General features: G+C 34.2%; 54 protein-coding genes (1 of these 54 running past the window's edge). 37 read left to right on the top strand and 17 right to left on the bottom strand.

What is annotated here, in order from left to right:
- The 3 genes from CF599_RS10830 to CF599_RS10820 form a co-directional block, all read right to left on the bottom strand.
- Positions 1-737: the 5' portion of a glycosyltransferase gene (locus tag CF599_RS10830; protein WP_121966049.1), read on the bottom strand. The gene continues 370 nt to the left of window position 1, outside the view; only the first 737 of its 1107 coding nucleotides appear in the window; the start codon lies at positions 735-737; its stop codon lies off the left edge, out of view.
- Positions 738-989: 252 nt separating this feature from the next.
- A complete protein-coding gene (murB, locus tag CF599_RS10825) occupies positions 990-2003 on the bottom strand; it encodes a UDP-N-acetylmuramate dehydrogenase (protein WP_121966048.1) in 1014 nt (337 codons plus the stop codon).
- Positions 2004-2023: 20 nt separating this feature from the next.
- On the bottom strand, positions 2024-3118 hold the full coding sequence (locus CF599_RS10820) for a DNA replication/repair protein RecF (protein WP_121966047.1): 1095 nt from the start codon (positions 3116-3118) through the stop codon (positions 2024-2026).
- 135 nt (positions 3119-3253) lie between these two features.
- Here CF599_RS10820 and CF599_RS10815 point away from each other — a divergent pair, with 135 nt between their 5' ends.
- The 6 genes from CF599_RS10815 to CF599_RS10790 all read left to right on the top strand — a co-directional run bounded on the left by CF599_RS10815 (position 3254) and on the right by CF599_RS10790 (position 11102).
- On the top strand, positions 3254-4039 hold the full coding sequence (locus CF599_RS10815) for a tetratricopeptide repeat protein (RefSeq protein WP_121966046.1): 786 nt from the start codon (positions 3254-3256) through the stop codon (positions 4037-4039).
- 2 nt (positions 4040-4041) lie between these two features.
- Positions 4042-4533: a 6,7-dimethyl-8-ribityllumazine synthase gene (gene ribH, locus CF599_RS10810; RefSeq protein ID WP_121966045.1), complete on the top strand. Its 492-nt coding sequence runs from the start codon at positions 4042-4044 to the stop codon at positions 4531-4533.
- A gap of 1558 nt (positions 4534-6091) precedes the next feature.
- Positions 6092-8455, top strand: a complete 2364-nt coding sequence (mutL, locus tag CF599_RS10805; RefSeq protein WP_121966044.1) for a DNA mismatch repair endonuclease MutL — start codon at positions 6092-6094, stop codon at positions 8453-8455.
- Positions 8455-9204, top strand: a complete 750-nt coding sequence (locus CF599_RS10800; protein ID WP_121966043.1) for a rhomboid family intramembrane serine protease — start codon at positions 8455-8457, stop codon at positions 9202-9204. The genes mutL and CF599_RS10800 overlap by 1 nt, the downstream gene beginning before the upstream one ends.
- Entirely contained in the window at positions 9204-10058 is an 855-nt protein-coding gene (locus tag CF599_RS10795; RefSeq protein ID WP_121966042.1) for a rhomboid family intramembrane serine protease, read from the top strand. The genes CF599_RS10800 and CF599_RS10795 overlap by 1 nt, the downstream gene beginning before the upstream one ends.
- A gap of 3 nt (positions 10059-10061) precedes the next feature.
- Positions 10062-11102, top strand: a complete 1041-nt coding sequence (locus tag CF599_RS10790) for an endonuclease/exonuclease/phosphatase family protein (RefSeq protein WP_121966041.1) — start codon at positions 10062-10064, stop codon at positions 11100-11102.
- A 56-nt stretch (positions 11103-11158) separates the two neighbouring features.
- Here the strand turns inward: CF599_RS10790 and murF are convergent, their stop codons facing one another.
- Both murF and gldJ read right to left on the bottom strand, forming a co-directional pair.
- A complete protein-coding gene (murF, locus tag CF599_RS10785; RefSeq protein ID WP_121966040.1) occupies positions 11159-12460 on the bottom strand; it encodes a UDP-N-acetylmuramoyl-tripeptide--D-alanyl-D-alanine ligase in 1302 nt (433 codons plus the stop codon).
- A gap of 67 nt (positions 12461-12527) precedes the next feature.
- On the bottom strand, positions 12528-14048 hold the full coding sequence (gene gldJ, locus CF599_RS10780) for a gliding motility lipoprotein GldJ (protein ID WP_121966039.1): 1521 nt from the start codon (positions 14046-14048) through the stop codon (positions 12528-12530).
- Between the two features lie 693 nt (positions 14049-14741).
- On the opposite strand from gldJ, the gene porV reads away from it, so the two are divergent.
- From porV to CF599_RS10755, 4 genes are all read left to right on the top strand, one after another.
- A complete protein-coding gene (porV, locus tag CF599_RS10775) occupies positions 14742-15881 on the top strand; it encodes a type IX secretion system outer membrane channel protein PorV (protein ID WP_121966069.1) in 1140 nt (379 codons plus the stop codon).
- A gap of 237 nt (positions 15882-16118) precedes the next feature.
- Positions 16119-16601, top strand: coding sequence for a cytidine deaminase (cdd, locus tag CF599_RS10770; RefSeq protein WP_121966038.1), 483 nt, complete (start codon positions 16119-16121; stop codon positions 16599-16601).
- A 701-nt stretch (positions 16602-17302) separates the two neighbouring features.
- Positions 17303-18700: a hemolysin family protein gene (locus CF599_RS10760; RefSeq protein WP_121966037.1), complete on the top strand. Its 1398-nt coding sequence runs from the start codon at positions 17303-17305 to the stop codon at positions 18698-18700.
- 176 nt (positions 18701-18876) lie between these two features.
- The gene (locus tag CF599_RS10755) at positions 18877-19296 is read left to right on the top strand and encodes a GNAT family N-acetyltransferase (RefSeq protein ID WP_121966036.1); all 420 of its coding nucleotides are present in this window, start codon (positions 18877-18879) and stop codon (positions 19294-19296) included.
- Between the two features lie 25 nt (positions 19297-19321).
- On the opposite strand, the gene CF599_RS10750 is transcribed toward CF599_RS10755, so the two are convergent.
- The gene (locus CF599_RS10750) at positions 19322-20467 is read right to left on the bottom strand and encodes a multidrug effflux MFS transporter (RefSeq protein WP_121966035.1); all 1146 of its coding nucleotides are present in this window, start codon (positions 20465-20467) and stop codon (positions 19322-19324) included.
- 85 nt (positions 20468-20552) lie between these two features.
- Between CF599_RS10750 and CF599_RS10745 the strand changes: the two genes are divergently transcribed.
- Together CF599_RS10745 and CF599_RS10740 are read left to right on the top strand one after the other, a co-directional pair.
- Complete coding sequence (locus CF599_RS10745; RefSeq protein WP_121966034.1) at positions 20553-21329, top strand: helix-turn-helix domain-containing protein; 777 nt, start codon at positions 20553-20555, stop codon at positions 21327-21329.
- Positions 21330-21341: 12 nt separating this feature from the next.
- Positions 21342-21920: a uracil-DNA glycosylase family protein gene (locus CF599_RS10740; protein WP_121966033.1), complete on the top strand. Its 579-nt coding sequence runs from the start codon at positions 21342-21344 to the stop codon at positions 21918-21920.
- Between the two features lie 12 nt (positions 21921-21932).
- Here the strand turns inward: CF599_RS10740 and CF599_RS10735 are convergent, their stop codons facing one another.
- The gene (locus CF599_RS10735; RefSeq protein ID WP_121966032.1) at positions 21933-23114 is read right to left on the bottom strand and encodes an MFS transporter; all 1182 of its coding nucleotides are present in this window, start codon (positions 23112-23114) and stop codon (positions 21933-21935) included.
- 175 nt (positions 23115-23289) lie between these two features.
- The gene (gene putP, locus CF599_RS10730; RefSeq protein WP_121966031.1) at positions 23290-24792 is read right to left on the bottom strand and encodes a sodium/proline symporter PutP; all 1503 of its coding nucleotides are present in this window, start codon (positions 24790-24792) and stop codon (positions 23290-23292) included.
- A gap of 230 nt (positions 24793-25022) precedes the next feature.
- Here putP and CF599_RS10725 point away from each other — a divergent pair, with 230 nt between their 5' ends.
- Positions 25023-25412 carry a hypothetical protein gene (locus CF599_RS10725; protein ID WP_121966030.1) on the top strand — a complete coding sequence of 130 codons (390 nt, stop codon included), beginning with the start codon at positions 25023-25025 and terminating at the stop codon, positions 25410-25412.
- 672 nt (positions 25413-26084) lie between these two features.
- On the opposite strand, the gene CF599_RS10720 is transcribed toward CF599_RS10725, so the two are convergent.
- Positions 26085-26825 carry a phosphatidylcholine/phosphatidylserine synthase gene (locus tag CF599_RS10720; protein ID WP_121966029.1) on the bottom strand — a complete coding sequence of 247 codons (741 nt, stop codon included), beginning with the start codon at positions 26823-26825 and terminating at the stop codon, positions 26085-26087.
- Between the two features lie 412 nt (positions 26826-27237).
- On the opposite strand from CF599_RS10720, the gene CF599_RS10715 reads away from it, so the two are divergent.
- From CF599_RS10715 to CF599_RS10705, 4 genes are all read left to right on the top strand, one after another.
- Complete coding sequence (locus CF599_RS10715; protein WP_254050281.1) at positions 27238-28347, top strand: DUF4105 domain-containing protein; 1110 nt, start codon at positions 27238-27240, stop codon at positions 28345-28347.
- Between the two features lie 35 nt (positions 28348-28382).
- On the top strand, positions 28383-29120 hold the full coding sequence (locus tag CF599_RS10710) for a tyrosine-protein phosphatase (RefSeq protein WP_121966027.1): 738 nt from the start codon (positions 28383-28385) through the stop codon (positions 29118-29120).
- Positions 29121-29433: 313 nt separating this feature from the next.
- A complete protein-coding gene (locus CF599_RS19850) occupies positions 29434-29655 on the top strand; it encodes a helix-turn-helix domain-containing protein (protein ID WP_254050280.1) in 222 nt (73 codons plus the stop codon).
- Positions 29656-29754: 99 nt separating this feature from the next.
- Positions 29755-30747 (top strand): ATP-binding protein, encoded by a 993-nt coding sequence (locus CF599_RS10705; RefSeq protein ID WP_254050279.1) that lies wholly within the window; start codon positions 29755-29757, stop codon positions 30745-30747.
- 154 nt (positions 30748-30901) lie between these two features.
- Here CF599_RS10705 and CF599_RS10700 read toward each other — a convergent pair whose 3' ends face one another.
- The gene (locus tag CF599_RS10700) at positions 30902-31291 is read right to left on the bottom strand and encodes a DUF1573 domain-containing protein (protein ID WP_121966026.1); all 390 of its coding nucleotides are present in this window, start codon (positions 31289-31291) and stop codon (positions 30902-30904) included.
- 232 nt (positions 31292-31523) lie between these two features.
- Between CF599_RS10700 and CF599_RS10695 the strand changes: the two genes are divergently transcribed.
- From CF599_RS10695 to CF599_RS10685, 3 genes are all read left to right on the top strand, one after another.
- Positions 31524-34157 (top strand): valine--tRNA ligase, encoded by a 2634-nt coding sequence (locus tag CF599_RS10695; RefSeq protein WP_121966025.1) that lies wholly within the window; start codon positions 31524-31526, stop codon positions 34155-34157.
- Between the two features lie 73 nt (positions 34158-34230).
- Positions 34231-34866: a TatD family hydrolase gene (locus tag CF599_RS10690; RefSeq protein ID WP_121966024.1), complete on the top strand. Its 636-nt coding sequence runs from the start codon at positions 34231-34233 to the stop codon at positions 34864-34866.
- A gap of 33 nt (positions 34867-34899) precedes the next feature.
- Entirely contained in the window at positions 34900-35616 is a 717-nt protein-coding gene (locus tag CF599_RS10685; RefSeq protein WP_121966023.1) for a ThiF family adenylyltransferase, read from the top strand.
- A 93-nt stretch (positions 35617-35709) separates the two neighbouring features.
- Here the strand turns inward: CF599_RS10685 and CF599_RS10680 are convergent, their stop codons facing one another.
- From CF599_RS10680 to CF599_RS10670, 3 genes are all read right to left on the bottom strand, one after another.
- On the bottom strand, positions 35710-36366 hold the full coding sequence (locus tag CF599_RS10680) for an NAD(P)-dependent oxidoreductase (protein ID WP_121966022.1): 657 nt from the start codon (positions 36364-36366) through the stop codon (positions 35710-35712).
- Between the two features lie 126 nt (positions 36367-36492).
- The gene (locus CF599_RS10675; RefSeq protein WP_121966021.1) at positions 36493-37692 is read right to left on the bottom strand and encodes an aromatic amino acid transport family protein; all 1200 of its coding nucleotides are present in this window, start codon (positions 37690-37692) and stop codon (positions 36493-36495) included.
- 49 nt (positions 37693-37741) lie between these two features.
- Positions 37742-38947: an aromatic amino acid transport family protein gene (locus CF599_RS10670; protein WP_121966020.1), complete on the bottom strand. Its 1206-nt coding sequence runs from the start codon at positions 38945-38947 to the stop codon at positions 37742-37744.
- 203 nt (positions 38948-39150) lie between these two features.
- Between CF599_RS10670 and CF599_RS10665 the strand changes: the two genes are divergently transcribed.
- Positions 39151-39567, top strand: coding sequence for a Fur family transcriptional regulator (locus tag CF599_RS10665; RefSeq protein ID WP_121966019.1), 417 nt, complete (start codon positions 39151-39153; stop codon positions 39565-39567).
- Here CF599_RS10665 and CF599_RS10660 read toward each other — a convergent pair.
- The 4 genes from CF599_RS10660 to CF599_RS10645 form a co-directional block, all read right to left on the bottom strand.
- Entirely contained in the window at positions 39564-40547 is a 984-nt protein-coding gene (locus tag CF599_RS10660) for a YpdA family putative bacillithiol disulfide reductase (RefSeq protein ID WP_121966018.1), read from the bottom strand. The genes CF599_RS10665 and CF599_RS10660 overlap by 4 nt on opposite strands.
- Positions 40548-40811: 264 nt before the next feature.
- Positions 40812-41477, bottom strand: coding sequence for a YceI family protein (locus tag CF599_RS10655; protein WP_121966017.1), 666 nt, complete (start codon positions 41475-41477; stop codon positions 40812-40814).
- A gap of 292 nt (positions 41478-41769) precedes the next feature.
- On the bottom strand, positions 41770-42282 hold the full coding sequence (azu, locus tag CF599_RS10650) for an azurin (protein ID WP_121966016.1): 513 nt from the start codon (positions 42280-42282) through the stop codon (positions 41770-41772).
- 121 nt (positions 42283-42403) lie between these two features.
- Positions 42404-42904 carry a hypothetical protein gene (locus tag CF599_RS10645; protein ID WP_121966015.1) on the bottom strand — a complete coding sequence of 167 codons (501 nt, stop codon included), beginning with the start codon at positions 42902-42904 and terminating at the stop codon, positions 42404-42406.
- Between the two features lie 154 nt (positions 42905-43058).
- Here CF599_RS10645 and CF599_RS10640 point away from each other — a divergent pair, with 154 nt between their 5' ends.
- The 16 genes from CF599_RS10640 to ligA all read left to right on the top strand — a co-directional run bounded on the left by CF599_RS10640 (position 43059) and on the right by ligA (position 57611).
- Positions 43059-43634, top strand: a complete 576-nt coding sequence (locus CF599_RS10640; RefSeq protein ID WP_121966014.1) for a DJ-1/PfpI family protein — start codon at positions 43059-43061, stop codon at positions 43632-43634.
- Between the two features lie 88 nt (positions 43635-43722).
- Entirely contained in the window at positions 43723-44583 is an 861-nt protein-coding gene (gene nadC, locus CF599_RS10635; protein ID WP_121966068.1) for a carboxylating nicotinate-nucleotide diphosphorylase, read from the top strand.
- A gap of 91 nt (positions 44584-44674) precedes the next feature.
- A complete protein-coding gene (locus tag CF599_RS10630) occupies positions 44675-45574 on the top strand; it encodes a YihY/virulence factor BrkB family protein (protein ID WP_121966013.1) in 900 nt (299 codons plus the stop codon).
- 38 nt (positions 45575-45612) lie between these two features.
- Entirely contained in the window at positions 45613-46038 is a 426-nt protein-coding gene (locus CF599_RS10625; RefSeq protein WP_121966012.1) for a DUF2147 domain-containing protein, read from the top strand.
- Positions 46039-46909: 871 nt separating this feature from the next.
- On the top strand, positions 46910-47485 hold the full coding sequence (locus CF599_RS10620; RefSeq protein ID WP_121966011.1) for a DUF2306 domain-containing protein: 576 nt from the start codon (positions 46910-46912) through the stop codon (positions 47483-47485).
- Positions 47472-48395, top strand: coding sequence for a YARHG domain-containing protein (locus tag CF599_RS10615; protein ID WP_121966010.1), 924 nt, complete (start codon positions 47472-47474; stop codon positions 48393-48395). Before CF599_RS10620 ends, CF599_RS10615 begins: the two co-directional genes overlap by 14 nt.
- Before the next feature lie 158 nt (positions 48396-48553).
- Positions 48554-49036, top strand: a complete 483-nt coding sequence (locus tag CF599_RS10610) for a hypothetical protein (protein WP_143824816.1) — start codon at positions 48554-48556, stop codon at positions 49034-49036.
- 45 nt (positions 49037-49081) lie between these two features.
- A complete protein-coding gene (locus CF599_RS10605; RefSeq protein WP_121966008.1) occupies positions 49082-49615 on the top strand; it encodes an ankyrin repeat domain-containing protein in 534 nt (177 codons plus the stop codon).
- Positions 49616-49869: 254 nt separating this feature from the next.
- Positions 49870-52329, top strand: coding sequence for a primosomal protein N' (gene priA / locus CF599_RS10600; RefSeq protein ID WP_121966007.1), 2460 nt, complete (start codon positions 49870-49872; stop codon positions 52327-52329).
- 36 nt (positions 52330-52365) lie between these two features.
- Positions 52366-52902 (top strand): DUF4375 domain-containing protein, encoded by a 537-nt coding sequence (locus CF599_RS10595; protein WP_121966006.1) that lies wholly within the window; start codon positions 52366-52368, stop codon positions 52900-52902.
- Between the two features lie 106 nt (positions 52903-53008).
- Positions 53009-53350 carry a 30S ribosomal protein S6 gene (gene rpsF / locus CF599_RS10590; RefSeq protein ID WP_121966005.1) on the top strand — a complete coding sequence of 114 codons (342 nt, stop codon included), beginning with the start codon at positions 53009-53011 and terminating at the stop codon, positions 53348-53350.
- Positions 53351-53355: 5 nt separating this feature from the next.
- Positions 53356-53652, top strand: a complete 297-nt coding sequence (gene rpsR / locus CF599_RS10585; RefSeq protein ID WP_010256901.1) for a 30S ribosomal protein S18 — start codon at positions 53356-53358, stop codon at positions 53650-53652.
- Between the two features lie 66 nt (positions 53653-53718).
- On the top strand, positions 53719-54162 hold the full coding sequence (gene rplI / locus CF599_RS10580) for a 50S ribosomal protein L9 (protein ID WP_121966004.1): 444 nt from the start codon (positions 53719-53721) through the stop codon (positions 54160-54162).
- Between the two features lie 216 nt (positions 54163-54378).
- Positions 54379-55011 carry a hypothetical protein gene (locus CF599_RS10575; protein ID WP_121966003.1) on the top strand — a complete coding sequence of 211 codons (633 nt, stop codon included), beginning with the start codon at positions 54379-54381 and terminating at the stop codon, positions 55009-55011.
- Positions 55012-55074: 63 nt separating this feature from the next.
- On the top strand, positions 55075-55548 hold the full coding sequence (locus CF599_RS10570; protein ID WP_121966067.1) for a DUF6495 family protein: 474 nt from the start codon (positions 55075-55077) through the stop codon (positions 55546-55548).
- An 11-nt stretch (positions 55549-55559) separates the two neighbouring features.
- Positions 55560-57611, top strand: a complete 2052-nt coding sequence (gene ligA, locus CF599_RS10565; RefSeq protein WP_121966002.1) for an NAD-dependent DNA ligase LigA — start codon at positions 55560-55562, stop codon at positions 57609-57611.
- Positions 57612-57671 lie beyond the last annotated feature (60 nt).

The raw sequence follows: 57671 nt of genomic DNA, 5'->3' as shown, positions 1-57671 counted from the left end.
TAAGCGATCGCTACATTATTACTAGTACCTATCTGATTAATAAATGCGTATTCGTCTCCATAAGGAGTGTGCATATGATCTATAAAACCGTTTACTTTAAAGAATAGCTCTTTATTATATCCTTGATTATAAGCATTACCATGAAATGGCTTGCCAAAATTAGTCCAAGCAAATAAGTCGATAGTCTTAAAGTTATTCTGAAAGCGAATCAATTGATTGATAAACGATCTTTTCTTCTTTTCTATTTTAGTATGACCTAGTACTATTTTTTTAGAAGTAGAGAATCCTTTAGTGATAGACAGTAGCCAGTCCGCTGTTCTAGGAGTGACAGCAGGTTCAATGAATACGAAGCGTTCGTATTGGGCTACTTTCATCCCCAGTGTTAATGCATACTTTTTATTACCCCAGAAAGCTTCGATATTCGCTACCTTGACTAAGCGTGTATTAGGATGTTTATCACAGAATGCTTCAAGTATTTCTAAACCATCATCATCAGATTCTGTGTGAACAAGTACAATCTCAAAGGTGGGATAGTTCTGCTGGATAAGCAGTGAAAGAAAATTATCTAACTTATCTTGTTGCTCTTTTATATATACTATTACAGATACAGGCTCTAAGTCGGTGTATTTCTTCGTAGGCAAACTTGTTGCCATCGCTATAGGTCCATAAATAATAATGTATTGCAGTATCTCAATGACGATAACGGCAATAAAAATGTAAAATAAAAGTGTTAGCATAGTGAGTTTCTAATCGCTTAAAGGTCGCAAATGTACGATTAATCTGTTAAAGCTTTATAAGAGCTTGTTTAAAAAATGTATGTACTACATCGTTTCTATATGTTTTTGGTTATATCTATATTAATTTATTGATAGATAATGGGTATTACCTCTTAATAAATAGTATTGATTCTCTCAAAAACAAGTAATAAATACGCAAACAATGCAATTTTAAACAGGCTCTAATTTTATAGTGATGTTGTAGAAATAGGGTTAAAAGATATTAACCTCTGCGTCTATCTTAATACCAAATAGATTAAACACCTCTCTTTGAATTGTTTCTGATAGTTTTTTGATTTGTATTCCCTCTGCCTTGCCGTAGTTTACTAATACTAATGCCTGCTGAGTATGTACTCCTGCATCACCTAGTCTATATCCTTTAAATCCACTAGTCTCTATTAGCCAACCTGCTGGTATCTTTACCTCATTCTCACTTACGATATAATGTGGCATCGATGGGTATCCATTTTGTAGTCTTAAGAATGTCTCTTTATCTACGATAGGATTTTTAAAGAAACTACCACTGTTCCCGATTTCTTTTGGATTAGGTAGTTTGCTTTCGCGAATCGCTATTACAGCATCACTGATGTCTTTAATCGTAGGAGAAGTAATATTATTAGCCTCTAACTCTCCTTTAATAGCACCATATTCTATCTTTAAAGAGTGATTTTCTTTAGTTAATCTATATGTAGTTGAAATAAGGATATACTGATCTTTAAGTTCATTTTTAAAGATACTCTCTCTGTATCCGAACTCACACTGTGCATTAGTAAACTCTACTATCTCTAGCGTTTTTACATTTAGTGCTTTACAGCTATGCATTACATCTTTAATCTCCACTCCGTATGCACCTATATTCTGTATAGGAGTAGTCCCCACATTACCTGGAATTAGAGATAAGTTCTCTACACCTCCATAGTTGTGTTCTATACACCATAGCACGAACTCGTGCCAATTCTCACCAGCTTGAGCCTCTACTAATACATAGTTATCACTGTCCTCTACCACTGAGATACCCTGTAGATCTAGCTTCACGACTATCTTATTGATATCTTGAGTCAACAGCATATTACTTCCACCACCTAAGATGAATAGTTTATCGCTTTTATTCGCTTTTACTATTTCCTTTAGATCGTTGAGGTTTTTGATTTCGATAAAGTATTTAGCCTGTACATCTAGACCGAATGTGTTATATGGCTTAAGCGATACGTTCTCGTGGATATTCATTGTATTGAGAGGGTGTTAGATTATTCTTCGTTTTGTTGAATCTTATATATTTCGTAGTCCTGATTTATACTATTTAATAGACTTTCTGTTCTATCTGCGTGGGTGTCCGAAATGAATAATTGTCCAAAGGTATCTAAATTGACTAACTCTAGAATCTTTCTGACTCTATTTTCATCTAATTTGTCAAAGATATCATCGAACAGTAGGATAGGAGCTACTCCACGTTGTGATTTTAAGAAGTCAAACTGTGCTAGTTTTAAGGCAATCAAGAATGATTTCTGTTGTCCCTGTGAACCAAATTTCTTAATAGGGTGTTCCTTTAATTCGAACGCCAAATCATCCTTGTGCACACCTACTGAAGTGTACTGTAGCATTCGGTCTTTCGCTATATTCTCACTAAAGAGTTCTAGCATAGATTTTCCTTCTAATTGCGTTTCATATTTAAGAGATACATCATCTTTCTTATCTGTAATAAGATCGTGATAATGAGAGAATATTGGGGTAAACTCCTCTATAAAACTCTTTCTCTTCTCATAAATAGGTTGTGCTAATTCTGCTATTTGCTCATTGTACACAGCTAAAGTCTCTCCGTCAAAATATTGGTTTTGCGCAAAACCCTTTAGTAAGGCATTTCGCTGACTGATCAATTTTTGATATTGAATCAATAGCTGTAGATAGTTACTATCCATCTGAGAGATGACACTATCTATAAACTTACGACGTGTCTCACTTCCTTCAGTGATTAGGTCACTGTCAGAAGGAGATATAATTACTAAGGGGATAAATCCGAAGTGATCAGAGAACCTCTCGTAGTTTTTATTATTTCTCTTTAATATTTTTTTCTGCCCTTTTTTAAGGCTACACACGATGTGCTCATCCTTCTCATCTCTAACAAAAGTCCCGTCTATAACAAAGAAATCCTCCTCGTGTTTGATGTTTTGCACCGCTACAGGGTTGAAGTAACTCTTGCCATACGCCATATAATATATAGCATCAAGGATGTTCGTTTTACCCACGCCGTTTAGCCCGATAAAACAGTTTATTTTTTGGTTAAAAGTGAATGAATTGTCACTAATATTCTTGAAATTTAATATGTTTAATTTTTTTAAATACACGTTGTTATCAGTTATTTTAACGTTTTAGAGAGTGCTTTGTGAAATTTCGGTGCAAATTATCAAAAATATAGATAGAAAGCACTTTTATATTACAATAAAAATCCTATTTTTGCGACTCATTAAACTTTTGACTAAATGGCAACTTATAATAAAAGAGGTTATAAAGCCCCTAAACCGGAACAAGAAGAGGTAGATACTGAGTTTGATCAATATAATAATATTGATGCATCTAATAGTAAAACAGCTGAGGTATTCAATTCATTAGACCAAGGTGCTAACAAGATGGAGAGCTGGGTAGTGCGTAATCAAAAGATTATTTTTGGTTTAGTAGGTGCTGTAGCGATTGCAACTTTAGGATATGTTGGTTATGACAAATTTATTGTTGAACCAAAGAATGGTGATGCTGCAAACGAAATGTTTCAAGCACAGAGCTATTATAATGAGGCTTTAATGAATGTAGCTGCTAAGGATTCTCTTTTTAATCTAGCACTTAATGGTGGAGAAGGAAAACTAGGTTTCTTAGGAATTATAGAGAACTACAGCGGGACTCAATCAGCTAATTTAGCTCATTACTATGCAGGTACTGCATACTTAAATATGAACAAATTTGAAGATGCTATTAAAGAACTTGAGAAATTCAAAAGTAATGATGCTGTATTAGCACCATTAGCTTTAGGAGCTATAGGGGATGCATTCTCGGAATTAGGTCAACATAAAGAAGCATTAGAGTATTACCAAAAAGCTGCTGCAAAGCAAAAAAGTGACTTCACTACTCCTAGATTTTTATATAAAGCGGGATTAATGGCGTTAGAATTAGAGAATAAAGAGGAAGCTCTTAAGAACTTTAGTGAAATCAAAAATAACTATCAAGGTTCTGCAGAATACAGAAATGTAGATGCAATGATAGGATTAGCACAGTAATTATGGCAACAGCAAATAAGAACTTATCTGAATACGACAAATCTAAACTTCCTAACGGAAAAGACTTTAGAGTAGGTATCGTAGTATCAGAATGGAACGACCAAATCACTAATGGACTGTACTCTGGTGCAGAAGCGGCATTAATAGACTGTGGTCTATTAGCTGAGAACGTAGTGAGATGGAATGTGCCAGGTAGCTTTGAGCTTATCTTCGGTGCGAAGAAAATGATAGAAGCGGACGAAACTTTAGATGCTGTGATCGTAGTAGGTTGCGTAATCAAGGGTGAGACTATGCACTTCGACTTCGTATGTGAAGGTGTTACTCAAGGTATCAAAGATCTTAACCTAATATCTGATATCCCTGTTATCTTCTGTCTATTGACAGATAACCACATCGAGCAGTCTATCGCACGCAGTGGAGGAGAACACGGAAACAAAGGTACTGAAGCAGCTATCGCAGCTTTAAAAATGATCGAATTAAATAGAATGGCGTAACACTACGCTGCTTTAAAATATATAAAGAGGACTTCCTTAAGTGGTAGTCCTCTTTTTTTGTGCGTATTATTTACTAGTATATTATCCCTGAGAATAATCCCTACTTATGATCCTTTCTCATTCTATTTTAGGTTTAATCTCTCTACTACCAATCATTCTATAGAATCTAAAAAACACGAACAGTTTTTTTTGTTTTCTCCTCATTATAGCTCTATTTGGCTTTACAATACCCATTCTATATCTCCCTTTTTTTGTCAAACCACTCCATTATAGCCCTAAATAGCGTAATTCTCAAAAAACAGTATATGTTTTTTTTAAATAGCCAAAACACTTAAATAGCTGTATTTGATATAGTTAGTGTGTTTTTTGTTAATCAGGCCTATTTCTCTTACTGCTCTCAATCCCAATGGGAGTCAGTTATGCTCCTCACTTGCTCGACAGTTGCTCGAGTATTCCCCGTAAATGGTCGCTCTGAGGATTATTAGTCGAGCAATGGTTCTCGTATTGATACGTAATCTACGACTAGCTGAGTATTTGGATTAAGTAGAGGGAGGATGGAGGGGTATATACGTCAAGTTTGTTATGTGGATATATATGTCACGTCCTGTCGGCATACAACGGTAGGGGCGTAAAACTTTACGCCCACCTAGAACATCTAGATGTTTTCTTAACACCTGTTTTGTGGACATACACGTCACATCCTGTCGACACACAACGGTAGGGATGATTACATACATCCACCTAAAACATCTTATGATGTTTTAATACATGGTGTAATGTGGTTACTGTGTGGAGTCTTATGTGGGATTCTTCCTTCGTCAGAATAACATACATTGCGGTTACTGTGCGGTTGTATATTGTGGACATACACGTCACATCCTGTCGACACACAACGGTAGGGATGATTACATACATCCACCTAAAACATCTTATGATGTTTTGCTACGTGTTGTAATGTGGTTACTGTGTGGAGTCTTATGTGGGATTCTTCCTTCGTCAGAATAACATACATTGCGGTTACTGTGCGGTTGTATATTGTGGATGTGTATCACGTCCTGTCGGCACACAATATTGGCGTAGGGGCGTAACACTTTACGCCCACCTAAAACATCTTATGATGTTTTGATACATGGTGTAATGTGATTACTGTGTGGAGTCTTATGTGGGATGCTTCATTCTTCAGCATGACATACATTGTGGTTACTGTGTGGATGCGACAGAATAAATGTTGTGACTACTGCGTAGGTGTGTATTGTGGTTATTTTGTGTGACACACAAAATATTGTGTCTCTACCTTGTCTATATTGTGGTCATTTTGTGGATGTGTATCACGTCCTGTTGGCACCCAATATTGGCGTAGGGGTGTAACACTTTATGCCCACATAAAACATCTAGATGTTTTCTTTATTGTATCATAAAATCTGTCAGCACTTAATAGACCCAATAATTTAGAAATAAATTACAACTTCGAAATAGTAAAGGAGTTATTAATTCTTTAAATTTGTCGTTTAAGTAGAATTCGTCTAAAGAATTAGATAAAAAATATAGGAGCAAATAGATGTCAGATATTATTCGTTTACTACCGGATCACGTAGCGAATCAGATAGCCGCTGGAGAAGTAGTTCAGAGGCCTGCATCTGTGGTTAAAGAATTGATAGAGAACTCTGTCGATGCTGGAGCTACGGAGATAAAACTGATTCTGAAGGAGGCTGGTAAAACCTTAATACAAGTTATAGATAACGGAAAGGGAATGAGTGATGTAGATGCGCGTATGTCGTTCGAACGACATGCTACATCTAAGATCTCAAAGGCAGAGGATTTGTTTGCACTGAGTACTAAAGGGTTTAGAGGTGAGGCGTTAGCGTCTATCGCTGCGATCGCTCACGTGGAGTTAAAAACACGTAAACACGATACTGAACTAGGTACGCATATCGTGATAGAGGGAACTAAATTAATAAGTCAAGAGGTGGCTGTAACCCCTGCAGGGACGTCATTTTCTGTGAAGAACTTATTCTTTAATATCCCTGCTCGACGCAACTTTTTAAAGTCAGATAACGTAGAACTTCGCAATATTATAGATGAATTCGAGCGAATCGTCTTAGTGCATCACAATATACATTTTTCGTTAATACACAATGGCAGCGAGGTGTTTAACTTATTGCCTAGTAATTCTCGTCAGCGTATCGTCAATGTTTATGGGACGCGTACGAATGAGAAACTTGTGCCTATTAAGGAGAATACAGAGATCGTAGAAGTATTGGGATTCGTAGGGAAACCTGAGTTCGCTAAGAAGAGTAGAGGAGAGCAGTTTTTCTTTGTGAATGACCGCTTTGTGAAGAGTGGTTATCTACACCACGCTATTATGGCGGCGTATGAAGGATTATTAAAAGAAGGGACTCACCCTAGCTATTTCATTTACTTTAATGTACCACCTGATAGTATCGATATAAATATTCACCCTACTAAGACAGAGGTGAAGTTTGACGATGAACAAGCATTATATAGTATTCTACGCTCGATTATTAAGCATAGTCTTGGACAGTTTAACGTAGCGCCAGTATTGGACTTTCAACGTGATGCTAGTTTAGATACACCTTATGATTTTGAGGGAAAAGAAGCGTCTACACCTACGATAGAAGTGGATAGAAACTTTAATCCGTTTCATCGAGAGTTAATTATACAGACTGATAAGTTTGAATATAATCCATTTGATAATAATGCAGCGATGTTTCTTGGGAACACAGATAGTAATATCGAGAATAACCGCTTTATCGATGACTTAGAAAATAAAGATAGTTATGTGACAATGAATCCTTTTGGGGATAAGATCACAAATAACGGAAATGATATAGAGAATACTCGTTTTATCGATGTTCTGGAGAGTAAAGGTAATGTTTCAGAGAATATTTCGTTTGAGGAGACGTTAGAAAGTAAGGGGAATACCTCAGAGAATATTTCGTTTGATGAAGCGTTAGAAAGTAAAGGGAATTCTTCTTCTGATTATATAGAAGGATTTTCTACAAGTGCATCTGATGTAGAGGAAGAAATGTCTTATGGAGATGTGTTAGAGAGCAAAGGAAATGCTATCACTCGTGATGACTATGCAGATGGAATGACTTTAGGGTCAAAAGTGAATAGAAACATAGATGTAATCGAATCTAAGATGAGTAAATCATCTGGAGGAAGTAGCAAATCATCTCCTAGAGGAGCAGTATCTTCTAAGAGTAACATCGAAGGGTGGGAGAATTTGTATGAAGGATTGCGTTCGACAAGTGAAGATTTAGATGTTTCTGGCATAAAATTAGAGAGTGATTTCGTAACTGGTAATCTCTTTGAGAATAAACAAGGAGAGATAACAGGAGTCAAACGCTTTCAGATTAATAGAAAGTATATCGTGAGTCCGATCAAATCAGGGATGGTAATCATCGATCAAGGGAGAGCACATCAGCGTATACTGTATGAGAAGTTTATGGAGAGTATCCAAAACCACACTGCTTCATCTCAACAGTTGTTATTTCCATTGACATTGTATTATTCTCCTTATGAGGTAGAGATACTTAGAGAGTTATATCCGATGTTACAGCAGACAGGATTTGGATTTGAGCATATGACACAAGATTATGTAGTGATCTCGGGACTGCCTGTAAATATATCAGAGAGTGAGGCGTCTATCGTCTTAGAAGACCTAATCAGTGACTTCCAAGATGGCGTGCCAAAAACAGCAATGGGTCAGAGTGACCGCATCGCTAAATCATTAGCACATAGTTTATCTGTCAAGACAGGTACTGTACTAAATGAAGAAGAACAAGAGAATATCGTTAATTCGCTATTCGCTTGTAAAGAACCTAGTGTATCACCATTTATGAAACCTACTTTTATCACAATGAGAGTAGAAGATATAGAAAAAAAATTCGCATTATAATGAGAATAACTGACACCGTAAAGCACCTTATTATTGTTAATGTCATCTTTTTTGTAGCAAGTAATTTTATACCGGCTATGAATCAGTTGTTAGCGATGTATTATTTTGAAAACCCTAGTTTCTATGCATGGCAACCTTTGACGCATATGTTTATGCATGGAGGACTGATGCATATCTTGTTTAATATGTTTGCTTTATTTTCTTTTGGATCTACACTAGAATCTATCTGGGGAGGTAAGAAATTCTTAACATTCTATTTGTTATGTGGTTTTGGAGCAGCGTTATTACATACAGGAGTAAATTACTATAGTGTGCATAGTGCAGTATCAACTTTAGTAGATAATGGGTATACATCTTCTGATGTGATGTCGTTATTGGCAGAAGGGAAATATGATATGAGATGGAATAATGTGTTAGGGGCAGGAGAATTAAATAACTTTTTATCAGCATATAATACACCAGTAGTAGGAGCATCAGGAGCTATCTATGGATTATTAGTAGCATTTGCGTTTATGTTTCCTAATGCGGAGTTGATGATGATGTTCATCCCTGTGCCTGTAAAGGCGAAGTACTTCGTGCCAGGTATATTACTTCTTGATTTATATGGAGGGGTAGTAGGTAGCTTTAGTTTATTCGGTGGTGGAGGAGGTATCGCTCACTTTGCACATATCGGAGGAGCGCTAATGGGGTACCTGTTGATGGTCTATTTTAAAAAGACACAATTTAACCACAATCGTTGGGATAGATAATGAGCAAGATATTAGACGATTTAAAGTATTCGTATAGAGCTGGGGGTATCGCACAGAAGATTATTTATTGGAATGTTGGGATAGGATTAATTGTGCTTGTATTAGATGCTTTTTTTTCAGTGTTTAGTGCACATGTATTATCGTGGTTAGTATTAAATAGCAATCTGTCTATATTAGCTTTTAAACCTTGGACAATACTTACTTATTCATTTATACACGCTGGTGTAATACATCTGCTGTTTAATATGATTATGTTGTTCTTTGTGAATCGATTATTTTCTACGTTCTTTAGTGAGAAACAATTCTTGACATTATATATATTCGGTGCTTTATTAGGAGGAATATTCTTTGTGATAGGGTCTCAGTTTATGACTACAGGAACAGTATTAGTAGGGGCTTCGGCAGCTACGATAGCACCGTTAGTAGGAATGGCAGTACACGCTCCTATGATGCAAGTTAGATTAGCATTAATAGGGAATGTAAAGATGTGGCATATCGCTGTTTTTATCATTGTTCTAGATGTTATCCAATTAAATACAAGTAATGTAGGTGGACACTTAGCTCATCTAGGTGGAGCTGCTATGGGATATCTCTATATAAAATTATTAGAGAAAGGATATGATTTAAGTAGTATATTTGATAAGATAAGTAATCTGTTTAAACGCAGTCAAGGGACTAAGTTTAAGAAGGTTTATGTTAATAAAAATGTTGTGAACAAGGAGAATGAGGTAGGTAATGAAGGAGAAACACGACAAAAGAAAATAGATAGTATATTAGATAAAATCAGTAAATCTGGGTATGAAAGTCTGACGAAAGAAGAGAAGGACTTTTTATTTAGAGCTGGAAAAGAATAGAGTATGAAGAACCTTTCGTGGTTTAATAAAGTAGTATATGGAGCAAATATATTAGTGGCAGTAATGTCATTAGTAGGTTATTTTTTGCCTTTTTTGGCACCTAAACTGTTTCCTTTACTATCTGTCTTTACGTTGATATTACCTTTCTTTTTGATTATTAATTTAGTCTTTCTGTTCTATTGGTTGGTTCAAGTGAAGAAACAAATATGGTTATCTGTATTAATGTTATTAATCGGTGTTACATTCATTAATAAGTTTTACAAGTTTACAGGTAGGGCAGAAGTAGTGGGAGATAATGAGTTCACACTAATGAGTTATAATGTTCGTCTGTTTAATCTTTTTAATTGGATACCAGATGAGGATATTCCTGAGAAGATAAAGGAATTCGTTGATCTACACGATCCAGATGTAGTGTGTTTTCAAGAGTATTCTAAGAATACGAATATCAAGTTTAGTCAATATCCGTATAAGTTTGTTACTTCTCACGGCAACAAGATTAAAACGGGTCAAGCAATCTACTCGAAGTATAGAATATTAGATAAAGGAGAGATTAAACTACCTAGCTCAAATAACAATGTGGTGTTCGCTGATATTTTGAAAGGACAAGATACCATTAGAGTTTATAGTATCCATTTGCAGTCGATAAGTATTAGCCCTGATATACATGAGAGTATCGATGAGGCTAAGTCTAAAATGATCGTTAACCGTATCGCAAAGGCATTTAAAGAACAGCAAGTACAATCTGAGCTGATACAGTCTCATATGAATGATGTCTCTATACCTAAGATTATTTGTGGAGATATGAATAATAGTGCTTACTCTTATGTGTATCGCAATATTAGAGGTGATTTAAATGACGCTTTCGTAGAAGGTGGTGCAGGATTTGGTAAGACGTATGATTTCTCTTATTATCCTATGCGAATAGATTATGTATTCGTAGATCCACGTATACATGTGAAGGCATTTAATACCTACTCGGATTTTAGAAAATCAGATCACTTCCCGCTAATCACTAGATTAGAACTAACGAAGAAGGAAGAGTAGAATTAGATATAAAAAAAGAGCTTAATGATTAAATCGTTAAGCTCTTTTTTGTTAGATTATATTAAATCTAATGCTCTCTCTAGTGCGATGCCTCTAGATCCTTTGATTAGAATTAGTTTGTTCTGAAATACTGTGTTTGATACCTCTTCAATATGTTGTTTGAACAATTCGAAAGTATCGAAGTGATAGATATTTTCGTGTTTATTATTGATAGAAGCCTTAGAAAATTCTTTACCGATAAAGTAAGCAGTTTTATTGTTTACTTCAGCTAATCGAGTTATGATATCTTTATGTTCTTTTAATCCTTCTTTCCCTAGTTCTAACATATCACCTAAGATGAATACTTTATCTCTGTCATCTTTTAAATGATCAAAGTTAGTTAGGACAGCATCCATACTACTAGGGTTAGCATTATATGCATCTAATAGTATCATAGATTCTCCTTTAGTAATCCATTGAGATCTATTGTTCGTAGGGATATAATCTGCTATAGCTTGTTTAATATCTGTAAAATCAACATTAAAGAATTGTCCTATCGTTAGAGCAGCTGCTATGTTAGTTGCATTATAAATACCTGTAAGGTTAGAATTAATAACCTCTCCTTTATAGTAAACAGTAGCATTAGGCTGTGCTTCTAATTTATCGATCACTATATCTGCTGACTCGTCATTACCAAAAGTAAAGCGACTAAAAGTAATGGTCTTAGCATCCTGTCTAGGGTCATCTATATTGACAAAGGCTGTTTTATGGTTATCTTCAAGGTAATCATATAATTCACTTTTAGCCTTGATAACGCCCTCAAAACCTCCGAAGCCATCTAAGTGGGCTTTCCCAAAGTTCGTGATGTATCCAAAGTCAGGATCTGCTAATTCACATAACATTGCTATTTCTTGTTTGTGATTAGCTCCCATTTCTATAATTCCTAAATCTGTATCTTCTGTGATAGATAATAAGGTTAAAGGAACACCGATATGATTGTTTAGATTTCCTTTAGTAGCCGTTATCTTGTACTTTTTGCTAAGTACTGTAGCGATAAGTTCTTTTGAAGTAGTCTTTCCATTACTACCTGTTAGGGCGATAATAGGTAATCCTAATTGCTGTCTATGGTGTTTAGCCAGTTGCTGTAAAGCGCCTAACGCATCTTGTACGTATAACATTTTGGTTGGATCAGTTACCAACTTTTTGTTGTCCATTATTACATAAGCAGCCCCTTTATTTAAGGCGTCTTGAGCAAATTCATTAGCGTCAAAATTGTCTCCTTTTAAAGCAAAAAAAAGAGAGTTAGGAAGTATGTTTCTAGTATCCGTAGACACACCATCACACTGTAAAAAACATTGGTAAAGTTCTGTAATATCCATGGTTCAAAAGTATAAAAAAAAGCCCTAATGAGATTAGGGCTTTTGAAAAAGAATATTCTAAAATATGTTAATTCTTTGTTTTGCGTTTGTCTGATTTAGGACCTACTTTAGTCATTGCTAATCTGAATCCTATGTAATCTGTAGCTTGATCTTCTGGGAAGTATCGTCTAGTAGCAGGATCTAACCAATATGCTCTATCTTTCCAAGAACCACCTTTGATAACACGAGATTTCTCATCATAAAGTGTAGCTTTTCTCAGTGCTTTAGGAGCTTCTCCTTTTATCTTACCACCAAGACCATTCTGAAGATTATCATCAAATACAGAAGGATCTAACATTTCTTGAGCAACTTGTCCAGGTAGATTGCGTATTCTTAATTTACCAGTACTTAGTGTGTCAAATTTAATAGATTCATTAGTAGTGATTTCAATCTTACCATCAGCACCTATTCTGTTTTTGTAGTATACATTTCCTTTATAGAAGTTGAAGTCAGTATCGTTTTGATCAGTATTGGGATCATAAACATCCGCTACCCATTCTGCTACGTTACCAGACATATCATATAGTCCAAAATCATTAGGAGGGTATGATTTTACAGCATTAGTGATGTCTCCATTATCTGTAGACCATCCGGCGATACCTCCGTAGTCACCACGTCCTTGCTTATAGTTAGCATATTTAGTGTTTTGTACGATTGGTCTGCCTTTTTTGCGTTTACCACCTTTATCCCAAGGGTATGTTTTGCGCCCTTTATAATTGTTGTATTCACGATTACCAACTAGACCGATAGCAGCATATTCCCATTCTGCCTCGGTAGGTAGTCTGAATTGAGAAGTAAATAAACCAGAGTTTTGTGTTGCATACAAGTTGCGATCACCTTCTTTTGCTTTATTTCCTTTTCCTTTATAAGCGATATCTCCATTACCACCATATACTGATTCAGGAGAGATTAAATATGTATCTGTGCTGAAGTGTGCGTCAGAGTCTGCATCAAGAATCTTAGCATCTTTCTTTAAATAACCTGCTTTCTCAAGGGCTAATTCGTTTACACGATCAGTTCTCCATTTAGCATAGTCATTTGCTTGTAGCCAAGTTACACCTACTACAGGGTAGTTAGCATAAGCAGGGTGTCTCAAATAGCTAGTGATAAGTGATTCATTGAATCCAGATGGACCTCTCCAAACAGTAGTGTCAGGAATAGCACTTGTATAGATTTCTTGATATAATTCGTTGTTTTGTGGGTAAACAGTACGCAGCCAATATAAGTACTCGTTGTACATTATATTAGTAGTTTCAGATTCATCCATATAAAACGATTGAACATACATTTCTTTTGGATTGTTGTTCCAATCAGAAAGAATATCCTCTTGAACACGTCCCATAGTAAATGTACCACCCTCTACAGGAACCATTCCTTGTGGAGTACGTTGTTCATATTTGGTGTTGTATTGGAAACCACCTTTGCTATCATTGATTTTCCAACCTGTAGCCGTTGAAACGTTACTGTTTGATTTTCCGCAACTCGTTATACTAGCAGCAACTAAAATACCTGCAAGTAATCGAAAGTTTAAAAGCTTTTTAATCTTCATCTCGTTATAAATGGATATAAAATTGTACGCAATTTAATAATTAACGTTTAATTAGCAATGTGAATACTTTCATTTTATTGAAAAAGTATCATTTTTTTTTATTTTTTAATAAGCAATTACCTTTATAACGTCCAAAAGTATTTTGTATTGTTTGGTCAAAAATAATTGTATTCTATAATTCTCTTTTTATTCAATGCAAATGTAAACGGATTTACTCAAATGTATGGCAGATTATTTTAATAAAAAAATAAGAAATAGGACTATTTGTGCGTTTTACATAGTAACTAAGTAATAGGAGCTCTATACGTGTTTAATAAGTCGTTCTGTGCTAATATAAACTTCCTTGTATAAAATGGATGTTTGTAAATATGCTAGATACTATAGGAAAGTTTTTAGAAGAATGAGTGGTGTTATTATTTGCTAAAAATATTTATATAGTATAATTCCAGTTGTATTTTGTTTGATTTGTAGTATGATTATTGAATTGTAGCTATGGATTAAATCATTAGATTTACAATATGTAAGTGGGATGTTATTAAATATATTTATTGTGCTTTTCAGACTAATAGGTATTAGAACTGATCTTAATAAGGTGAATAGTTGTGTTTTGACTATTTGGAAATATTATTAATTCTAATGCTAGTCTTTAGAAATGTTAAAAAGTTTATATTTGTGAATCTTAAAAAAATCAAGATGAAAAAAGTTACAGCCTTATTTCTTACTGTGTTAGCGGGACATAGCATTTATGCTCAGGATATAGTTAGACCTATAACTACAGGAGTTCCGTTCTTAATGATCGCTGGGGACGCTAGGTCTTCAGGTATGGGAGATATGGGAGTAGGTACATCTACAGATGTGTTTTCTCAACAACACAATGCTGCAAAATATGCTTTTGCTACACAATCACAAGGTTTTTCGTTAAATTATAGTCCATATATGTCTAAGGTGAGTAGTGATATGTCATTAGGACAATTAACATACTATAATAAATTTAATGAACGTAGTGCTATTGGTGTAGGATTGCGTTACTTCGGAATGGGAGAGATGGAGTTTAGAGATAGTTATAACGGTCCAGCCTCTGTAAAAAAGCCTAATGAGTTTGCCATTGATGTGTCTTATTCATTGAAATTAAGTGATCGTTTTGGTATGGCTGTTACAGGTCGTTTTATAAATTCAAATCTTAGAATGCCAGAAACGGATGGGTCAAATACAATGGCTAGTCAAGTAGCCGTAGATGTTGCAGGGTTCTATGAATCAGATTTAATTAACTTTTATAGTTTTGATGGTAGATGGAGAGCAGGATTTAATATTCAAAATTTAGGCCCTAAGATTAAGTATGAAGACGAACAATTTGGTTCTTTCTTGCCTACTAATTTAAGATTAGGTGGAAGTTTTGATTTTATCATAGACAGACAGAACACACTGACTGTAGGTGCAGAGGTCAGTAAGTTACTAGTACCAACACCTCCATTAGATAGAACTGACTCAGAGGAAATGATTAAGTATAATGATATGAGTTGGTTTAAAGGTGTGTTTAAATCATTCGGTGATGCACCTGACGGATTAAGTGAGGAGATGAAGGAAATAGCTTGGTCTATAGGAGCAGAGTATTGGTATGATAATAAGTTTGCTTTTAGAACAGGGTATTTTCACGAAAGTCCTGAGAAAGGAGCTAGACAATATGCTACTTTAGGAGCTGGATTTAAATATAGTATGATGACAATAGATCTATCATACTTATTCTCAACATCGAAAATTAACAACCCAATGGAGAATACCTTAAGATTTTCTCTAACATTTGATTTAGGTAGAAAAACTTATTCAAGAGGTTAAACCCCTAATACGTTTTAGTTAAATATTATAAACAATTTTACTTCATAGTTCTTTTATTAGCTCTAAAACCATACAATAGTATGTGTGAATCACTAATTATGATCTATTTTGTATAATTACTTATCGTTTATATGTCTATTGCGTGTATCGGGTTAAAAAAAATAGTATATTTGTATAAGAGTCCAAACCATCCCCAAAAGATGCGTTTGGATTTTTTATCTCTAATAGTCAAGGATTATGAAAAAAATTGAAATTGTTACAACGTTTTTAGAATATGACTCTTTAGCGGAGTTGACAGTAGCTGATCAAGAATTAATGAATAGAGCAATAGAGGTTCGTAAGAATGCTTATGCACCATATTCTAAATTTAGAGTAGGAGCTGCTATCTTGTTAGAAGATGGTACTGTAGTGGTAGGGTCTAATCAAGAAAATGCTGCTTTTCCATCTGGATTATGTGCAGAACGTACAGCGATATTCTATGTGGGAGCAAACTATCCAGGTAAGAGGATAGTAAAGATGGCAATCACTGCATCTTCTGACTTAAAAATAACTAATAGTCCAATACCTCCTTGTGGAGCTTGTAGACAAAGTATCTTAGAGTACGAAGTAAAACAGGATACTCCAATCGAGATGTATTTTATGGGGGCTGAAGGAAAAGTATGTTATTCGCCATCATTGGTAAATATCTTGCCTTTCCACTTCGATAAAGATTCTATGTAAAATAGTTTATCTTAAACCCACATTACTCATTAGCCAAATACTACAAAGCAATTCTACTTTATAGCTCTTTCATTAGCTCCAAAACCATACTATAGTATGCTTTCATCACTAATTCAGACCTATTTTGTATAATTACTTTTCGTTTATATGTCTATTGCGTAATCTGGGTTAAACCCACATTACTCATTAGCCAAATACTACAAAGCAATTCTACTTTATAGTTCTTTCATTAGTACTATATCGTGCAATTGCTTTTTTACCTGTCTATCCTGTATTTTGGGTTAAATCTACAACTAAAGTTGCTACTATAAATTCTGCTTTGCATAGATACAATTAGCATTTGACTGACTGTGTTTTAGTGCTAAATAGGGTTATGTACTATTGGGTGGCTAAAATTGATAGGTAGACTATCTTTTAAGTTCAGTCCTTAAGCAATTTATTCTTAGTTGAATATTTCTGAAACATTTATAGTGTTTTAGTTACTTATTATATATAATCATATTAATTGTACTTCATTTTGTATTAATAAAATGAAGGTATAGCTATTATAATTGTACGCATACCAATAATTTTTTAAAATTAATAAACATTGATATCTGCTGTATTGATTTAATTGTTAATTTTGATACTTGATTTATATCGCAATGATATAAATCTTAAGCCATTAAAAAGATTTAACATTGGCTTTTTTAATTCATAAAATGGATACATACGCCCAGATCATTACAATGCTAGCTAGTTCTAACATTGTACACGAAGAAATTTCAGTAGGTAAATTATTACTTACATTATTTTTAGTCTTGTTAAACGGATTTTTCGTTGCAGCAGAGTTTGCAATCGTAAAGGTTCGTACTTCTCAAATTGAAGTACATCAAGAACTAAATTCAAAAGTAGCAGGTATTGCTAAAGGTATCGTAGGTAACTTAGATGCATACTTAGCTGCAACACAATTGGGGATTACGTTAGCTTCACTTGGTTTAGGATGGGTTGGAGAAAGCTCATTGACTCCAGTGATTATGTATTTATTTGAGTTTTTTGGTTTTTCTGGACCAGAATGGTATGCAGTAGCAAAAAGTGTTTCTTTCCCGTTAGCATTCGCTATTATTACAATTCTACATATTGTGTTTGGTGAATTAGCGCCTAAATCACTTGCAATTCACTTTCCAACCAAGACAACTTTTACAGTAGCGTGGCCATTGCGTATATTCTACTTTGTATTTAGACCTATCATTTGGATGATGAATGGTTTAGCAAATGGTATATTGCGTTTAATGGGTATAAGTCCTATACATGGGTCTGATATTCATACAGAAGAAGAGTTAAAAATGATTATTACTGAAAGTCAAGAAGGTGGTGCCATTGAAGAGACTGAGAGAGTATTAATCCAGAATGTGTTTGACTTTGACGATAGACGTGTAAATAATATTCAAAGCTTGCGTAAGAATGTTTCTGCAATAGAAATAAATACAAGTGTATTAGAGGCAATTGATTATGCTATTAATGAAGGGTACTCACGTTTTCCGGTATATGAGGATAACTTAGATAATATAAAAGGAGTAATCTATACTAAGGACTTGATGAAAGCAATGATTCAAGATAAAACGAATACTTCTTTAGCATCATTGTTACGAGAACCAATCTATATTTCAGAGAATACACTTATTAAAAATGTATTAAAACAATTTCAAGCAAAACACTTACAGATGGCAATAGCTACGAATGAAGTAGGTGAGTTTACAGGAATTGTAACAATGGAAGATATATTAGAAGAGCTTGTCGGTGAGATTCAAGATGAGTATGATAATGAAGAACCTGTAGTAGTAAATATTGGAGAAGGTAAATATGTTGTGAGTGCACATTATAACCTTTCAGATATCAATAGATTATTACCTATTAAGTTTGAAGAGAGTGAACATTATGATACTTTAGCTGGTCTAATTGGTGAAGAATGTGCTAATGATGAGTTTAATGTAGGTGACGTTATAAGACTTGATGATTATGAAGGTAGAATACTTAAGATGTATCGAAATTCAGTAGAACAAGTAGAGTTAAGTCTTCTAACTAAAGAGCAAAAAGAAAGTCAATCAGACGATAAATAATAAATAGAAGGCAGTTTCAAAGAAACTGCCTTTTTTTATACTTACTATTGAGCATAGCCTAGAGGGATTACATCAGCGAATTGCTACAATTTATCACATATTACACGAAGCGTTTGGTGGAGAAACCAAGCCATAATATATTTGTTATTATTTACCATTATAAGCAATAGTAATTTATGATTTATAAAGTTTCTTACGATTTAATAGAACCAGATGATTATATACAGATGCGTATTAGTTGTGGATTATCTGAGAAGAGAGTGATGGCTGCGGTCATAGGATTAGCAAATTCACTTTGTTGTATCTCTATCTATGATACAGAGGATGATAATAAGTTCATAGGTATGGGGAGATTAGTAGGTGATGGAGGATGTCACTGTCAAGTAGTAGATATCTGTGTATTGCCAGAATATCAAGGACAAGGACTAGGTAAGCTAATTATGACAGAGCTAACCACATTTATAAATGATAACTTGCCTGAATCGTGTTATGTTAACCTCATAGCTGATGGAGAAGCATATAAGTTATATGAACAATTTGGTTTTAATGATGTATGGCCAGCTTCGAGAGGAATGGGATATGTAAAGAAAAATTAGTTAAAAGAGCACTTTATAGTTTTGTCTATAAAGTGCTCTTTTTAGGTTTTAAAAGTAGTGATACAAATAATGTTATTACAGAAAAACCGATTATTACCATAGCAATACTTGGCATTTTACTACTGATGAATAACCCCGTTCCTATTAGGATGTAGTATAACAATCCAAATAATGCACTTGCACTACCGATAGAGGATTTATACTGTAATAAGGCTTGACTTAAGATATTCGGGATAGCGATACCAAAAGCAGTTACTATAAATATCATAGGAATTAAAAAGTATAAGTTATTGCCTATAGTAAGAAGAATTATAGCGCTAACTATAGCGATTAGTGCAGCTATCTTTATCAAGGTATTAGGTAAGTATCCTTTTTCTAATAGTTGTTTGTTTATAAAACTACCAACAAATGAACCTATTGCTAGTATTACACCACTATAACCATAAACAGTAGGACTGAGTCCTTCTTGTTCAAAGATAAAAGGAGCAAAAGAGTAATAGCTAAATAGCATCACATTATAAGACATAACCAATAAGGCATATTTCCAAAGTAAAGAATCTGTATACATTGTCTTCGCTAGGTTGATTATCTTGACGAATGTTATTCTGTCGTTTGTTTGCTTCGTTTCATTAAGAGAAAAATACGAAGTCCCAAATAGCAGGATTGATAAAGTAGCTAAAACAGTGAATATACCTAGATATCCATAATGCTCTGAGAGAATTCCTCCTGTTAATAAACCAACCACTGGACTGATAGATAGTGCTATCCCCATAATCGAGAATACCTTTGCTAGCTCGAGTCCTGTATAACTATCTCTCATCATCGTCTGTGTGATGACAGATCCTACAGCGATACCGAAGGCAGCAATAAAACGAGCGATTAGGATCGTCTCAAAGTTAGTCGCTATTAAGGCTAATACTGACGCAAGCGTATAGGTTATTAACCCGCTGAGCATTGCTTTTCTTCTGCCAATATAATCACTTAAAATACCCCAAAAGATTACTCCTAATGCAAATGCTATAAAGTAAATGCTAATCGTTAGAAGGGTTGTTTCTTTAGGAATGCCAAATGCTTTTGCTAAATGTGTAAGTGCAGGACTATAGATCGTCTCAACAAACTGTGGAAACATCATTAATATGATCATCAGACTTAAACTGTTCTTTGTTTTCATTGTTTTTTAATTTTTGACAAAGATCAGTTGAGATTGTACTATCTTTATAATACTATAAATACAATTAATATCAATATACGGACAGATGGCGTATTTGCATTCGGAACAACCTTTTTACCCAGAGCGAATTGATTTGCCTATAATAGGGCTTGCTTCTGATTTGGTACAACACGATTCTGGTTTTCATCAGCACGATGAGCACCTACAACTTTTATATGCTCCGAGTGGATGTATGACTTTGATAACTGAGGATACACAAGTGATCTTGCCGCCTAGTCGTATGTTGATTATTCCTGCAGGAATAGCTCATCGAGTTTTTTTTAGGAATGTAGTGTCTTATCGATCTATTTATTTTAAAGCAGATAATAAACTGTGGGATACTGATGTTATTCAGGTGTTCGAAGTGAACCCTTTAATAGAGCAAATCATTGAGCGTATGTGCTATTGGGAGTGGAGTACTTACTCAAAAGAACAACATGCTTTAATCACAGTGTTTAGTCACGAACTTAAAGCAGCTATTAAGGAAGATTATCATTTAAAGATACCTAGTGATAGTAGGTTATCTACCTTGATGCAACAGATAATTATAGATAAGAAAGTGCCTCCTTTTTTAAAAGAAATAACTCAGGAAGTAGGGGCAAGTGAGAAGACTATTTCTCGGATCTTTAAGAAAGAAACAGGGATGGTCTATCAAGATTGGCGCCTTCAATGGAAGTTTTATCGATCTCTAGAGTTATTAGCCGAAGAGATGCCTATTTCTGTAGTAGCAGATGAGTTAGAATTCTCTTCTGATAGTGCCTTTATTGATTTCTTTAAAAAGTATGCTGGTAAGACACCTCATAGATATTTGACAAGAACATAATTTATACTACCGATGGATAGATTTGATGACTTACTTAGAGATATTAAAGTCTGTAAGATATGTGATAAAGAATTGCCTTTAGGAGCGAATCCTATTGTATTATCTAGTATGCAGTCAAAAATAGTAATTATAGGGCAGGCGCCGGGACTAAAAGTACATCTATCTGATATTCCCTTTAAAGATAAAAGTGGAGAGCAGTTGCGTAGATGGTTAGGAGTGACTGAAGTGGAGTTTTATAATACAGCGAACTTTTCCATTATTCCGATGGGATTTTGTTATCCAGGTAAGGGAAATAATGGCGACTTACCACCTAAGAAGATTTGCGCTCCGACTTGGCATCCACAGTTGTTAGAACAGTTAACTAACGCTAAACTTATTCTGTTAATAGGAAAGTATGCACAAGATTATTATCTAAAGAATAGCAAATCGTTAACAGAGAATGTATATGCCTTTCACGAGTATCTACCTACTTATTTTCCACTGCCTCATCCATCCCCTAGAAATAATATTTGGAAAGCCAAGAATCAATGGTTTGAACAGGAAGTTGTCCCTGTACTACAGCATCAAGTCAAATTATTATTAGCAACCTAAAGTAGTGTAGTACTACACAGTTCGTTTAAATGAAAGTTGTTTTCTAACCATCATATAGATTAAGCTTAAGATAATCACTATTGCACTTGCGTACATAATCGTAGGGATATGTGTTAGATTGTCTTTATAGTACCAACCTGCTAAGAATGCTCCTCCACCAACACCAGCTTCTAGAGCGATGTACATCGTAGAGACAGCACGTCCTCGTTGATCAGGTTGACTGAAGTCTATCGTCCATGCATTAAGCGCAGGAGATAGGATACCTAGTGAGATACCATAGACAAATGCTCCTAGATATAATCCGTTTACAGATTCGTAAAAACCAATGATTATAAGGGAAATAACTAGTAATACTAATCCGATATTAATAATAAGAACACGACCATATTTATCCGATACTTTACCAGCGACAAATCTTACTAATAGTGATGAGATGGTAAAGATCATAAAGAATATACCTTTGTTTTCTAAGCCTAAATGACCAGTCCAGTCAGGAATCAATGTTAGAATCACTCCATAGGCGATGTATGACATAAATGTAACAAAGGCAGCAGGAAATACGCCAAGGTCAAAGATATCTTTACCTGATATTTTAAGTAGTTTAAAGGAGAACTTTTCTTTCACTTTTAAAGTTTCCTTCATATTCATTAAGATTACTATAGATAGTAATGCGAAGGCAGACGAGGTGTAGAATAAGAAATCTATAGAAGTGTACATCTTGATTGTACTACCGATGGCAGGACCTATAGCCATACCTGTACTAAAACTTATCCCGTGTAACCCTAATGCTTCTCCCCATCTTTCCTTAGGGACTATATCCGCTACATAAGCAGCTGTAGCTGTAGGTTTAAAACCTGTAGAAAAACCGTGAAGTAGCCTTAAAAATAAGAAACCAGATACAGAAGTTAAGATAGGATACAGTAGGCTACATACGAAACATACGATAGACCCGATAGCCATAATAGGTACTCGACCTATCTTATCTGTTAACTTACCACTAAAGGGACGAGATATTCCTGCTGTGATAGTGAATAGACCTATAATTAATCCCTTATATTCTGCTCCACCTAGACCTGATAAGTAATCAGGCAACTCCGGTATAAGCATATTAAAACTAGCAGAAAATAATAATGAACTTAAACAAACTAGAATAAACTGTGTATTATATATAGGGTGTGAATTAAATCTAGGCACGTACTTTGGTTTTAATGAGATACAAAGTTATCAGATTACAACTTCCTGTACAATAATTTTTCACTCTAACTATTCTAGATGAAACGATAGCATAAAAAAACTCTAGATACACGAACTCATTTAATTGAGTGGTGTATCTAGAGTTTTTAGTATTTAAAGAATCTAGTATATCAGATTATTTTTCTTTGTGGTAGATAGCGTCTGCTTCATCAAACTTCTCTATCATATCTGTAGAAGCTTGTTTACCGAAGTTAGATACTAAGTATATTGCTAATGAACTGAATATAAAACCAGGAATGATTTCGTATATAGTATCACCAAATAATATTGGCCACACAATAACCGTAATAGCACCTATCGCTACTCCTGCGAATGTCCCCATACCTGTTGTTTTTCTCCAGAATAGAGTGAATAGTATTGCAGGACCAAATGCCGCTCCAAAACCTGCCCAAGCATGTGCTACTAGTGAAAGAATCTTACTATCAGGATCATAAGCAATAAATATAGCTACTAATGAGATTAATAATACAGCAAATCTTCCCATCCATACTAATTCCTTTTGACTTGCAGTTCTTCTAAAGTATGCTTTATAGAAATCTTGAGTTAATGTACTTGAAGACATTAATAGTTGTGCGCTTAGTGTGCTCATTACTGCTGCTAAGATAGCTGATAATAAGATACCTACTACCCATGGGTTAAATAACTGTTTGATTAATTCGATGAATATCATTTCGTTATCTTTCGTTACTACACCAGCTAGTTCTGGGTGTTTATAGTAGTAGCTAATCCCTAAGTATCCGATAGTTACAGCACCTCCTAGACATAGTGTCATCCAAGACATACCTATGCGTCTAGCATTCTTCATTGTCTTCACACTATCAGCAGCCATAAAACGAGCCAAGATATGTGGTTGACCAAAATAACCTAATCCCCAAGCTGCTGCACTAATAATAGCTACAAATCCTACTTTGTGAGTAAGGCTGTTATATGGGATACTAGTTGCTAGTGAAGCCTCATTTGTATAAGTAGTGATGGCATCCCATCCTCCCATATATAAAATGATCATTACAGGTGTAAGTATTAAAGCGAATAACATTAATGTCGCTTGTATCGTATCACTCCAACTCACTGCTAAGAATCCACCTATAAATGTATATGTTATCGTAGCTAAGGCTCCTAGATATAGTGCATTAGTGTATTCCATATGGAATAAAGTCTCGAATAATCTTGCTCCTGCTACCATACCTGAAGCACAGTATATAGTAAAGAAGAATAAAATAGTTATAGCAGATACAGTTTTTACTAGTTGACCATCTTTACCAAATCTGTTATGAAAGAAGTCTGGCAATGTCAGTGCATTATTATTAATCTCTGTATGTACTCTCAGACGTCCTGCTACTAGCTTCCAGTTATAATATGCACCAATGATTAATCCGATAGCAATCCAGCTCTGAGATAATCCTTTTGCAAATATAGCACCAGGTAGTCCCATTAATAGCCATCCTGACATATCGGATGCTCCTGCTGATAATGCAGTTACTAATGGACCGAAGCTACGTCCTCCTAGGATGTAGTCCGAAAAGTCTTTTGTGCGTAGGTAAGCTACAATACCTATTCCTAAAACAATTACTAGATATATAGCAAAAGTGATAATAGTTGGATCTATTTTGTCAAACATTTTTTTGTTATTTTTTTGCTAAAAATATTTAATTATTTTAAATAATGCAAAATATATACGTTTTTTCTGTCTAGAATATTCATTATGCAATGAATGTGTGTTCTTGTTGTATGCTGTGACTTTGTATTTTGAAAGGGATATTGACTTTCAGAAGAGGATTTGTTAACAATTGTTATCGTCATTTAGTTCGTCTACTTATAATTTTGTTTCTATTAATAAAATGAGAACAAATGAATAATAAAGATTTAGTTAAGAATGGTTTACAACTCGTATTGGAGAACCCTAGTTATGACATACCTCTTATAGAAACATATTTTTCTAAGAATTATGTACAATGTGTTGACGGCAAGAGATTTGACTACACTATGTTCACTAAACATATTAAGAAAGTAAAGGAGTTGACTACAAAGTTATCTATTGAGTTTAATTATATAGCAGAAGAAGGTAATCTCGTGTTTACAAACCATACTGTTACAGTGATTATGAAGGATGGAACGCAAGATCAAGTGAAAGTAATCGCTACATTCATTATAGAGGATAGACAGATTGTTTTTTGTGATGAACTAACATTGCATTTGGACAATCATCAAAAAACTAAAGACCTAGGTTCAGTGGTGTAATGTACTATAAAACAAGAAGCCCTATACGGGGGGTAGGGTGTATAGGGCTAAAAGTAGTATGAAAAAAAAGTTTATAGTAATGATAACAAGAAATGTGCCAACAGAGTTTTTTTCTGTGACTATCTGCTTGTTTTATCTGCAATTACTCAATTGGTGATTTTTGGTATTTTATATTGGTCGAAAATGAGAATTACTAAAGGGGTTTTAATTATTACAGATTTGAGAAATAAGTTTTTTTTGTGATCTTTAAATACTGATTACGTTGTTGTTCAATCCTAAAAATAACTTGTTAAATGGAATCTACTAAGTTTAATAATAATGCTTTTTTTGTAAGTGTTTTGTGCGTTTTTTTGCAGTGGTCGCATAATGGTCGCATAGTGGTCGCATAATGGTCGTATAGTTTAGGCCATTTTTAATGCGACCATTATGCGATCAAACTACGATTATTATCCCATCACTGTTTTATAGTTGTTTATAGTTTGTTCTAACGAAGTTATAAGTGTTTTGTGAATTGTAAGTGATAGAAAGTTAATGTTTAGCGAGATATGACTTTAGTACAGAAGATATATTAAATGTATAGAGGATGTTTTATACAAAAATAAGGGCGATATACATAGTACATCGCCCTTAGGTATTTTGATTATAGACTATAAGAATAGCCTAGTGTTTTTTTTAATTCGCAGGTTGTTTAGTTGTCATATTCTTAATGATAGACAATAGAATATATACGATAATGATAACAGGTATCGCTAAGTATTGTAATACAGCAAGTAAGATAATTGATAAAATCACAAATCCTATTTGAAGTTTATATGCTCCTAAGTTGTTAGGTTTGACTTTTAATGAGAATAGTGGTAACTCTGCATTCATAATAATAGCACTTAAGATACTGATTACTACTAATAAATAAGGATTACTTAGTACTGATATAACAGTCTCTGACGAAGTAGTAGAGATAATCATAGGGATACTTAGTATAAATAAAGCATTACCTGGTGTAGGCAGTCCGATGAATGAATCAGTCTGTCTCGTATCTATATTAAACTTCGCTAATCTATATGCAGCCCCTAATGTGATGATAAATCCTAAGTAAGGTACTACTCCCATATAGTAAGTCTCAGGAGTAAGATTATATATCTCTTGATTCTCTTGAATATTGGCTAACATTTTATAAACGACTAACCCAGGTACTACACCACTAGTCACCATATCTGCTAATGAATCCAACTGTAGGCCCATTTCACTTTTTACATCTAATATACGTGCGACGAATCCGTCCCAATAGTCAAAAAAGATCCCTATACATACCCATAGAAAAGCCATATGGATATTATCATCAAATGCATACACTAAGGCGATTAACCCAGAAAGTAGGTTTAGTAAAGTGATGGCATTAGGAATGTGTTTTTTCATAATAGAAATTTGTTTTGTTTATATAAACCTATAACGGGTTTACTTGTGTTTATTGTTACAAATGTATCATAAAGTTAGTGATTTTTATAGTGCATAGAGGGATTACTTTATATAGTTTAACTATTACCTTGGTTGTCTATAGTCAATAAAATGTTGTAATGACTAGGTTGTTTTGTTGTAAAAAAAGTTGGGTGCTTGTTTTTAATTGAGATAAATCGGATTTAGTACTATGGTATCCTGTGTTTTAGAATGTGAAGCTAAGATGTGATAAAATGATGTATAGTATTTTTGATAAAGTGAGTAGTATAAATGATTTAAGAAGGTAAGATGTATTAATGTTCTAGAGGTAATTCATACATTAGCAAAGTATTTTAGAGTATAATCTAATAGAGTAAAATATATGATAAAAAATGTGATATATATACTGTTCTGCCTGTTGATAGGGCAGTTGACATATGCGAATGATAGACCATTATCTGATAGAGCAGAGATAAGTGTTATTACTTGTGGAACAGGGAATCAGTTGTATTCATTGTTTGGACATATAGCTATACGTATTAATGATTCATTCGAAGGGATAGATCGAGTGTATAACTATGGTATGTTTGCTTTTAGTGAACCTAATTTTTATGGGAAGTTTGTGAAGGGGAATTTACTGTATTTTGCAGAATATTCTACTTATAGAAATTTCTTAGAAGGTTATGTCTATGATGGACGTGCTGTGTATGAACAAGTTTTAGATATATCTGATGCAGAGAAGCAGGTGATATGGACTAAGCTTAATAAATCTCTAGAAGAATCTAATAAATATTATATCTATAAGTTTATCGATCAGAACTGTACGACTAAGGTGGTAGATATCGTAAATAGCAGTATCAAATCTCCTGTAAAGGTAGACGTAGAAGGCAATACAGATACATATAGAACAATCTTGAATACTTATCTAAGAAGTAGATATTTCGAGATGCTAGGAATAAACTTGATATTCGGAGCTAAGGTAGATGCTCAGAATACATTATTGTTCTTACCAGACAAGTTTATGGAAGGGTTAGCAGAGACTAAGATAGATGGTAAGCCATTAGTGTCTGAGACTATCACGGTATTCAAACCAGAACAAGTAGAGGAAACTCCTAGTTTAAGTCTTAACTCGATGTGGTTCTTTAGTGTAGCAGTCTTAGTATTAGCAGGGTTGATGACTTATCAAGGGGTAAGAAGCGTATACTTCGTTATTATGGGATTATTAGGGTTATTCTTTTTTGGAGTAGGATTTTATTCATTACACGGAGAATTGTTGAATAATAATACGGTATTACTGTGTAGTCCTGTATTCTTATTATTACCTTTTTTTAGAAAGAAAGAGAAGATAGTGAAGGGATTACAATTGTTAGCACTAGTTTGCGTAATTTTGTACATTGTTCTTAATATTACTAGTGAGAAACTCTTAGTTACTCTACCTTTAGTATTATTGACATTAATAAGTATAGCCATTGAGATGCGCCTATTTAAACGTGCCAAGCGATAAGTTATTTATATCTGATTAAAAATACACTATAATATATGTTTTCATTTTTTAAATCTAAACCTGAGTTAAAGACCTTAATACCTAATAATTTTGTGGATATACATTCACATTTGATGTTTGGTATAGATGATGGGGCACAGACTAAAGAAGATACTAAAGCGATCATTGAGTCTATGAAAGCGTTAGGCTTTGATCAGGCGATTACTACACCACATACTACACCTTTAGTATGGGATAATACGAGAGAGGGAATCTTAGCGAAGTATGATGAGGTGTTACAAGTACTACCTAAAGAAGCTGCTTCATTAAAGTTAAAAGTAGCATCTGAGTATATGATGGATGAGAGTTTCTTACAACGTGTGTTGTCTGAAAAACTGCTAACGATAAAGGATAACTATGTGTTAGTAGAGATGTCATACATTAATCCTCCTATCCAGTTAATGGATATCTTGTTTCACTTAAAGTCTAATGGTTACGAGATTATCCTAGCACATCCTGAGCGTTATAACTTCTATCATAAAAATACAGAGATGTATAAGAAGCTAAAAAAGTCAGGTTGTAAGTTTCAGATGAATCTACTGTCTACTACAGGATATTATGGTGGGCACGTATTAGGAGCGGCTAATCATTTGCTGAATAATGATATGATAGATTATGTAGGATCTGATATTCATCATATGAAGCATATTAGAGGCTTTGATGCTAAGATACAAATCAAAGAAGTAAAGAATCTAGAGAAAGCGATAGCAAATAATGTTTTCTTTAAAGAGTAAATATAAATGATCTTAGATCATGACAAGAGAAAGGGATGACGAGAGTTATCCCTTTTTTAGTTTTTAATAGGGTTGATTTTTATAGAATGGTTTTAAGGAGAGTGTTATTATATAATGAGTGTAGTAACATAATTTAGGGATAAAGTAGATGAATCATAAGTAGCAGTTATATTAATGATGAGGGGGGAGAGAAAATGATATAGATATGCAAATCTATGTTATCTTTGCTAAGTTGATTATTAATTAGTTACTTCTTATTTATGTTAATCAGCATATAATTATTGTGTAATATTTGGTTCAAAAAAACAAGTTTATGCCTGAACAACAAAATATAGAATATAAAAGTGCCTGGCACGATGATTATTTAAAGTGGATATGTGGTTTTTCTAATGCGATAGGCGGTATTATTTATATAGGTAAGGATGATGTAGGGAACGTAATAGGAATTGAAGGTTATAAAAAACTTATGGACGATATTCCTAATAAAGTACGTAATGCTATGGGAATAACTGTTGAAGTTAATTTGCATGAGTAGTTAGAAAAGTATTTTATAGAGATTATTGTACTTCCATATTCAGTTCCAATTTCTGTAAGAGGAAGATATTATTATCGTAGTGGGAGTACAAAGCAAGAATTGATAGGTACAGCCTTAAATGAGTTTCTTTTAAAGCGGGCAGGTAAAACATGGGATGATGTTATTGAACCTAGAGCAAATTTCGATGATATTGATGAGGATATGCTTACTCTATTTGTCCAAGAGGCAGTATATTCAGGACGTCTGCCTGATAGTAGAGGTTTGTCAAAGTTACAGTTATTAGAAAAATTAAGACTAACTGAAAATGGTAAACTTAAAAGAGCAGCAATTATTTTATTTGCGAAAGACCCTATCAAGTTTTATCCCAATTTACAAGTGAAAATAGGACGTTTTGGAAAAGATGATGCAGATCTCCTTTTTCAAGAAAATGAAGAAGGATGTTTAATTAAGATTCTTCAAACTATTTTGGAACAATTGATTCATAAGTTCATATATAAGGATGTTTCATTTGATGGTTTGAAAAGGCTTGAAACTAGTGAATATCCTATTGCAGCATTACGTGAGGTTATATTAAATGCTTTAGTACATCGGAATTATATGGGAGCTCCTACACAGATTAGAGTGTATGATAATAAAATAATTTTTTGGAATGAGGGAACTCTTCCTCAAGGGTTAAATTTGGAACTATTAAAAGGATTTCATACTTCACAACCAAGAAACATACTTATTGCCGATGTTTGTTTTAAAGGGGGATATATTGATTCTTGGGGACGTGGTATGTTTAAAATATATAATGCATGCAAGGAAGCAGGATTACCAGAACCTGAAATACAAGAATTGCAAAATGGATTACTAGTAACGTTATTTAATAGTAATAGTGTGCCAAAATCATATAGTAAAACTAATTTAAACGAACGACAACAGAAGGCTTTAGAGTTTGTGAAAGAGTATGGTAGAATTACTAATAAGGAATATCAAGAACAGTTCAATGTGTCTAGAATCACTGCGACACGTGATTTAATTGATTTGGTAGAACAAAAGATATTAAAGTCATCAGAGACTAAAGGAGCAGGGTCTTATTATGAATTTTAATTGCATCATAATTGCATCATTTAGCAAATGGTGTGCGGTATGTGTATGGTTTAATATTAGTTATTGGTGATGAGTAAATATAACGGCTGTAATAGCTGTGTAACAAAAAAGGGATTGCGTTAGCAATCCCTTTTGTTTTTCTTTCTATTTCTGATTAGTTGCTTACCACATCACCTTTAATGCGAAGTGCTACTACACCGTTAGTGTAGTTTACAGCATTAGATTCTACAGTGATAGTTCTACTGATTTTACCAGGAGCCATATTGTACTGTACATCAATTTTACTTTTTTGACCAGGTAAGATTGGTTCTTCTGGTTTAGAAGGTACTGTACATCCACAAGTAGATCTTACAGCAGTAATGATTAAAGGTTCATCACCAACGTTAGTAAACTCAAAAGTTCTAAGACCATTGTCTTTACCTCTTACAACTGTACCGTAATCGATAGTGTTGTTCTCTGCTTTAAATTGTATTTTAGGTCCTTTTTGTGCAAACGTAACTGCACTTGTTAAAACCAAAACTAATAATGCTAAAATGTTTTTCATTATTCTTCTATTTGTTGTTTTGTAAAATTAAAAACTTTGGAAATATGTGCAAATAAAAATAAACATTTTAAAAGGAAGATGTTATCTTTTGTAATTACGCATTAATCCATATTTTTGCATATAACAAAGATACGTAAAAAGTAATCGTGCTTAAATTAAAATTTAATTAAAGTATTGTTACCTTTAGATGCGACTTTAAATAATGTTAAAAACAAGTAAAATTAATAAGTAAATGACAATTCCTGCACAATTTGACGCGAAGCAAGTAGAGCAAAAATGGTATCAGTACTGGATGGAGAACAATTTTTTCCACTCAACACCTGATCACAGAGAGGCTTATACGATTGTAATACCACCACCGAACGTTACGGGTGTATTACACATGGGACATATGTTGAACAATACGATTCAAGATGTATTAATACGTCGTGCTCGTTTAAAAGGGCTTAACGCTTGTTGGGTACCTGGAACAGATCACGCCTCTATCGCTACTGAAGCTAAAGTCGTCGCAAAATTGAAAGAGCAGGGTATCAATAAAAACGACTTAACACGTGAAGAGTTCTTAGCACACGCTTGGGAATGGAAAGAAGAGTACGGTGGAGTAATCCTTGATCAACTTAAGAAGTTAGGTTGTTCTTGTGATTGGGATCGTACAAAGTTTACTATGGATCCAGCGATGTCTGAGCAAGTGATTAAGACTTTTGTTGACCTATATAATAAGGGATTAATATACCGTGGTTACCGTATGGTAAACTGGGATCCAGAAGCTCAGACTACTTTATCTGATGAGGAAGTTATCTATGAAGAGCGTCAAGGGAAACTATACCACTTAAAATATCAAATCGAAGGAAGTACTGATTACTTAGTGATTGCTACTACTCGTCCAGAGACTATATTAGGTGACTCGGCTATCTGTATTAATCCAAATGATGAGCGTTATACACACCTGAAAGGGAAGAAGGCTATCGTGCCTATCTGTAACCGTGTTATCCCTATTATTTTTGATGAATATGTAGATATGGAGTTCGGTACAGGATGTTTGAAAGTAACTCCTGCACACGATGTGAATGATAAAGACTTAGGTGTAAGACATGATTTAGAGATTATCGATATCTTTAATGCTGATGCTACACTTAATGAGTTGGGATTACACTACGCTGGAAAAGACCGTTTTGTAGTGCGTAAAGAGATAGAAACTGAGTTAGAGTCTATCGGTGCGTTAGATAAAGTAGAAAATTATATCAACAATGTAGGTACTTCTGAGCGTACGAAAGCGGTGATAGAACCAAGACTTTCTGATCAGTGGTTCCTTAAAATGGAAGAGTTGGCTAAGCCTGCTTTAGCTGCTGTAATGGAGACTGAAGAGGTGAAGTTATACCCAAGTAGATATAATAATACATATAAAAGCTGGTTAGAGAATATCCGCGATTGGAATATCTCTCGTCAGTTATGGTGGGGACAGCAGATACCTGCATTCTATTATGGAGCTGGTAAAGAAGATTTCGTAGTAGCAGAGACTATCGATGCTGCTGTAGAGTTAGCAAAAGTGAAGTCTGGTAATACTGGGTTAACTGCTGCTGATTTAAAACAAGATGACGATGCGTTAGATACTTGGTTCTCTTCTTGGTTATGGCCGATGTCTGTGTTCAATGGAATCACTGATCCTGAGAACGAAGAGTATAAATACTACTATCCAACAAATGATTTAGTGACTGGTCCAGATATTATCTTCTTCTGGGTAGCACGTATGATCATGGCTGGATATGAGTACACAGGTAAAAAACCATTTACTAACGTGTACTTCACAGGTATCGTTAGAGATAAACAACGTCGTAAGATGTCTAAATCATTAGGTAACTCACCGGATGCATTAGGATTAATCGATAAGTTCGGTGCTGATGGAGTACGTGTAGGACTGCTATTATCTGCTGCTGCAGGTAACGATATTATGTTTGACGAGGAGTTATGTGCTCAAGGTAAGGCATTCACTAATAAAGTATGGAATGCATTCCGTCTGATCAAAGGATGGGAAGTATCTGAAACTATACCACAGCCTGAGTCATCTAAGGTATCATTAGAGTGGTATGAAGCTAAGATGCAAAGTGCATTAGTAGAGATAGAAGACCACTTCTCTAAATACAGAATCTCAGATGCACTTATGGCTATCTATAAGTTAGTATGGGATGACTTCTGTTCATGGTTCTTAGAAATGATTAAACCAGGATACCAACAGCCAATCGACAAAGTTACTTTTGATAAAACAATTGCATTGTTAGAAGCAAACTTGAAGTTGTTGCATCCATTTATGCCATTCTTATCAGAAGAGATTTGGCAACATATTAGTGAGCGTACAGCTGAGGAAGCTCTTGTAGTATCTTCTTGGCCAGAGATGAAGTCGTTTGATGAGAACTTAATTAAAGAGTTCGAATTAGCAACAGAAGTTATCGCGGGTATCCGTACAATAAGAAAAGACAAAAATATTTCGTTTAAAGAAACGATAGATTTAAAAGTAATCAACAACGATAAAGCATCTACTTACTTTGATAGTATTATCTCTAAATTAGGAAACATCGTTTCTATAGAGTATGTAACTGAGCAAGTAAGCGGAGCGTTATCTTACCGTGTTAACTCTAATGAGTACTTTATCCCTGTAACAGGAAGTGTAAACGTAGAAGAGGAAATCGCTAAGTTAGAAGAAGAGTTGAAATACTTAAAAGGGTTCTTGAGATCTGTACAAGGTAAACTGTCTAACGAGAAGTTCGTAAGTGGTGCTCCTGCTCAGGTTATTGATAACGAGAGAAAGAAAGAAGCAGATGCTTTAGCTAAAATAGCAACTATCGAACACAGCTTAGCTGGGTTAAAATAGTCAAGTAATCTCTTAGTATATAAAGCCCCTAGTTAGTTTAGACTAATTAGGGGCTTTTTTTTATCTTCGCTTTATGAAAATCAATATACACACACACCATAGTACAGGACAAAAAGAGATAGTGGAGATTGTAAATCAGTACCCTACTACTTTAGATAATACACTGTCTGCTTATTCGGTAGGGATACACCCGTGGTATATCAATGAAGAGCATATAGAAGAGGAATTAGCCTTGTTAGAACAACAGATACAAGGTGTAAACTGTTTGGCGATAGGGGAGTGTGGAATAGATAAGAAGATCAATATTTCGTTAAATGTTCAGCTTGATGTGTTTAAGAAACAATTACTACTTGCAGAGAAATATAAAAAAGCAGTAATTTTGCACGTCGTTTCAGCATACCAAGAAGTGATTGCTATCAAAAAGGAACTAAACATTACAGTACCATTGATTATTCACGGTTTTAATAAGAAGCAGCAAGTAGCAGAGAGTCTGTGGAAGAATGGGTTTTACCTTTCTTTTGGCAAACACCTTATTTATAATGAAGCTTTAAGAGATACGTTTGCACAGGTACCAAGAGAGCAAATATTCTTAGAGACGGATGATGCAGAAGAGATAACAATTGTTGAGGTATATGAGGTAGCAGAGCAATTGGGTAAGGATATTGAGCGACAGATAGAAAAGAATTATAAAACAGTATTTAATAGATAACAGCAGTCAGCGACTGATTAATAAATAGAATAAATGGCAATTTGGCAAGAGAGAGCAGAATTACTTTTTAAAGAAGAAGGGTTGCAAAAACTAAAGAACGCAAAGGTATTAATAGTAGGAGTAGGTGGTGTAGGATCGTTTGCAGCTGAGTTTTTAGTAAGAGCAGGAATAGGAAATCTGACTATCGTAGATGGTGATACAGTAGATATAACAAATATCAATAGACAGTTGCCAGCATTGCATTCTACTGTTGGAATGCCAAAGGTAAAAGTAGTTGGTGATAGACTGATGGATATAAATCCAGAATTAAATTTAGTGCGTATCGAAGAGTTTATCTCTCCTGAGCGTGCACACGAGATCGTAACAGCAGACTTTAATTATGTATTAGACTGTATAGATAGCGTGACTCCTAAGATTAATCTAATCTTAGCGGCTAAGCGCAAGAAAGTAAAAGTTATCAGTGCAATGGGAGCAGGTGGTAAGATGATAGCAAGTAAGGTGGTAGTAAAGGATATTGGTAAAACGACTGTTTGCCCTTTAGCAAAGCAAATCAGAAAGCGCCTTAAGAAAGAAGGTATAACTTCTGGAGTGAAAGCAGTGTTCTCATTAGAGATGCCGGATGAGGATAGCCTAAAATTAACTGATGGTACGAACTATAAGAAATCGTTCTACGGTACGAATAGTTGGATGCCAGCGTTGTTTGGATTAAACGCAGCAGAAGTTGTAGTAAGATATATTATCTCAAAATAAAATAAAAAGGCTGTATCAGTAAGGAATGATACAGCCTTTTTTTAGTAAGGGAAGAATTGTTGTTGTTTCCTTAATTGGGGACTTTTATTGGAACTAATATCCTATTGTGAACTGTTTGTTTAAGAACTGTTCATTTTCTATTTCATCTGTTATAGCTACCGCTACATCTTCTACAGATACTCTACTTCTACTTTCACTATCGAAGACTGGTGTATTTGTACCTATTCTATAATGTCCAGTTCGCTTACCAGGATTGTTTGGATTCATTTCCATTGCAGGACTAAAATAGGTCCATTTAAAAGCACTTTCTTTTGCTAATATATTCTCAAAATAATCTCTTACAGCTGTAGCTCCTGGCTTGATAAAATCAGGAAAGTCTGGTGTATCTACTAATTGTAGTCCTGGTTTGATATACAGTGTACCCGCACCTCCGATAACGATTAATCTTGATACTCCTGCTTCTTTTACAGCCTCGTGAATAGCATTAGCACCAGTGGTAAAGTCGTTGTATAAATTAGGATTTGTCCATCCTGCATTAAATGCGCTAATGACAATATCAGCACCTTTAAGAGCATCTACTAATTTGGCTTTATCAGTAATGTCTAAGGCTACTTTTTTAACTAAAGAACTATTCGATACTGAAGTTGTATTTCTAGCAATGGCTGTAACGTTGTATTGACGTTGAATTAATTCATTTAATATAGCAGAACCTACATATCCAGTTGCACCTATCAAAACTATATTTTTCATATTCTCTATGTTTTATAGGGCAAATGTACTGAGAGGTAATGCTTTAAAATAATAAAGCCGACTTAATCTAGATATTTCTTAATCTAGGTTAAGTCGACAGGTATATTGTTTCTGTCAATGAGACAGTTAGTATGCAGGTATAATCTCAGCAACCATCAACCCTTGCAGTAAAAAAATTAGTATCGATAATCCCCATAAGAACAAGAAAGCTAATTTCTGTAAAATAGGTTGTTTTACGCCAGCTTGCTTTTGGGCTTTGCTCAACATTAGCATTGGCATAATTAGGGCTAATACAACTAGTGGTACTGAGGCATAACCAAGGGCTATCACAAAACCATCAGGATAAAATATAGCAAATAGCAATGGTGGTGCAAATGTTAGTACCATAGCCGATATATTATTCTTGATAAGAGGTTTGTTCTTACCTAAGTCTTGAATATAGTCTTTTAAAGCCATTGCAACGCCCCAAAAAGAGGTTAGTAATGCTGCTGAGGCAAATAGTGTAAAAGAAACACTAATTAGTTCTGAGTCGTTTACTTGTTTTACTGCTTTGACTAATCCGTTTATTTTAGAGTTCTCTTGTAATATTGTAGTAAATGTGCTACTGTCTAAATTCCCTAAAAAGGTAAGCTCCCAAACTAAGTACAAGATTAATGGAGTAATACTCCCTATTAAGAATACTAATTTTAATTGTTTAAGATTACCATCTAGATACTTTACTAATGTAGGGATAACAACATAGAATCCAAAGCTTGTAAATATTACAGGAATAGTCGCTAATACAGGTATGCTAGAACTAGGCATATGCTGTAAGTGGATCATCTCTATTTTAGGAAGTAGTAGAGCCATTACGATACACAAGAAAATTAGTTTACAAGAAAAGACAATCTTATTACTAAAATCAACCACACGAGTGCTGAAAGCTATGATGCTTCCGAATATTAGTGTAAATAAGAATGCTGAGGTATGTGAAGATATTTCAATATTAAACCAATGGGCTATATTTGTTCTGAATATTTCTCCACCTCCTGTAATATAAGCACTTACTAAGGCGTACATCAGTACTAACATACTAATAGCTGTAACTACAGCTCCTGAGTTACCAAGATATTTTACAGTTAACGTATTTAATCCGTGAGTAGGAGGATTGTATTTATATACATCTACCAAAAGTATTGCAGTATAATACATAGCAAACCAGATACAGAACAAGATAAAGGCCATAAATGTAAACCCTACACTTGCTGAGATAATTGGCATTGCTAACATTCCTGCTCCGATTGTCGTACCTGCGACAATTAGAATACTTCCGATAATTTTTTGCATTTTGTATTTATTTTAATTTATTTAATTTGAAGAGCTTGCACTCAATTTGTTAGTCTAAAATAGGTAGTATACCCATAGTCATTAGTATCTGTATTATTAGAATACCTACTCCAAAAGCAATAATCAGGCTAAAGATTACTTTTTGTAAAAAAGAAATAGATTCTTTACGTTCTTGTTTTACCTTGATATACATTAATACAGGGATAAATAAAGAGGTAATCACTACAGAAATAGCAGCATAACTAAGTGCTATTACAAATCCTTTAGGATAATATAACGCAAATAATAAGGGTGGTATAAATGTGATTAGGTATAGTATTACTGCGTTCTTACCAAACGTTTTTTTCTTACTTAAGTCTTTTACATAGTCAAATAACGCTAGTGCCACACCTAAGAATGACGTTAATATAGCAGCAGAGAAGAATATATTAAGAGGAATATTCATCCATTTAGAGTCAGACACCCCATTAACAGCAACTATGACTGCTTCTAATCCTTTGGTCTCTTTTATGATCGCAAAGAATGTCTCTGGTTCAATACTACCTAATATAGATAATTGCCAAATAAGATAAACGACTAACGGTAATAAACTCCCATAGATAAAAGCTTTTTTAAGTAGCTTAATATCTCCGTTTAGATATTTGACCATACTAGGAACCACAATGTGAAAACCAAATGAAGTAAAGATAACAGGAATAGAAGAGTAGAATAGTTTACTTTCTAAAGGCATTTGTAAGAGGTTATCTATTTTAATATGTCCGCAGATTACTACTATAACAATAAATAAGAATAACAGTTTTATTATAAATATCCATCTTGTCGCTATATCTACTATTCGAGCTCCTAGACCTACGATACCTCCGAATAGAATAGTGAAGATAAATGCTGTGATCTGAGGACTTACATCAGTATCTAACCATTTGCTTAGGTTTAATCTTAAGATATCACTACCTCCTGCTATATATGCACTGACTAGGGCGTACATTAACGTTAGCATACTTATTCCAGTGACAATAGAGCCAGCTCTTCCTAAATATTTATAAGTCATTGTACTTAATCCATCTTCTGGATTATTGTCTTTATATGTTTCTACTAGTAGAATGGCTGTGTAGCACATTGCTAACCATATTAGTATCATTACTATGGTAATGCCTATAAATCCTACTCCTGAAGATATAATTGGCATGGCTAACATTCCACCTCCAATTGCTGTACCCGCTATGATAAGGGAACTTCCTATAAGTTTACTATTCACTTTTAGTTTATGTTTTTAGTTTGATTGTAGTAAAAAAATAAATATATGTTTTTATTTATTACTATAACAATCAAATATGTTTATTTGTGATAAAATATTTTAATTGTTTTTAAGCCAATTTAATGTTAACTATAAACTGATTACAGGAAACTACAGGATAAGTAAACATTGCTTATCTTTGTTTATAGACAAAATGAGAGAATATGAGTACCCTTAGTTTAGAACAAGAATTACAAGCCAAAAAGATTAACCCTACTGCAATGCGCCTATTAGTATTGAAGTTTTTAAAACAACAAAAGGGAGCAGTATCACTTGCTGATATTGAAGCAAGTTTTGATCAATCTGATAGAGTGACATTATATAGAACAGTAAAGACATTTGAAAGCAAAGGGTTGCTTCATAGTATTACGACTAATAATGTGACTCAATATGCATTATGTGCTAAGGAATGTGATGAAAGTCATCATCACGATACTCATCTACATTTTGTGTGTAGTAATTGTAAAAAGACAATATGTCTAACACAAGTGTCTATTCCGAAAATAGAAATACCAGAAGGTTTTCAATTGGATGATATAGACGTAGTAGCTAAAGGGGTGTGTAAGGAATGTAAGTCCTAAAATCGACGATATCGATATTTAGAGAAAATGTGGTTAAGAATGGTAACAGCGTGAATTCTAGAGTTCTCAATAAACCAAGTGTGCGTGTTTAAACCACCGCATACTACACCTGCTAAATATAAGTTCGACACATTTGTTTCCATAGTTTCTGTATTGTAAGTAGGAGTACGATTCTCATCTGTAGAAATAGTTACTCCTAATTGTTCTAAAAAGACAAAGTTAGGACGATATCCCGTAAGTGCAAGGACAAAGTCGTTTTTTATTGTCATTTCTTCATTATTACCCTTGATTATAATGGTGTTATCTGTTATTTCTGTAATACTACTGTTAAATAGCGCAGTGATACTACCTTCTGCTATCCTGTTTTCTATATCAGGTTTAACCCAATATTTGACATGAGAGCTTATTTCTTTATCTCTAATGACCATAGTTACATTTGCTCCTTTTCGGTAACATTCTAATGCTGCATCTACAGACGAATTACTTGCTCCTACTACCACTACATCCATACCTGCATAGTAATGCGGATCTGTATAGTAGTGTGATACCTTAGTTAGGTTTTCACCAGGAATGTTTAGTGGATTAGGGATGTCATAGAATCCTGTAGCAATAATAACATCTTTTGCTGTATAGTTGTCTTTAGAAGTATTTACTTCAAATAACCCCTCATTGTTCTTAGTGCTACTTAGTACCGTTTCAAACAAGTGAATATTTAGTGTATTAGTTGTTGTTACTCTACGGTAGTATTCTAACGCTTCACTTCGACGTGGTTTATTCTCCTTACTAATAAAAGGTATGTTATCTAGCTCTAATAGTTCAGAAGAGGAGAAGAATTGCATATTGACAGGGTAGTGGTATAGAGAGTTTACTAGACATCCTTTCTCGATGATTAGATAAGATAATCCTTTGTTTTTAGCTTCTAAGCCACAAGCGATCCCTATAGGTCCACCTCCAATTATAATTATGTCAAAATGCTTCATGATATTTCTATTTCCTATTATTCCGGAATAAGGGATAGACAGATAAACAAAAAGGAATTATACGAAATAGGTCTGTATTAGTAGTTGAAGCATACTGTAGTATGGTTTTAGAGCTAATAAAAGAGATATAAAGTCGAATTACTTTGTCGTATTTGGCTAAAGCTGATTCTAGGTTTATACCTCAAAGTTACGGCTTTAATATTTTAATGAGCAAAAAAAAGGAGCTACTCGTAAGAGTAGCTCCTGATTATATGCTAGAAAAAACTATTTAGTAGCTTTAACAGAGATTTTGATTTTGATATTATCGTTGATGATTTTATCTCCAGCTAAATCTTTGATAACTGAACCTGAGTTAAAGTTAACTCCCCATTTAGTTCTGTCAATTTCGAATTCATCTGATGCGATTGTTACGTCTGCATCAGCAACAGTGATAACTGCTGGGAATGAAATAGAATTAGTTACATCTTTTAAAGTTAAGTTTCCTGTAACTACTTGTTTACCGTTTTCTTCAGTAACAGAAGTTAATTCGAAAGCTCCTGTAGGGAATTTAGATACATTAAAGAAGTGATCAGCTTTTTCTTCAGTAGATCCTTTTAAGTGACCTTCTAAACCAGCTTTCATTTCTGCATCAGTAATATCAGTAACTACGATAGAGTTCATGTCAATTACAAATTTACCATTAGTAACTTTTCCGTCTTTTACGAACACTTCACCTTCTGATACATTAATTGTTCCAGTGTGATTATCTCCTGATACTTTACCTCCAACCCAGTCAATTTTTGATTCAGCAGTTGCAACTTTGTAAGCTACTGCATCAGTTGCAGGAGCAGTTACTTCTTGTTCAGTTGTAGTTGTATCTGCAGTTTTGTTTCCACAAGATGCAAGAGTTAATGTAGCTATTACAGCTAATGATAATACAATTTTTTTCATTTTATATGCTAATTTGTTGAAACAAATATACATCGTAAATTACGAATAACCAATTAGTCAGAAAAATATGACTACTGATTTTGAGGATAAATGGGCTAAATCAATCAAATTTAACATTTATTAGGCTTTTTTGTTGTGTAAAAGGCTAAGTTAGTATAGTAGAGATTATCTGAGTTAGCTAAGTTAAAAGTGAATAAATGATTACTTACTTGATCAATGAATAGTTCAAAGGGAAATAAAAAAGGAGTTGTTCATTGAACAACTCCTCATTTATAGTAAATTTAAGATTTGACTATTCAGCAATCAACTTACCTTGCATTAAAGCGAAGTGAGCAGGGAAAGTACATAAGAAATCATAAGTACCAGCCTCAGTGATTGTGAATGTAATAGTTTCTGATTGTCCACCACCTAAAGTTTTAGTATGAACTACGATTTTATCTGCATCTTTAGCAGGGATATAATCAGTATCAGCAGCTTTAGAAGCATCATCAGCGAATGCAGCCATATCTGTACCTGGTTTTAATAATACCCAGTTATGTCCCATCACTTCTTTAGCCATTTTACCAGTATGTTTGAATGTTAAAGTTACTTTTTCTCCTACAGGAACTTTAATTTCATTTTGGTCAAACTTCATATCATCACCAGCATTGATACTGATTTGTACACCAGTTACTTCTTCTGGAGCTGCAGGAGTCTCAGCAGGAGTTTCTGTTGGTGTAGTTGTAGTATCTGCTTTTTTCTCACCACATGAGAATAACATTGTACTTGTTGCTAATACAGCTAAAGCTAAGTTTAATTTTTTCATAATTATTTTAAATATTTTGTATTTAACTATTTAGTGCTTTTAAGCACTCATTTTGAGTACTATAAAGATACAACAAATAATATCATTATGAATTTGGCAATGCTTAAATTTTGTTAAATTATTATTGTTCTTTAAAGGTTGCTAAGATGTTTAGGAAATTGTCTTTTTGTACTTGTTTATTAGCTCCTGTAGTCCAAGTAATATATTGATAGTTAGCTTTTTTTCCATCTAACATTACTTGTATCATGTACATCATATCTTTCTCTTGTGACATTAGGATTTCATATCGCTTACCAGCAATACCATTAATGCGTATGTCTTCTTGACTAATGATCTCATAGTTTTCCCTTTTATTATAACTAGCAAGACTTTTAGTTACATACTCCTCGAAGTTAGCAGTCTCCTTTTTATCTTGGTGAGTTGTTACTAGATAAATTGGTATAAATGTATTACCATATTGTAAATCAGCATTAGGATATAATTCTTGCATAGGAGCGAATGCGCCGGGTACTTCTATAGTATAGAGATCTTTGAATTTGATGTCCTGAGTAGGATCTACTTTTTGATTACAACTAACTAATGATGTTAGTGCAAGGGCTAGTAATGCAATTTTTGTTTTCATAGGGCTATTTATTTTAAAGTTGTTTTCTATTTTGTTTAAAATTACTAAAAAGTATGAGTGTAGCTATCTTTTATAATGAATTTTTTAAAAAGACTTATATAAAGCAGTGATAAATGAGTATATTAGAAGAATATTTAATTTAAAATAAAGATATATGGCAAAATCAGTTTTAATGTTAGCAGGGGACTTCGTAGAAGATTATGAAGTGATGGTACCTTATCAGGCATTGTTATCGGTAGGTGTGAAAGTAGATGTGGTATGCCCGGGAAAGAGTAAGAATGAAGTTATCGCCACAGCAGTACACGACTTCGTAGGATATCAGACGTATGCAGAGTTAAGAGGACATAACTTTGTGATAAACAAGTCTTTTGACGAAGTTAGAATAGCAGACTATGATGGATTATATATCTGTGGAGGTCGTTCTTCAGAATATATCCGTTTAAATAGTAAAGTAATAGACTTTGTAAAGTACTTTTTTGAGAAGAATTTACCTGTAGCGGCTATTTGCCACGGAATACAGGTTTTAACTCCTGCAGGTGTTTTAGAAGGTAGAACACTTACAGCATATCCGGCTGTTGGACCAGATGTGACTGTAGCAGGTGGTATATATAAAGAAGTGGCTGTGGATAAGGCTGTCGTAGATGGTAATTTAGTTACTTCGCCAGCATGGCCTGGACACCCTGATATCCTTAGAGAATTTTATAAAATGTTAGGTATTAATATAGGATAGTTTATACCCTAGTACACATAGTTTGCGATGTTCTATAATGAGACTTGGTAAAACATTTCTTAATTTAGCATCGCAAATTTTTTTAGATATGATTTCAGAAACACAATTTAAAGCAGAACTAGATATAATTATTAAGAATGCTATACGAGAAGATGTAGGAGATGGTGATCATAGTTCATTAGCGTGTATACCTGCTACTGCTACAGGTAAAGCAAAATTACTAGTAAAAGAGGATGGGTATATAGCAGGAGTGGAGTTTGCTAAGATGGTATTAGATTATGTAGATCCTACATTAGTAGTAGAAGTGTGTATTAATGATGGTGCTAAAGTTAAGGTTGGCGATATCGTTTTATATGTATCAGGTTCGTCACAGTCTATATTAAAGGCTGAGCGCTTAATGCTTAATGCGATGCAGCGTATGAGTGCTATTGCTACGAAGACACGCGTATTTGTAGATTTACTTGAAGGTACAGGAGCTAAGATATTAGATACTCGTAAGACTACTCCGGGTATCCGTGCGATAGAAAAGTGGGCTGTGAAGATAGCAGGTGGTGAGAACCATAGATTTGCGTTGTATGATATGATTATGTTGAAAGATAATCATATTGATTTTGCTGGTGGAATCAAACAAGCTATTGAAAAAACAAACCAATATCTAAAAGATAATAATAGAGATCTTAAGATTATCGTAGAAGCAAGAGATATTGACGAGGTTAAACAGATTCTAGCGTGTGATAATGTACATCGTATCTTATTGGATAACTTTGATTATGCAATGACCCGTGAAGCTGTTGCGCTTATCGGAGACCAATGTCAAACTGAGTCATCAGGTAATATCAATGAAACTACAGCACGCGAGTATGCCTTGTGTGGTGTAGATTATATCTCTTCTGGTGCATTGACACACTCAGTGTATAATATGGACTTAAGCTTAAAGGCTGTATTATAGTTAATAGTAGGCATAGAAAAAGAAGTACTACTAAAATAATATGCTAGTATATCAGAGTAGAAAAATAGTCTAACAATAGAAAAGTGGCGTAATGTCGAAGGAAATAGAAGAAAGAATAGATAGGATACCTATCCTTAATACTATAGTCCGGTCGCTAAAGTGTGTTCGGTTTAAGGTATTAGAGGGGTATTCTCTTTATGATTTAATAGAGTTGTATGTATTAGGTATTATAAAAGGAGCATTCTCCTATCGAGCAGGATCTATTGCTTTCAGCTTTTTTATGGCTTTATTTCCCTTTGCTTTATTTATACTTAACCTTATCCCTTATATACCTATAGATAATTTTCAGGTAGATTTTATGCAATTCATTGCGAGTTCAGTACCGCCAACTACCTTTGATGCCGTAGAGTCTATTCTGACAGATATTATGAATAACAGTTATCGGTCATTGTTATCTTCAGGTTTTTTGTTGTCAATCTTCTTAATGACTAATGGTGTGTTTGCGATTATTGGAGGATTTGAATCTTCTTATCACATCATTGTCTCACGTAATATTGTTCGTCAGTATTTAGTCGCACTTGTACTATCCGTTTGTCTAGCTATCCTAGTGATTTTCTCAGTAGCTTTCTTTGTTACCCTAGAGGTGTTTATGTATAAGTTTAATCTTAATTCTTTACTTATACAGTGGTCTAGAAGTATCTTTTTATTATTAGTGGTATTGACTACTACTTCGGTATTATATAAATTCGGAGCCAAACAAACTAAGCAGATGTCGTTTATCTCTATCGGGTCGGTATTTACTACGATACTATATATTTTAACCTCTTACCTATTTGGGGTATATGTATTGAGATTCGCTAGGTATAATGAGCTATATGGATCTATCGGGACATTATTAGTAGTGATGTTCTATCTGTGGATTAACTGTATGATTCTATTGTTAGGTTTTGAATTAAATTTGGCTATAAATAAATTAAAGTCAAAAAAATAGGTATATTTGAATCATAACGATTAAAATAACCCGAAACCATGAAGAATTTTTTAACAGCACTGGTACTTGTATTAACAGTATCAATATCAGCTCAAGCTCAGAGCATCGTAGGCAAGTGGAAAACCATAGATGACAACACTGGCAAGGAGAAATCTATCATAGAGATCTATGAGAAAGGTGGTAAATATTATGGAAAAGTAACCAAATTATTAAACCCTTCTAAAGCAGATCCTAAATGTGATAACTGTACAGGTACTGATAAAGGAAAACCTATCGTAGGACTTGTAATTATTAAAGATTTAGAAAAAAAAGGTAATGAGTATTCTGGAGGTAAAATTACTGATCCTGAAAGCGGAAAAGAGTATAAATGTACTGTGAAGCTAAATGGAACAGATAAACTGGATGTAAGAGGTTACGTAGGAATATCATTATTAGGGAGAACACAGACTTGGCAAAAACAATAGACAGTAGTCTAAAGTTAGATTTTTAAACATCGTTTAAAAGAATTAGAAGAATTAAGACTTAAAATACAAGGTCATTAACGCAAGTTAGTGGCCTTTTTTTTGTGCCCATACAGAAGATCTCAAAAAAATATTTATGTGTTTAGCTCTTCAAGAATGCGACAAGATCTATTCAAGAGTTCTTCAACAAAGAGCCGTTTTTATAGAGCATTCTTGTAGTAATGTTGAAGAAGTGCTTAAGAAGTTAGTATAAAGTATGATAAACACAGGTGTTAACAGGATATGTAGTTTATAGATTAATTTTTTTATTTTAGGTGTTTATTGGCTTTTATAGAAAAAAAAGTGTAGCACTTTTTTTGAAATTCTTTTATAAAAGACTGTTTTGACTTAAAAAAGGTGAGGAATTATTGAAGTAATTGGTAAATAGGGTTGTTTTAGAAACTTTTTAGGTAGTGAAAATAGAAAAGTGTGGGTTGTTTTTTTTAGTCTAAATGCTTTCTTAACGCAAGTGTTGTGGATATAGATGTCACGGATTTCAAATCCGCGACAGCGCAAGCATTGTGGTTACTGTGTGGAGTTTCATTGTAGGCTTCTGAAGGATAAATAATCTTTACAAGTGTAGTTCGCGCGGATTTGTAATCCGTGCGGAGCATTCAAAAATATAGATGGATACTGTGTGGAGATATTACAGGTAAAAGCCTGTAGGGCTAATGACTCTTAATTTTTAATTCCTAAGAAAGGTAATCTGTTTTTATTGTTAAAAATGTTTTAAATTTGCGTAAATTACTGATATAATGTTAAAGTGTTGAAAAGTGTAGTGTCTGGGATTGGGCGTGGTGTGATCATCTGTAGTTGGCTCTATTTTTTTGTGTTGATGGTACAGATTACATTAGCTTATTTTCCGATAAGTAGTGATGTTGCATTTCTGTCTATCAAACAAGAGGAAGTAGAAGGATTGGCGCCCTATTTAGGTATATTTTATATACATGTGATATCGTCCATTTTTGTTCTGTTGATAGGTTTCTTTCAGGTATTTCCTGATTGGAAGTTCTATTCGATGAAATGGCATAAGCGATTAGGGTATGTTTATGTAGTAATATTGTTATTCTTCTCTGCTCCATCAGGATTGTATATCGGGTATTATGCTAATGGAGGACTGTTAGCACAGATAGCTTTTATCATGTTAGGGATATTATGGATGTTCTATACCATTAGAAGTATTAGGAGAGTTTTAAAAGGAGACAAGATAGGACATCAGTATGATATGTGGCGAAGCTATGCGCTAGGTATGTCTGCTGTTACTTTACGTATGTGGAAGGTGATATTCGTATATCTGTTTCAGCCTAGACCATTAGAGGTATATATCGTAGTGGCTTGGCTTGGATGGGTACTCAACTTATTAATAATAGAATATTTAATTTATAGAAAAAAAAGAAATGAGAAAGTTTAGTTTAATAGTGATAGCATTAGTGCTATTGGCGTCTTGTAAAAAGGATAAGCCAGTGACTTTAGAAACGTATGATGATGAAGTGCCTGCGACAGAGGAAGTTTCTGCGATGTCTGATGTACCTGATTTTGGGAATAACTACGGCCTTTGGTCAGGGGAGTTTGTGGCTGATGAAATAAATCACGAGAATAATGGCGTGTATTCTCGAATGAACATGTTTAGTATTGTTGTTAAGAGTATTAGCAATGGTCAAGTAGAGGGATATAGTGTGTCAGCGGGTAATGTTAGACCATTCGAAGGGGAGGTAGTAGAAACTACAAGTGCTGGTCAATATGTAGTAGTAGAGGAACCTGGGGATCATAAGTATGATGGGATATTTAAGTTTACTATCTCACCTGATAAGAGTAAAGTAGAGGGTAAATGGTATTCTAACCGCAAGGATTTACCTGTGTTAATTAGGAAGTTCTCTATCAATAAAAAATACTTTAGTTATAATCCTAAAGTGATGCTAAGTGAGTATGATGAAGAGGGTAATGAAAGTGATACAGTTGACTGGATTAACGATAGAGAGAAAATCAAAAATTACGACGGTGAAGAATATGCTGAGAGTATTCACAGAGCTGCATCTGATGAGATTTATAAAATTAATGGTTCTACTCGTAATTTGTCTGAGAGAGAACTTAAGACATTGCGCAAGCTTGATTTAGAGATTATAAGAAATACTATATATGCACGACATGGCTATACATTCGCTAACAGAGGAGCACGTCAGTTCTTTGATTCTGTGGAGTGGTACATTCCACTTTATGCTAATGTAGAGGGTGAATTGACAGATATAGAGAAGAGTAATATTAAGTTGTTAAAACGATTAGAGAAGTATGCTGAGGATTATTATCAACAGTATGGAAGATAGGCGCTGCACTTCAATTAAGAATTAAGAATGTGTGCCTTCGGCATTGGGGTATGAAACTATGTGGACATAGACGTTACGCTCTGTCTCCACACAATCGTAGGGGCGTAAAACTTTACGCCCACTATATTAGATTAAAAGTTTGATTTTAATACAGAAGTATGATGAATATAGAGGAATTATATTATTCAAAATCTGATTGGGAAAAAGTAGAATATATAAAAGAACTTGAGTGGAAAGATATTGATTCCAAGTGGGATTTGTATAATGCTATTCTACTTAATGAAGAGGATTATTATTTGGCTAGAATAGAGGTGTTGAAGGTTTTAGCGTTATATGATATTCCGATTAGTTATAAAGACAGCATAGCAAGTAGTTTATATACTGTATTAACAACTAGTTCTGATGAAGAGGTAGTAGAGTATGCTGTGATGGCGACTGTGAATTTTATGACTTATTCGTTTATAAAAGATTATGTGAAAGATATTGTTGTTGATAAAACACAAGAGATAAACAATAGATATAGTGCTTTCGATTCTTTAGTACGCTCATTAGAGATAAACGAAAAAATAGAGATACTCGAAAAGTTATTGTCAGATGAAGAAATGAAGGTGTCTGCTGAACGGGTGTTGAAGGAGTTATAGTAGGTGTATAAAGATATTTTATTAATTGAAAAATAGAATGAAGTTATGACAATATATGAACTAAAAGAGATTGTAATCCAACAAGACTTTGATTTGCTTAAAGTTTGTTTAGAGGAATATGACATTAGTGAAAATGATAAGTTTGGCAATAATATTTTGCATTATTACATTAATTATATTCATGGACTGAAGAGTTTGCCCATTAATTTTAAAGAAATTATAGGGTTGTTTTTAGGCTTAGGTCTTGATGTTAATGCTAGGCAGTCTAGTGGCTCTTTTAGGAGAAGTCCTCTACATCAATCTGTGGTATTAAATATGCGTGAACTATTTGATTATTTAATAGATAATGGGGCTGATGTTTATTATGTGGATTTTTATGGAGGAAATTTACTATTAGGTGCCGTGGGTAGTTATAAGAGAGATGAAGTGAATAATGGATATTATATAACAAGATTATTAGAGTTAGGAGTAGATCCTTTTCTGAAATGTAATAGTGGTGAATCTGCTTATTCACTTTCAAAATATGAGCCTTTTTCAGAGAGTTTTACGTTTTTTGATTATTTAGAACAAAAAGAGTAGTTCTTTGTGGATATAGACGCCACGTACTGTAGGCACCCAATATAGGGGGTAGGGGCGTAAAACTTTACGCCCACCTGAAACATTATGGATGTTTTGATAGGTGTTGTGTCGTGGTTACTATGTAGAGTCTTATGTGGGATGTTTCTATACCTTATTTTGCGATAAATAAGAGCGAATGCTGTACTGAAGAGATGAGATAAAAAGAAAGAGTTTATCTTTGTGGTTATTGATTTCTAAAAAGCAGTATTGTTAATATGAATTACTTTGTTGAGGTTATTGTTCCATTGGCGTTAGATCCTACGTTTACTTATGCAGTAAGTGAGGCAGAATATGAGTTTATCCAGGTGGGTATGCGAGTAGCTGTTCCTTTTGGTCGATCAAAAGTATATACAGCTGTGGTGATAGAAAAACACAATAGACTACCTGAATATTACGAGGCGAAAGAAATCAATGAGATTATAGACCTTACTCCTGTGGTGACAGAGAAGCAGATAGTACTGTGGAAGTGGTTATCTGATTATTATATGTGTACGATAGGGGATGTGTATAAGAGTGCTATGCCGTCACAACTACTGTTAGAAAGTGAGACGATGATACAGTTTAATCCGGCAAGTAAGATAAGTCCGGATGATCTAGATGATCTAGATGATGCAGAGTATTTAATCTATGAAGCGCTTCAGGTGCAGTCTATCCTAAAGGTGGAGGAGATTATCGCTATATTGAATCGCAAGAAGGTATTTCCTGTAATTAATTCGCTTTTAGAAAAAAAGATGATCTTCCTACAAGAGGAGATGGTGGAGAAGTATAAGCCTAAACAAGTGCGTTATGTAAAGCTTGCTGAGCAATATTTAGTAGATAATGGTCTAGCTGACTTGATGGAGATAGTGTCTCGTTCTGAGAAACAAAGAGAGATGATTTTGAAATACTTTCAGTTGCATGCGGTTCACAAGAAGCCGATTACTGTAAAGCAGTTAGTAGAGGAGTCGGAATCTACATCTGCTATAGTAAAAGCTTTAATCACGAAGGGAATATTCGAAGAATATTATTTAAACCAAGATCGTGTGATTTTCGGTGATGCGAAACAGGATGTGATAGAGTTAAGTGATGAACAGAGTAAAGCGCTGTGGGAAATAGGACAGTCACTAGAGACTAAAGATGTGGTCTTACTACATGGAGTAACTGCTTCAGGTAAGACAGAGGTATATATAAAGTTAATCGAAAAGTACATTGCTAATGAAGGGCAAGTATTGTTCTTGTTGCCAGAGATAGGGTTGACTACACAGATAGTGATGAGGTTGACTAACTATTTTGGAAATGATGTAGCAGTGTATAATTCGAAATATTCTCCTAGTGAGCGATTAGAAGTTTGGGATCAGGTATTAAACAAATCAGAAAAGGCAAAGGTGGTTATTGGTACTAGATTATCAGTGTTCTTGCCCTTTCAAGATTTGCAATTAGTGGTTGTAGACGAAGAGCATGAGGGGAATTATAAACAGCATGATCCTGCTCCACGTTACCATGGAAGAGATAGTGCTATTATTTTAGCCAAACAACATGGTGCGAAGGTAGTATTAGGGTCGGCTACACCAAGCTTAGAAACATATTATAATGCGACACAGGGTAAGTATGGCAAAGTGGAGTTGATGAAACGTTTCACAAATGTCGTTCTTCCTGAAGTTGTACTAGTTGATATAAAAGATAAGTATAAACGCAAGCAGATGACAGGGCATTTCTCAGATGTATTAATAGATGAGATTAATATGGCGTTGTCCTTAGAGGAACAAGTTATCTTGTTTCAAAATAGACGAGGGTTCTCCCCTGTGGTTGAGTGTATGACTTGTGGTGCTGTACCTGAATGTCCACACTGTGATGTGAGTTTGACTTATCACAAGTATCAAAATGAGTTGAGGTGCCACTATTGTGGATTTACATTACCAATGCCCAAGCAATGTATGCGCTGTCACAGTGTAGATTTAAGTACTAAGGGATTTGGTACAGAACAGGTGGAAGAAGAGTTAAAGGAGTTGTATCCGAATAAGCGTATCGCACGTATGGATCAAGATACAACCCGTGGGAAGTATGGATTCGAGAAATTAGTAGAGGCTTTCCAAGCGAGACAGATAGATGTCTTAGTAGGAACGCAGATGTTAGCGAAGGGATTTGACTTTGATAATGTGAATTTAGTAGGGATAATGAATGCGGATAACAGTCTTTATCACCCTGACTTTAGAGCACATGAGCGAGCTTATCAAATGATGACACAAGTGGCAGGTAGAGCAGGTCGAAAGGAAAAAAAGGGAAAGGTAGTTATCCAAACTTTTAATCCTTATCACAACATTATACAGCAAGTAACTCATTATGATTATATAGGGATGTATAAAGAGCAGATGTATGAACGCTATAATTTTAAATATCCACCATTCTATAGATTAGTGAAGTTGACTTTAAGACATAAAGAGTTTGAAAAATTAAAAGAGTCTTCATTTTGGTTGTATAACAATCTAAAAGAACAGCTAGGCATCCCTGTCTTAGGACCAGAAGAACCTGCTATTAATAGGATACGCAATCAGTATATCAGAGTTATTTTAATTAAGATACCTCAGAATGTACCACTAGTAAAGACAAAAGAAAATATTAGAAGAATATTAAAAAGCTTTGAGGCTATCGGACAGTATCGTTCTGTAAAGGTGGTGGCTAATGTAGATTTTTATTAAGTGATGAATTTTAAGAATTGAGATAAAATAAATAATATGGAATTAAAGATAGTTGTCTCAGAAGAGGCATTTAACAGCCAAGAGCGATATGATATAATCTCTTCAAACATCTCATTTATTAATTTAATAAGAGATGAGGGAGGGCTAATGGGAGAAGTGATTCATCCAGATGCAATATTAAGTTATTATGTAGATTATTATTTAGCAATGTATAAGAATGGTAATTTCTCTCAAATCGTGTGGAATACACAAGCTGATTTTGAATTTTTTGATACAATAGCTGTTGGACTAGAAAAGATGGGAGCAGTAGCTAATCTAGCTTTGTTAACTAAACAAGTTGAGGTACTGAAAGGAATAGATGATGTTGTACTAGAAGCGTTCTGTGAGTCTGATTATTTTGGAACTAATCCTACAAGGGATTTGCTAAAGAATGATGATTTCTACGATTTAAAAGAAGATTTAGTAGAGCTGAATGCTAAGTGGTTAAGAGCTCACGCGGATTTAGATATGTTATCTATAGAGGGGATGTATCAAAGAGCGGAGTTATTATTAGATAAGAAAATAGAGAGATAAGGAAGTGTATGAATTAAAACTTTATAAAAAGACAAATTAGTTTTGGATAGTATGTATAAAGTTGTATTTTTGCACCCAATTTTGTAACAAATAAAATTTAGTATTTATGAATCATTATGAAACTGTTTTCATCTTGAATCCCGTTTTATCTGAAACACAGATAAAGGAAACAGTAGAGAAATTTGAAGAATTTCTTACTTCTAGAGGAGCTGAGATGGTAGCTAAAGAGGACTGGGGCTTAAAAAAATTAGCTTATGAGATCCAACACAAGAAAAGTGGTTTTTACCATTTATTCCAATACACAGCACCAGCTGAGATCATCATCAACTTAGAGACTGAATTCAGACGTGACGAAAGAATTATGCGTTTCTTAACTGTAGCTTTAGATAAGCATGCTGTATCTTGGGCTGAGAGAAGAAGAGAGAAATTAAAATCTAAAAAAGCTTAATTGTTATGTCAAGTATAGAGCAATCTGCAAAAGGAAAAAAAGACGGAGATATCAGATATCTAACGCCTTTAAACATTGAAACTAACAAAACTAAAAAGTACTGTCGTTTCAAAAAATCAGGAATTCAATACATCGACTATAAAGATGCTGATTTCTTATTAAAATTCGTAAACGAGCAAGGTAAAATTTTACCACGTCGTTTAACAGGAACATCTTTGAAATTCCAAAGAAAAGTATCTGTAGCGGTAAAAAGAGCACGTCACTTAGCTTTAATGCCATACGTAGCGGATTTATTAAAATAATATAAAAAACTAAGGTTGTTGGTTTTCACTCGTGAAACCTAACTTCTTTTAAAAAGGACATCAACAATGGAAATTATCTTAAAACAAGACGTTCAAAAGTTAGGATTTAAAGATGACGTAGTAACTGTTAAACCAGGATACGGACGTAACTATTTAATCCCTCAAGGAATAGCTATCTTAGCTACTCCATCTGCTAAAAAAGTATTAGCTGAGAACTTAAGACAAAGAGCGCACAAAGAAGCTAAAGTTGTAGCTGATGCTAAAGTTATAGCAGAAGCATTAAAAGCTTTAGATATCAAAATCACTGTTAAAGCTGGTGGTGAGAAATTATTCGGATCTGTAACTAATGCAGATATCGCTGAAGTTTTCGCTCAAAACGGTCAAACAATTGATAGAAAATTCATCACTTCAGGAGTTATCAAACGTTTAGGTAAATATACTGCTAACGTTCGTTTACACCGTGATGTAATCGTTGAAGTAGCTTACGAAGTAGTTGCTGAACAAGAATAGTCTTAAATGATTATATATATAAAAGACCTCCTATTTTAGGAGGTCTTTTTTTTGCTATATATTTTCGCCAAATAAACGAATGGGTGTTTTGCTTTTTTTGTATCTTGGAAGAGTATAATAGTTGCCTTGAGGAACCTCTTTTGAAGACTAATATAAGGGAGGTATATCTTGTGCAATTTTAGGTTTTAAGTAGATATTTAAAGAAAAAGATTAGATATGAATAAAATAGTAAGATTTGTTGGAGTTTTAGTACTTGGTCTATCTTTATTTGGTTGTAAAGATGAAAAAGGAACTTCTGGTTCAGAAGAAAATCCTATTGAAGAAGTAGTAGTTGATGGTGCTAATGTAGAAGAAGAGCCTGTAAAAACAATAGAAACAGTAGCTCCTTGGGAGAATTTGTATGAGCAGGAGCCTACTATTCTGAAAAGTACAGCAAAAATCTTAAAAGTAGATAATAAGAAAGCAATTACTCTTATGGCTGAATCGAGTAGATTAACAGTAAAGAAAGATGGCTTAGAGACAGTATTAGATGCACTTAGAACCACATCTGCTAAAGACTATCTTAGTGATGAATTTAATAAAGCTGTTGTTGCTAATGGAGGAAAAGGAGTAGGGTTAAGAGTAGATGTATCTCCTAATGCCGTAGAAGATGGTTCAGGAAAAAGAGGTAATTATTACCAGTTTTCAGTTTATGAAAATTACGAGGATCGTATTGTTACTGTTGGTACTTTTATCTACGATTTAAGAACAATGAGTTTTTATGAAATGGATGTGGTAGAGGCTGATTATATTCCTTTGAAATATGCAACTTCAAAGAAGAAGTCATTAGCAGAGATTGTTGAGAATTAATAATTACAAGATTATATGAATTGCGATGAAGATGTTATCTTTGTTCCAAATGCAATAAATAATATGAAATACACTAGGCTTACTAAAGAGCAATTCGAAGAGTTACACCCAGAGTTTATTAACTTTTTAGCTTCACAGCAGATAGATAAAGATGAATGGGATAAGATAAAGGAGGAAAAGCCTGAAGTAGCAGATCAAGAATTAGATATATTCTCTGATTTGATTTGGGAAGGTGTTTTAAATACAGCTAAATATTTAGAACATTATTCTAAGAATTATATCTTTTTATTCGGATTTGATGATAAGGAGATTAAGACTATTGTTATTAAAGCTAAGCAAGCAGATATAGACTTTTTGACGAAGGAAGGCCTACAGTGGTTATCTGATGCGATATTCACGGAAGATGTTGAGGTAAGACACGGAGGAAAAAACTTCGGTGAGAATCGCAATGAAGAGGTTTTTAGTTTAATACAGCAAGGAGCTATCTTAAGTGAGGGACATTTATATGGCCAATTTAAAGAAATGCTTAAGTTATAAATAATAGTTTGATGGATATTAAAGCACAGTTAGAGTTACTCCGCAAAGAGTTAAATGACCATAATTATAATTATTATGTGTTAGACAATCCTACTATTTCAGATTTTGATTTTGATCAAAAATTAAAGGAATTAGAGCAACTAGAATTAGTACATCCTGAATATTATGATGTGAACTCACCTACCCAAAGAGTAGGAGGGACAGTAACTAAGAACTTCAATACTGTAGCACATCGTCATCGTATGTATTCTTTAGATAATTCGTATTCTAAAGAAGATTTACTTGATTGGGAGCAACGTGTACAGAAGGTTCTAGGAGACGTTCCTGTAGAGTTTACATGTGAATTAAAATATGATGGTGCATCGATTAGTATAACTTATGAAAATGGAGAGATTGTAAGAGCTGTTACACGAGGCGATGGAGTGCAGGGAGATGATGTTACTAATAATATCCGTACGATTAAGTCTGTTCCTATTAAATTAAGAGGAGATTATCCTGCTAGTTTTGATATCCGTGGAGAGATTGTATTGCCGTTAGCTGGTTTTGAAAAGATGAATCAAGAATTGATAGGAATAGGTGAAACGCCTTATTCTAATCCTAGAAACACTGCGTCGGGAAGTTTAAAGCTTCAAGATAGTGCAGAGGTAGCTAAGAGACCTCTTGATTGTTTATTATATTATGTAGTAGGAAGTGATTTAGGAGTAACAACTCAATATGAGAGTTTAGATAAAGCTAGAGAATGGGGTTTTAAAGTACCGACCATTTCGAAGTTAGCAAAGAATATTGAAGAGGTATTTGAGTTTATTTCTTATTGGGATGTGCATAGGCATGAGTTGCCTTATGAGACAGATGGTGTGGTGATAAAAGTAAATTCATTACATTATCAGGATGAGCTTGGATATACATCAAAAGCACCTAGATGGGCTATAGCCTATAAGTTTAAAGCTGAACAAGCAGAAACAGTATTAAATTCTATTTCTTATCAAGTAGGACGTACTGGAGCTATAACGCCTGTGGCAAATCTAGAACCTGTGCAATTAGCTGGTACAATAGTAAAAAGAGCATCACTTCACAATGCAGATCAGATAGCAAAGCTTGATATTCGAGTGAATGACTCTGTGTATGTAGAGAAAGGTGGAGAGATTATTCCAAAGATTGTTGGGGTTAATTTCGATGCACGACCTGCTGATTCAGAGCGTACGGTTTATATCAAAGAATGCCCTGAGTGTGGTACTAAATTAAAGCGAAGTGAAGGAGAAGCTCAGCATTATTGTTCTAATGTGTATGGTTGTCCACCTCAGATAGCTGGTAGAATACAGCATTATATTTCGCGTAAGGCGATGGATATAGATGGGCTAGGTGAAGAAACTGTAGTTCTATTATACAAAAATGGGTTGGTAGAAAACTATGCAGATCTGTATGAATTGAGAAAAGAACAAGTTCTAGGGTTAGAACGAATGGGAGAGAAGTCTGCAGATAACTTAATTAAAGGTATAGAGGCCTCTAAACAGATTCCGTTTGAGCGAGTTCTTTATGCTTTAGGTATTCGCTTTGTAGGCGAAACAGTAGCAAAGAAATTAGCTAATCACTATAAAAACATTGATGCTTTAGCAGTAGCTCCGTTAATGGAATTGATTATGGTAGATGAGATAGGAGAGCGTATTGCACAGAGTGTGATAGATTTCTTTAGCAGTGATGTGAATAAAGGTATTATAGGTAGGCTAAAAAATTATGGTGTCCAATTTGTATTAGAAGAAAAAGAGTCGACTGTCATATCAGATGTTTTATTAGGAAAGACTTTGGTCGTTTCTGGTATATTTGAAAAGATGTCTCGTGACGAAATAAAACAAGTTATAGAAGATCATGGTGGAAAAGTGGGAAGTTCTATTACTTCTAAGACAGATTATGTCGTAGCAGGTGATAAAATGGGACCTTCTAAATTAGAAAAAGCAAACAAATTAGGTGTAACTATATTAACAGAGAATGAGTTTTTAGATTTGATACCATTGTTGTCCGATAAAAAAAAAGAAGCCAGCAAGCTGACTTCTAAAAAGTTATCGTAGTTTAGTCTTGCAAAACAATAAACACGATGAGTAAAAGTACATATTTTTCTAGTAAATCGG

It is taken from the genome of Myroides sp. N17-2 (assembly GCF_002286775.1).
Lineage (GTDB): Bacteria > Bacteroidota > Bacteroidia > Flavobacteriales > Flavobacteriaceae > Flavobacterium.
The sequence above is the reverse complement of the archived record's forward strand: the minus strand, read 5'-3'. Positions and strand labels throughout refer to the sequence as shown.

What these genes read in the sequence shown, in the direction of transcription:
- ribH (WP_121966045.1), top strand. Translation starts at nt 4,042, where the DNA reads ATGGCAACAGCAAATAAGAACTTATCTGAATACGACAAATCTAAACTT.
- CF599_RS10710 (WP_121966027.1), top strand. Translation starts at nt 28,383, where the DNA reads ATGTTTTCATTTTTTAAATCTAAACCTGAGTTAAAGACCTTAATACCT.
- CF599_RS10570 (WP_121966067.1), top strand. Translation starts at nt 55,075, where the DNA reads ATGAAATACACTAGGCTTACTAAAGAGCAATTCGAAGAGTTACACCCA.
- CF599_RS10625 (WP_121966012.1), top strand. Translation starts at nt 45,613, where the DNA reads ATGAAGAATTTTTTAACAGCACTGGTACTTGTATTAACAGTATCAATA.
- rplI (WP_121966004.1), top strand. Translation starts at nt 53,719, where the DNA reads ATGGAAATTATCTTAAAACAAGACGTTCAAAAGTTAGGATTTAAAGAT.
- CF599_RS10610 (WP_143824816.1), top strand. Translation starts at nt 48,554, where the DNA reads ATGATGAATATAGAGGAATTATATTATTCAAAATCTGATTGGGAAAAA.
- CF599_RS10800 (WP_121966043.1), top strand. Translation starts at nt 8,455, where the DNA reads ATGAGAATAACTGACACCGTAAAGCACCTTATTATTGTTAATGTCATC.
- CF599_RS10740 (WP_121966033.1), top strand. Translation starts at nt 21,342, where the DNA reads ATGGATAGATTTGATGACTTACTTAGAGATATTAAAGTCTGTAAGATA.
- mutL (WP_121966044.1), top strand. Translation starts at nt 6,092, where the DNA reads ATGTCAGATATTATTCGTTTACTACCGGATCACGTAGCGAATCAGATA.
- CF599_RS10755 (WP_121966036.1), top strand. Translation starts at nt 18,877, where the DNA reads ATGATTTATAAAGTTTCTTACGATTTAATAGAACCAGATGATTATATA.
- CF599_RS10700 (WP_121966026.1), bottom strand. Translation starts at nt 31,291, where the DNA reads ATGAAAAACATTTTAGCATTATTAGTTTTGGTTTTAACAAGTGCAGTT.
- CF599_RS10750 (WP_121966035.1), bottom strand. Translation starts at nt 20,467, where the DNA reads ATGAAAACAAAGAACAGTTTAAGTCTGATGATCATATTAATGATGTTT.
- cdd (WP_121966038.1), top strand. Translation starts at nt 16,119, where the DNA reads ATGAAAAAAATTGAAATTGTTACAACGTTTTTAGAATATGACTCTTTA.
- CF599_RS10630 (WP_121966013.1), top strand. Translation starts at nt 44,675, where the DNA reads ATGTCGAAGGAAATAGAAGAAAGAATAGATAGGATACCTATCCTTAAT.
- CF599_RS10675 (WP_121966021.1), bottom strand. Translation starts at nt 37,692, where the DNA reads ATGCAAAAAATTATCGGAAGTATTCTAATTGTCGCAGGTACGACAATC.
- azu (WP_121966016.1), bottom strand. Translation starts at nt 42,282, where the DNA reads ATGAAAAAATTAAACTTAGCTTTAGCTGTATTAGCAACAAGTACAATG.
- CF599_RS10595 (WP_121966006.1), top strand. Translation starts at nt 52,366, where the DNA reads ATGGAATTAAAGATAGTTGTCTCAGAAGAGGCATTTAACAGCCAAGAG.
- CF599_RS10690 (WP_121966024.1), top strand. Translation starts at nt 34,231, where the DNA reads ATGAAAATCAATATACACACACACCATAGTACAGGACAAAAAGAGATA.
- CF599_RS10695 (WP_121966025.1), top strand. Translation starts at nt 31,524, where the DNA reads ATGACAATTCCTGCACAATTTGACGCGAAGCAAGTAGAGCAAAAATGG.
- CF599_RS10685 (WP_121966023.1), top strand. Translation starts at nt 34,900, where the DNA reads ATGGCAATTTGGCAAGAGAGAGCAGAATTACTTTTTAAAGAAGAAGGG.
- murB (WP_121966048.1), bottom strand. Translation starts at nt 2,003, where the DNA reads ATGAATATCCACGAGAACGTATCGCTTAAGCCATATAACACATTCGGT.
- rpsR (WP_010256901.1), top strand. Translation starts at nt 53,356, where the DNA reads ATGTCAAGTATAGAGCAATCTGCAAAAGGAAAAAAAGACGGAGATATC.
- ligA (WP_121966002.1), top strand. Translation starts at nt 55,560, where the DNA reads ATGGATATTAAAGCACAGTTAGAGTTACTCCGCAAAGAGTTAAATGAC.
- CF599_RS10620 (WP_121966011.1), top strand. Translation starts at nt 46,910, where the DNA reads ATGGTACAGATTACATTAGCTTATTTTCCGATAAGTAGTGATGTTGCA.
- CF599_RS10640 (WP_121966014.1), top strand. Translation starts at nt 43,059, where the DNA reads ATGGCAAAATCAGTTTTAATGTTAGCAGGGGACTTCGTAGAAGATTAT.
- CF599_RS10605 (WP_121966008.1), top strand. Translation starts at nt 49,082, where the DNA reads ATGACAATATATGAACTAAAAGAGATTGTAATCCAACAAGACTTTGAT.
- gldJ (WP_121966039.1), bottom strand. Translation starts at nt 14,048, where the DNA reads ATGAAGATTAAAAAGCTTTTAAACTTTCGATTACTTGCAGGTATTTTA.
- CF599_RS10745 (WP_121966034.1), top strand. Translation starts at nt 20,553, where the DNA reads ATGGCGTATTTGCATTCGGAACAACCTTTTTACCCAGAGCGAATTGAT.
- CF599_RS10665 (WP_121966019.1), top strand. Translation starts at nt 39,151, where the DNA reads ATGAGTACCCTTAGTTTAGAACAAGAATTACAAGCCAAAAAGATTAAC.
- priA (WP_121966007.1), top strand. Translation starts at nt 49,870, where the DNA reads ATGAATTACTTTGTTGAGGTTATTGTTCCATTGGCGTTAGATCCTACG.
- CF599_RS10725 (WP_121966030.1), top strand. Translation starts at nt 25,023, where the DNA reads ATGAATAATAAAGATTTAGTTAAGAATGGTTTACAACTCGTATTGGAG.
- CF599_RS10660 (WP_121966018.1), bottom strand. Translation starts at nt 40,547, where the DNA reads ATGAAGCATTTTGACATAATTATAATTGGAGGTGGACCTATAGGGATC.
- CF599_RS19850 (WP_254050280.1), top strand. Translation starts at nt 29,434, where the DNA reads ATGCCTGAACAACAAAATATAGAATATAAAAGTGCCTGGCACGATGAT.
- putP (WP_121966031.1), bottom strand. Translation starts at nt 24,792, where the DNA reads ATGTTTGACAAAATAGATCCAACTATTATCACTTTTGCTATATATCTA.
- rpsF (WP_121966005.1), top strand. Translation starts at nt 53,009, where the DNA reads ATGAATCATTATGAAACTGTTTTCATCTTGAATCCCGTTTTATCTGAA.
- CF599_RS10795 (WP_121966042.1), top strand. Translation starts at nt 9,204, where the DNA reads ATGAGCAAGATATTAGACGATTTAAAGTATTCGTATAGAGCTGGGGGT.
- CF599_RS10575 (WP_121966003.1), top strand. Translation starts at nt 54,379, where the DNA reads ATGAATAAAATAGTAAGATTTGTTGGAGTTTTAGTACTTGGTCTATCT.
- nadC (WP_121966068.1), top strand. Translation starts at nt 43,723, where the DNA reads ATGATTTCAGAAACACAATTTAAAGCAGAACTAGATATAATTATTAAG.
- CF599_RS10680 (WP_121966022.1), bottom strand. Translation starts at nt 36,366, where the DNA reads ATGAAAAATATAGTTTTGATAGGTGCAACTGGATATGTAGGTTCTGCT.
- porV (WP_121966069.1), top strand. Translation starts at nt 14,742, where the DNA reads ATGAAAAAAGTTACAGCCTTATTTCTTACTGTGTTAGCGGGACATAGC.
- CF599_RS10815 (WP_121966046.1), top strand. Translation starts at nt 3,254, where the DNA reads ATGGCAACTTATAATAAAAGAGGTTATAAAGCCCCTAAACCGGAACAA.
- CF599_RS10645 (WP_121966015.1), bottom strand. Translation starts at nt 42,904, where the DNA reads ATGAAAACAAAAATTGCATTACTAGCCCTTGCACTAACATCATTAGTT.
- CF599_RS10615 (WP_121966010.1), top strand. Translation starts at nt 47,472, where the DNA reads ATGAGAAAGTTTAGTTTAATAGTGATAGCATTAGTGCTATTGGCGTCT.
- CF599_RS10655 (WP_121966017.1), bottom strand. Translation starts at nt 41,477, where the DNA reads ATGAAAAAAATTGTATTATCATTAGCTGTAATAGCTACATTAACTCTT.
- murF (WP_121966040.1), bottom strand. Translation starts at nt 12,460, where the DNA reads ATGGATATTACAGAACTTTACCAATGTTTTTTACAGTGTGATGGTGTG.
- CF599_RS10790 (WP_121966041.1), top strand. Translation starts at nt 10,062, where the DNA reads ATGAAGAACCTTTCGTGGTTTAATAAAGTAGTATATGGAGCAAATATA.
- CF599_RS10760 (WP_121966037.1), top strand. Translation starts at nt 17,303, where the DNA reads ATGGATACATACGCCCAGATCATTACAATGCTAGCTAGTTCTAACATT.
- CF599_RS10720 (WP_121966029.1), bottom strand. Translation starts at nt 26,825, where the DNA reads ATGAAAAAACACATTCCTAATGCCATCACTTTACTAAACCTACTTTCT.